This is a genomic window from Betaproteobacteria bacterium (genome assembly GCA_009377585.1).
Taxonomy (GTDB): domain Bacteria; phylum Pseudomonadota; class Gammaproteobacteria; order Burkholderiales; family WYBJ01; genus WYBJ01.
Genome location: WHTS01000007.1, coordinates 56,574 through 111,047, shown reverse-complemented (window position 1 = coordinate 111,047; position 54,474 = coordinate 56,574). Strand labels below are relative to the sequence as shown.

At 66.7% G+C, this 54,474-nt stretch carries 49 protein-coding genes (1 of these 49 cut by a window edge); 16 read left to right on the top strand and 33 right to left on the bottom strand.

Annotated elements, in window-relative coordinates; all coding sequences use genetic code 11:
* Nucleotides 1-666: DNA repair protein RadC (radC, locus tag GEV05_04470; protein MPZ42655.1), on the bottom strand; the 666-nt coding region annotated here is incomplete at its 3' end.
* 198 nt (nucleotides 667-864) lie between these two features.
* Between radC and coaBC the strand changes: the two genes are divergently transcribed.
* Genes coaBC through GEV05_04455 form a run of 3 tightly spaced genes read left to right on the top strand, consistent with a single transcriptional unit; the run spans nucleotide 865 to nucleotide 2,938 of the window.
* Nucleotides 865-2,067, top strand: a complete 1,203-nt coding sequence (gene coaBC / locus GEV05_04465; protein ID MPZ42654.1) for a bifunctional phosphopantothenoylcysteine decarboxylase/phosphopantothenate--cysteine ligase CoaBC — start codon at nucleotides 865-867, stop codon at nucleotides 2,065-2,067.
* A complete protein-coding gene (locus GEV05_04460; GenBank protein ID MPZ42653.1) occupies nucleotides 2,064-2,525 on the top strand; it encodes a dUTP diphosphatase in 462 nt (153 codons plus the stop codon). The genes coaBC and GEV05_04460 overlap by 4 nt, the downstream gene beginning before the upstream one ends.
* Nucleotides 2,526-2,527: 2 nt before the next feature.
* The gene (locus GEV05_04455) at nucleotides 2,528-2,938 is read left to right on the top strand and encodes a cobalamin biosynthesis protein CbiX (protein ID MPZ42652.1); all 411 of its coding nucleotides are present in this window, start codon (nucleotides 2,528-2,530) and stop codon (nucleotides 2,936-2,938) included.
* A 30-nt stretch (nucleotides 2,939-2,968) separates the two neighbouring features.
* On the opposite strand, the gene GEV05_04450 is transcribed toward GEV05_04455, so the two are convergent.
* A complete protein-coding gene (locus tag GEV05_04450; protein ID MPZ42651.1) occupies nucleotides 2,969-3,964 on the bottom strand; it encodes a tripartite tricarboxylate transporter substrate binding protein in 996 nt (331 codons plus the stop codon).
* Nucleotides 3,965-4,146: 182 nt separating this feature from the next.
* Here GEV05_04450 and GEV05_04445 point away from each other — a divergent pair, with 182 nt between their 5' ends.
* The gene (locus GEV05_04445; GenBank protein MPZ42650.1) at nucleotides 4,147-4,605 is read left to right on the top strand and encodes a DUF192 domain-containing protein; all 459 of its coding nucleotides are present in this window, start codon (nucleotides 4,147-4,149) and stop codon (nucleotides 4,603-4,605) included.
* A gap of 88 nt (nucleotides 4,606-4,693) precedes the next feature.
* Here GEV05_04445 and GEV05_04440 read toward each other — a convergent pair whose 3' ends face one another.
* From GEV05_04440 to GEV05_04415, 6 genes are all read right to left on the bottom strand, one after another.
* Nucleotides 4,694-5,278, bottom strand: a complete 585-nt coding sequence (locus GEV05_04440) for a superoxide dismutase [Fe] (protein MPZ42649.1) — start codon at nucleotides 5,276-5,278, stop codon at nucleotides 4,694-4,696.
* A gap of 128 nt (nucleotides 5,279-5,406) precedes the next feature.
* Nucleotides 5,407-6,174 (bottom strand): SpoIIE family protein phosphatase, encoded by a 768-nt coding sequence (locus GEV05_04435; protein ID MPZ42648.1) that lies wholly within the window; start codon nucleotides 6,172-6,174, stop codon nucleotides 5,407-5,409.
* A 37-nt stretch (nucleotides 6,175-6,211) separates the two neighbouring features.
* Nucleotides 6,212-7,186: a DNA-binding protein YbiB gene (gene ybiB, locus GEV05_04430; protein ID MPZ42647.1), complete on the bottom strand. Its 975-nt coding sequence runs from the start codon at nucleotides 7,184-7,186 to the stop codon at nucleotides 6,212-6,214.
* A gap of 250 nt (nucleotides 7,187-7,436) precedes the next feature.
* Entirely contained in the window at nucleotides 7,437-8,351 is a 915-nt protein-coding gene (locus tag GEV05_04425; protein MPZ42646.1) for an NAD-dependent epimerase/dehydratase family protein, read from the bottom strand.
* A 31-nt stretch (nucleotides 8,352-8,382) separates the two neighbouring features.
* Nucleotides 8,383-8,697: a DUF2007 domain-containing protein gene (locus tag GEV05_04420; protein ID MPZ42645.1), complete on the bottom strand. Its 315-nt coding sequence runs from the start codon at nucleotides 8,695-8,697 to the stop codon at nucleotides 8,383-8,385.
* 15 nt (nucleotides 8,698-8,712) lie between these two features.
* Complete coding sequence (locus GEV05_04415) at nucleotides 8,713-8,898, bottom strand: hypothetical protein (GenBank protein MPZ42644.1); 186 nt, start codon at nucleotides 8,896-8,898, stop codon at nucleotides 8,713-8,715.
* Nucleotides 8,899-9,123: 225 nt separating this feature from the next.
* Here GEV05_04415 and mscL point away from each other — a divergent pair, with 225 nt between their 5' ends.
* Nucleotides 9,124-9,537 (top strand): large conductance mechanosensitive channel protein MscL, encoded by a 414-nt coding sequence (mscL, locus tag GEV05_04410; GenBank protein MPZ42643.1) that lies wholly within the window; start codon nucleotides 9,124-9,126, stop codon nucleotides 9,535-9,537.
* Between the two features lie 82 nt (nucleotides 9,538-9,619).
* Here mscL and GEV05_04405 read toward each other — a convergent pair whose 3' ends face one another.
* From GEV05_04405 to GEV05_04395, 3 genes are all read right to left on the bottom strand, one after another.
* Nucleotides 9,620-10,255, bottom strand: a complete 636-nt coding sequence (locus GEV05_04405) for a hypothetical protein (GenBank protein ID MPZ42642.1) — start codon at nucleotides 10,253-10,255, stop codon at nucleotides 9,620-9,622.
* Between the two features lie 348 nt (nucleotides 10,256-10,603).
* Nucleotides 10,604-11,548 (bottom strand): acetoin utilization protein AcuC, encoded by a 945-nt coding sequence (locus GEV05_04400; GenBank protein MPZ42641.1) that lies wholly within the window; start codon nucleotides 11,546-11,548, stop codon nucleotides 10,604-10,606.
* A 50-nt stretch (nucleotides 11,549-11,598) separates the two neighbouring features.
* On the bottom strand, nucleotides 11,599-12,906 hold the full coding sequence (locus GEV05_04395; GenBank protein ID MPZ42640.1) for a PA0069 family radical SAM protein: 1,308 nt from the start codon (nucleotides 12,904-12,906) through the stop codon (nucleotides 11,599-11,601).
* Nucleotides 12,907-13,907: 1,001 nt separating this feature from the next.
* On the opposite strand from GEV05_04395, the gene GEV05_04390 reads away from it, so the two are divergent.
* Together GEV05_04390 and GEV05_04385 are read left to right on the top strand one after the other, a co-directional pair.
* Nucleotides 13,908-14,744: an N-acetylmuramoyl-L-alanine amidase gene (locus GEV05_04390; GenBank protein MPZ42639.1), complete on the top strand. Its 837-nt coding sequence runs from the start codon at nucleotides 13,908-13,910 to the stop codon at nucleotides 14,742-14,744.
* A 79-nt stretch (nucleotides 14,745-14,823) separates the two neighbouring features.
* Nucleotides 14,824-15,411, top strand: a complete 588-nt coding sequence (locus GEV05_04385) for a cupin domain-containing protein (protein MPZ42638.1) — start codon at nucleotides 14,824-14,826, stop codon at nucleotides 15,409-15,411.
* A gap of 170 nt (nucleotides 15,412-15,581) precedes the next feature.
* Here GEV05_04385 and GEV05_04380 read toward each other — a convergent pair whose 3' ends face one another.
* Nucleotides 15,582-16,574, bottom strand: a complete 993-nt coding sequence (locus GEV05_04380) for a DUF2520 domain-containing protein (protein ID MPZ42637.1) — start codon at nucleotides 16,572-16,574, stop codon at nucleotides 15,582-15,584.
* Between GEV05_04380 and msrA the strand changes: the two genes are divergently transcribed.
* Nucleotides 16,543-17,202, top strand: a complete 660-nt coding sequence (msrA, locus tag GEV05_04375) for a peptide-methionine (S)-S-oxide reductase MsrA (GenBank protein MPZ42636.1) — start codon at nucleotides 16,543-16,545, stop codon at nucleotides 17,200-17,202. The two genes, GEV05_04380 and msrA, sit on opposite strands and share 32 nt — an antisense overlap.
* A 13-nt stretch (nucleotides 17,203-17,215) precedes the next feature.
* On the opposite strand, the gene GEV05_04370 is transcribed toward msrA, so the two are convergent.
* The 4 genes from GEV05_04370 to GEV05_04355 form a co-directional block, all read right to left on the bottom strand.
* On the bottom strand, nucleotides 17,216-19,288 hold the full coding sequence (locus tag GEV05_04370; GenBank protein MPZ42635.1) for a M1 family peptidase: 2,073 nt from the start codon (nucleotides 19,286-19,288) through the stop codon (nucleotides 17,216-17,218).
* A 20-nt stretch (nucleotides 19,289-19,308) separates the two neighbouring features.
* The gene (locus GEV05_04365) at nucleotides 19,309-20,196 is read right to left on the bottom strand and encodes a signal protein PDZ (protein ID MPZ42634.1); all 888 of its coding nucleotides are present in this window, start codon (nucleotides 20,194-20,196) and stop codon (nucleotides 19,309-19,311) included.
* Nucleotides 20,197-20,347: 151 nt separating this feature from the next.
* Entirely contained in the window at nucleotides 20,348-21,544 is a 1,197-nt protein-coding gene (locus tag GEV05_04360; protein MPZ42633.1) for an NnrS family protein, read from the bottom strand.
* Nucleotides 21,545-21,597: 53 nt separating this feature from the next.
* Nucleotides 21,598-22,602, bottom strand: coding sequence for a tripartite tricarboxylate transporter substrate binding protein (locus GEV05_04355; GenBank protein MPZ42632.1), 1,005 nt, complete (start codon nucleotides 22,600-22,602; stop codon nucleotides 21,598-21,600).
* A gap of 125 nt (nucleotides 22,603-22,727) precedes the next feature.
* Here GEV05_04355 and GEV05_04350 point away from each other — a divergent pair, with 125 nt between their 5' ends.
* Nucleotides 22,728-24,839, top strand: a complete 2,112-nt coding sequence (locus tag GEV05_04350) for a CoA-binding protein (protein MPZ42631.1) — start codon at nucleotides 22,728-22,730, stop codon at nucleotides 24,837-24,839.
* Between the two features lie 361 nt (nucleotides 24,840-25,200).
* Here GEV05_04350 and GEV05_04345 read toward each other — a convergent pair whose 3' ends face one another.
* The 5 genes from GEV05_04345 to GEV05_04325 form a co-directional block, all read right to left on the bottom strand.
* A complete protein-coding gene (locus GEV05_04345) occupies nucleotides 25,201-25,509 on the bottom strand; it encodes a hypothetical protein (GenBank protein ID MPZ42630.1) in 309 nt (102 codons plus the stop codon).
* The gene (locus tag GEV05_04340) at nucleotides 25,506-26,852 is read right to left on the bottom strand and encodes an acyclic terpene utilization AtuA family protein (protein ID MPZ42629.1); all 1,347 of its coding nucleotides are present in this window, start codon (nucleotides 26,850-26,852) and stop codon (nucleotides 25,506-25,508) included. Before GEV05_04340 ends, GEV05_04345 begins: the two co-directional genes overlap by 4 nt.
* Before the next feature lie 11 nt (nucleotides 26,853-26,863).
* On the bottom strand, nucleotides 26,864-27,286 hold the full coding sequence (locus tag GEV05_04335) for a hypothetical protein (protein MPZ42628.1): 423 nt from the start codon (nucleotides 27,284-27,286) through the stop codon (nucleotides 26,864-26,866).
* A gap of 153 nt (nucleotides 27,287-27,439) precedes the next feature.
* Nucleotides 27,440-28,483 (bottom strand): tripartite tricarboxylate transporter substrate binding protein, encoded by a 1,044-nt coding sequence (locus GEV05_04330; protein ID MPZ42627.1) that lies wholly within the window; start codon nucleotides 28,481-28,483, stop codon nucleotides 27,440-27,442.
* Nucleotides 28,431-29,852 (bottom strand): amidohydrolase family protein, encoded by a 1,422-nt coding sequence (locus GEV05_04325; protein ID MPZ42626.1) that lies wholly within the window; start codon nucleotides 29,850-29,852, stop codon nucleotides 28,431-28,433. The genes GEV05_04330 and GEV05_04325 overlap by 53 nt, the downstream gene beginning before the upstream one ends.
* A 253-nt stretch (nucleotides 29,853-30,105) precedes the next feature.
* Here GEV05_04325 and GEV05_04320 point away from each other — a divergent pair, with 253 nt between their 5' ends.
* A complete protein-coding gene (locus GEV05_04320; GenBank protein ID MPZ42625.1) occupies nucleotides 30,106-31,695 on the top strand; it encodes a glucan biosynthesis protein D in 1,590 nt (529 codons plus the stop codon).
* Between the two features lie 6 nt (nucleotides 31,696-31,701).
* On the opposite strand, the gene mdoH is transcribed toward GEV05_04320, so the two are convergent.
* The 3 genes from mdoH to cofH form a co-directional block, all read right to left on the bottom strand.
* The gene (mdoH, locus tag GEV05_04315) at nucleotides 31,702-34,044 is read right to left on the bottom strand and encodes a glucans biosynthesis glucosyltransferase MdoH (protein MPZ42624.1); all 2,343 of its coding nucleotides are present in this window, start codon (nucleotides 34,042-34,044) and stop codon (nucleotides 31,702-31,704) included.
* A gap of 32 nt (nucleotides 34,045-34,076) precedes the next feature.
* Nucleotides 34,077-35,633: a glucans biosynthesis protein MdoG gene (mdoG, locus tag GEV05_04310; protein MPZ42623.1), complete on the bottom strand. Its 1,557-nt coding sequence runs from the start codon at nucleotides 35,631-35,633 to the stop codon at nucleotides 34,077-34,079.
* A gap of 216 nt (nucleotides 35,634-35,849) precedes the next feature.
* Nucleotides 35,850-38,258: a 7,8-didemethyl-8-hydroxy-5-deazariboflavin synthase subunit CofH gene (cofH, locus tag GEV05_04305; GenBank protein MPZ42622.1), complete on the bottom strand. Its 2,409-nt coding sequence runs from the start codon at nucleotides 38,256-38,258 to the stop codon at nucleotides 35,850-35,852.
* Between the two features lie 229 nt (nucleotides 38,259-38,487).
* Here cofH and GEV05_04300 point away from each other — a divergent pair, with 229 nt between their 5' ends.
* Entirely contained in the window at nucleotides 38,488-39,306 is an 819-nt protein-coding gene (locus tag GEV05_04300) for an NAD-dependent epimerase/dehydratase family protein (GenBank protein MPZ42621.1), read from the top strand.
* A 2-nt stretch (nucleotides 39,307-39,308) separates the two neighbouring features.
* A complete protein-coding gene (locus GEV05_04295; GenBank protein ID MPZ42620.1) occupies nucleotides 39,309-39,686 on the top strand; it encodes a CBS domain-containing protein in 378 nt (125 codons plus the stop codon).
* 6 nt (nucleotides 39,687-39,692) lie between these two features.
* Here the strand turns inward: GEV05_04295 and GEV05_04290 are convergent, their stop codons facing one another.
* From GEV05_04290 to GEV05_04260, 7 genes are all read right to left on the bottom strand, one after another.
* On the bottom strand, nucleotides 39,693-40,169 hold the full coding sequence (locus GEV05_04290; protein MPZ42619.1) for a hypothetical protein: 477 nt from the start codon (nucleotides 40,167-40,169) through the stop codon (nucleotides 39,693-39,695).
* Nucleotides 39,925-40,653: a hypothetical protein gene (locus GEV05_04285; protein MPZ42618.1), complete on the bottom strand. Its 729-nt coding sequence runs from the start codon at nucleotides 40,651-40,653 to the stop codon at nucleotides 39,925-39,927. Before GEV05_04285 ends, GEV05_04290 begins: the two co-directional genes overlap by 245 nt.
* 154 nt (nucleotides 40,654-40,807) lie before the next feature.
* Nucleotides 40,808-41,206 (bottom strand): hypothetical protein, encoded by a 399-nt coding sequence (locus tag GEV05_04280; protein MPZ42617.1) that lies wholly within the window; start codon nucleotides 41,204-41,206, stop codon nucleotides 40,808-40,810.
* Nucleotides 41,137-41,556, bottom strand: a complete 420-nt coding sequence (locus GEV05_04275; GenBank protein MPZ42616.1) for a hypothetical protein — start codon at nucleotides 41,554-41,556, stop codon at nucleotides 41,137-41,139. Before GEV05_04275 ends, GEV05_04280 begins: the two co-directional genes overlap by 70 nt.
* Nucleotides 41,557-41,757: 201 nt before the next feature.
* Nucleotides 41,758-45,159: an AAA family ATPase gene (locus GEV05_04270; protein MPZ42615.1), complete on the bottom strand. Its 3,402-nt coding sequence runs from the start codon at nucleotides 45,157-45,159 to the stop codon at nucleotides 41,758-41,760.
* Nucleotides 45,108-47,939 (bottom strand): hypothetical protein, encoded by a 2,832-nt coding sequence (locus GEV05_04265; GenBank protein ID MPZ42614.1) that lies wholly within the window; start codon nucleotides 47,937-47,939, stop codon nucleotides 45,108-45,110. The genes GEV05_04270 and GEV05_04265 overlap by 52 nt, the downstream gene beginning before the upstream one ends.
* 100 nt (nucleotides 47,940-48,039) lie before the next feature.
* The gene (locus GEV05_04260) at nucleotides 48,040-48,366 is read right to left on the bottom strand and encodes a DUF3470 domain-containing protein (GenBank protein MPZ42613.1); all 327 of its coding nucleotides are present in this window, start codon (nucleotides 48,364-48,366) and stop codon (nucleotides 48,040-48,042) included.
* Between the two features lie 188 nt (nucleotides 48,367-48,554).
* Between GEV05_04260 and trxA the strand changes: the two genes are divergently transcribed.
* The 3 genes from trxA (at nucleotide 48,555) to rpmE (ending at nucleotide 50,702) form a co-directional block, all read left to right on the top strand.
* Nucleotides 48,555-48,881, top strand: a complete 327-nt coding sequence (gene trxA, locus GEV05_04255; GenBank protein ID MPZ42612.1) for a thioredoxin TrxA — start codon at nucleotides 48,555-48,557, stop codon at nucleotides 48,879-48,881.
* Between the two features lie 145 nt (nucleotides 48,882-49,026).
* On the top strand, nucleotides 49,027-50,286 hold the full coding sequence (locus tag GEV05_04250) for a transcription termination factor Rho (GenBank protein MPZ42611.1): 1,260 nt from the start codon (nucleotides 49,027-49,029) through the stop codon (nucleotides 50,284-50,286).
* Nucleotides 50,287-50,483: 197 nt separating this feature from the next.
* The gene (rpmE, locus tag GEV05_04245; GenBank protein ID MPZ42610.1) at nucleotides 50,484-50,702 is read left to right on the top strand and encodes a 50S ribosomal protein L31; all 219 of its coding nucleotides are present in this window, start codon (nucleotides 50,484-50,486) and stop codon (nucleotides 50,700-50,702) included.
* 51 nt (nucleotides 50,703-50,753) lie between these two features.
* Here the strand turns inward: rpmE and GEV05_04240 are convergent, their stop codons facing one another.
* Together GEV05_04240 and GEV05_04235 are read right to left on the bottom strand one after the other, a co-directional pair.
* Nucleotides 50,754-51,317, bottom strand: a complete 564-nt coding sequence (locus tag GEV05_04240) for a UPF0016 domain-containing protein (GenBank protein MPZ42609.1) — start codon at nucleotides 51,315-51,317, stop codon at nucleotides 50,754-50,756.
* A gap of 345 nt (nucleotides 51,318-51,662) precedes the next feature.
* Nucleotides 51,663-53,600 carry an ATP-binding cassette domain-containing protein gene (locus GEV05_04235; protein MPZ42608.1) on the bottom strand — a complete coding sequence of 646 codons (1,938 nt, stop codon included), beginning with the start codon at nucleotides 53,598-53,600 and terminating at the stop codon, nucleotides 51,663-51,665.
* Between the two features lie 236 nt (nucleotides 53,601-53,836).
* On the opposite strand from GEV05_04235, the gene GEV05_04230 reads away from it, so the two are divergent.
* Nucleotides 53,837-54,474, top strand: the 5' portion of a protein-coding gene (locus GEV05_04230) for a glycosyltransferase family 39 protein (protein ID MPZ42607.1). 1,024 nt of this gene lie beyond the right edge of the window; 638 of the gene's 1,662 nt are visible here — the first part of the coding sequence; the start codon lies at nucleotides 53,837-53,839; its stop codon lies beyond the right edge, outside the window.

Sequence of the window (54,474 nt, the reverse complement as noted above, 5' to 3'; positions counted from 1 at the left end):
TCCACGTTCCGCGAACGAAATCGCGGCATTGCCCGCGATCACGAAGTGGTCGAGCACCCGCACGTCCACCAGCGCTAAGGCCTGGCGCAACGCCCGTGTGAGCGCTTCGTCGGCGTGGCTCGGCTCGGCCACGCCGGACGGATGGTTGTGCGCCAGTATCATGGCGGCTGCATTGCGGGCGAGCGCGCTCTTGACCACTTCTCGCGGGTAGACACTGGTCTGGGTCAGCGTGCCTCGGAACAGTTCCTCGTCGCCGATCACCCGGTTCTGCGCATCGAGGTACAGGCCGACGAACACCTCGTGCGGCAGGTCGCGCAGCTTCAGGCGCAGGAAGTCGCGCACCGCCCCGGGCGAGACCAGTGCATCGCGCCGCGCCATCTCTTCGCGCAAGGTTCGACGCACGAGCTCCATCATCGCACTCATCTGGCAGAAACGGGAGATGCCGAAACCGCGCTGCTCGCATAGCACCGCGCGCTCGGCCGCGAGTATGGCGGAGAGGCTGCCGAAGCGTCCGAGCAGATCGCGTGCGACATCGACCGCTGTCTTGCCGCGCACGCCGGTGCGTAGAAAGACGGCGAGCAGCTCCGCATCCGACAGCGGCTGCGCGCCGCAGCGCAGAAGGCGCTCTCGCGGGCGCTCGGCTCTCGGCCAATCGCTAATTGACATACGCCTTCCCGTTCGTTCGCTCCAGCGCGACCGCGAGTCTGCCATCGTGGCCGGGGTTGCGCGCTCGCCCACAAGGCCTATGCCGGATACCCTGGCCGGACGCTCGAAAGCAAGGCTCGTCCGGCGCGTCCGGTCCGCCCAGTGGGCTTGCGCTTCCTGGTTTACACTCACGCATCGCTTCTTCGTACGCGACACATCATGCCCGCACGACCGAAACCTCGCCTGCTGCTCGGGCTCTCCGGCGGTATCGCGGCCTACAAGGCGGCCGAGCTCACCCGCCTGTTCGTGCAGGAGGGCATCGACGTCCAGGTCGTCATGACCGAGGCCGCATGCGGCTTCATCACGCCGGTGTCCATGCAGGCGCTCTCGGGCAAGCCTGTTTACAAGGATATGTGGGACGCGCGCATCGGCGACAACATGGCGCATATCGACCTGTCGCGCGACCGCGATGCGATCGTCATCGCACCGGCAAGCGCCGATCTGCTCGCCAAGCTTGCCCATGGACTGGCCGACGACCTGCTGTCGACGCTGTGCCTGGCGCGCGATTGCCCGCTGTTCGTGGCCCCGGCGATGAACCGACAGATGTGGCAGAACGCGGCCACGCAACGCAACGTCGCCCAGTTGAAGAAGGACGGCGTCATCGTGCTCGGTCCGGCGAGCGGCGATCAGGCCTGCGGCGAGGTCGGCTTGGGCCGCATGCTGGAAGCGGCGGACATCTGCGAGGACGTGCTGACGGCGCTGATCGAGCCCAAGGCGCTGCGGGGCAAGCGGGTGCTGCTCACGGCCGGCCCGACCTTCGAGGCGATCGACGCAGTGCGGGGGATCACCAATCGCAGCTCGGGCAAGATGGGCTTCGCGGTCGCGCGCGCCGCGTGCGAGGCGGGTGCCGAAGTCACCATCGTGTGCGGACCGACCACGCTGGCGCCGCTGCGTTCGTGCACGGTCGTGCGCGTGGAAAGCGCCGAGCAGATGTTCGGCCAGGTCAAGGCGCATCTCGAAGGCTGCGATATCTTCATCGGGGTGGCCGCGGTGGCCGACTACCGCCCGGCAAGCGCAGCCGAGCACAAGATCAAGAAATCCGATCAGCGCATGACAGTCGAGCTTGTTCCGACCACCGACATTCTTGCCCACGTCGTAGGCCTGTCGAATCCACCCTTCTGCGTCGGCTTCGCCGCCGAGAGCCGCAACCTGGAGGAATACGCGCAGGACAAGCGGCACCGCAAGCGCATTCCGCTGCTGGCCGCGAACCTGGTGCAGGACGCGATCGGCGCCGACGACAACGAGCTGGTCCTGTTCGACGACTCGGGACGCCACGTGCTGGCGCGCGCACCGAAGCTCGAGCAGGCTCGGCAGCTTATTGCGCGGGTGGCCGAGCTCACCGCCAAGGGCGCCAAACGATGACGGCGACCGCACCGCGCTGCATCGACGTGAAGGTTCTGGATGCGCGTCTGCACGAGCAGTTGCCGCACTACGCCACCCCGGGTTCGGCGGGGCTCGACCTGCGCGCCTGCCTGGAAAAGCCGCTCGAGTTGAAGCCGGGTCAGACCGAGCTGATCCCTGCTGGCATCGCGATCCATATCGCCGACCCGGGGCTCGCCGCGATCATCCTGCCCCGCTCGGGCCTGGGCCACAAGCACGGCATCGTGCTCGGCAACCTGGTCGGCCTGATCGATTCCGACTACCAGGGGCAGATCTTCGTATCCACCTGGAATCGCGGCCAGGCGCCGTTCACCGTCGAGCCGATGGAGCGCCTGGCGCAGCTCGTGATCGTGCCGGTGGTGCAGGTCGGCTTCAACGTCGTGGACGAATTCGGCGCCAGCAGCCGCGGCGCGGGAGGCTTCGGCAGCACGGGCCGCTGACGATGGCAAGCGATACCGCCCTGGTGCTGTTTGCGCACGGCTCGCGCGATCCCGAGTGGGCGCGTCCGTTCGAGGCGCTGCGCGCCCGGCTCGAACGGCGCCTGCCCGATACGCCAGTCGTGCTGGCTTTTCTGGAACAGATGCAGCCCGGCCTGCCCGAGGTGATCGGCACGCTGGCCGACCAGAGCATCGAGCGTGTCACGGTGCTGCCGCTCTTCATGGCGCAAGGCCGCCACCTGCGCGAGGAGCTGCCGCGAATCATCGCCCGGGCCTGCGAAGACAATCCCGGCGTGCTGGTTCGAACCAGCGCGGCGGTGGGCGAGATCGAAAGCCTGTTGCAGGCGATCGCCGACTGGGCCGTCGCCGAACATGAGCGCACGCGCGCAGCCGATCTCGGCCATCCACTGGCGTGACGCCGAAGCGCAGCGAACGAGAAAGCGCTGTCAATCCACCCGGATGCCGACCTGCTTGATCAATTTCGCCCAGCGAGCGATGTCCTGGCGCACGATGGTCGTCATCTGCTCGGGTGTGGACGGCGCCGGAACGAAATACTGAGCGATCAGCTTCTCGCGCAACGCGGGCGCCGCAACGATGCGTACGATCTCGCGATTCAGCGTAGCGACGATCGGCTGCGGGATTCCGCTCGGGCCGAGCACCGCGAACCACTGATCGACGTCGTAGCCTTCCAGCCCAGCCTCGGCGACCGTGTGCAAATCGGGTTCGAGGGCGAAGCGCTTTCCGGACGTCACCGCAAGCGCGCGCAAGCGCCCCGCTCGCGCATGCGGCAGCACGTTCGGAACGGTATTGAAAATGACGGGCACCTGACCCGCCAGGCCATCGGCGAGCGCCGGTGCGCAGCCCTTGTACGGCACGTGGATCAGCTCGATCTTCGCCAGGAACTTGAGCAGCTCGCCGGAGAGATGCTGCGGCGTTCCGCTCCCGCACGACGAATAGGCGATTTTTCCAGGTCTCGTCCGCGCGGCTGCGATCAGCTCCTTGATCGAACCGACGGCGAGCGAAGGATGAACCGCAACGATGCCGGAGGTGGAGGCGACCCGTGCGATCGCGGTGAAGTCGCGCACCGAGTCGAACTTGAGCTTCGAGTACAAGCCGGCATTCATCGCGAAGGTGCTGTTCACCATGAGCAGCGTGTAACCGTCGGACGCGGAACGCGCGACGATCTCGGCGCCGATGTTGCCGCTCGCGCCCGGACGATTGTCGATCACCACCTGTTCGCGCCATATCTCGCCGAGCTGCACGCCCAGGATGCGCGCCAAGGTGTCGGTGCCGCCACCCGGAGGAAAGGTCACGACCAGCCGGATCGGCCGGTTCGGAAACGGACCTTCGGCGTGCCGCTCGAGCAAAGCGGCCGGCGCGCTCGCAGCCTGCACGAGCGCACAACACAGCAACAGGCTACCCAGCAGGTGTTTTTTCGGCATGATGAGCGAGCGGCCGGCAAAGCCGCCGTTGGGCCGTTAGGTCGATGCTTGCGGGGTCGACGCTTGCGTCGCCGAGGCGGCGATAGGATGCGCCACGATCCGCACGACTATAGCATGGCGAAGCGACGAGACAGCGGCGGCGGCTGTGGCAGAATCGCTCTACTTGCTTTCGTTCTGATGCCATGAAACCGCTTTCCAAGCGCATCGCCATGCTGCCCGCCCTGCTTGCTTTGGTTACCGCCGCGAGCCACGCAGCCGACAAGCTGCCCGTGATCGAACTGCGAATCGGCGAGCACAAGGTGAGCGCCGAAGTCGCGGCCACGGAACCCGCGCGCACGCTGGGTCTCATGCATCGCAAGCAGCCGCTCGCCGCCGATGCCGGGATGCTGTTCGTGTTCACCGCACCCGGTTTCCACGGCATGTGGATGCGCAACACCTATATCCCGCTGTCGGTCGCATTCATCGACGAGCGCGGCGTCGTTCTCAACATCGCCGACATGATGCCGCTCACCACCGACTCCCATACCGCGGCCGGGTTCGCCCTTTATGCCCTGGAGATGAACCAGGGCTGGTTCGCCGCGCGCGGCATTCGTGCAGGCGCCAAGGTGCTCGGGCTCGAAGCCGCAGCGAAGCCGAAGTAATCGCCGCCACGCGCCAATCGCAAACGATAAAGGGGCCAGGCTCGATCTCGATTGATCGAGCCTGGCCCCTTTTTCTGTTGCGTGACGGTCAGGCGAAATTCTTGGCCGCGAAATCCCAGTTCGCAAGGCTGGCAAGAAAGGTCTCGACGAACTTGGGCCGCGCGTTGCGATAGTCGATGTAGTAGGCATGTTCCCACACGTCGATCGTCAGCAGCGCCTTGTCGCTGGTGCTGAGCGGGGTGCCGGCATTGCTGGTGTTGACGATATCGACCGAGCCGTCGCCCTTCTTCACCAGCCACGTCCAGCCCGAGCCGAAGTTGCCCACGGCCGAGGCCTGGAACTGCTTCTTGAAATCGTCCAGGGAACCCCACTTCTTGTCGATCGCCTGCGCCAGCGCGCCGCCCGGCGCACCGCCGCCGCCCGGCTTCATGCAGCGCCAGAAGAACGTGTGGTTCCAGACCTGCGCAGCGTTGTTGAAGACTCCACCCGGAGGCGCTTTCTTGACGATCTCCTCCAGGGTCATCTTGTCGTACTCGGTGTTCGGGATGAGATTGTTCAGGTTGGTGACGTACGCCTGATGATGCTTGCCATAGTGGAACTCGAGCGTTTCCTTGGATACGTGCGGGGCGAGCGCATCCATGGCGTAGGGCAGAGGCGGAAGCTCGTGCTTCATCTTGTCTTCTCCTGTTGGCGCGAATGGTACAGAGCATTCTAGCCAAACGCCTGGGGCACAACAACCGCGCGCGCCCACGGATCCTGGCTGCAAGTCGAACCATCACGCCACACGCGCCAGCGGCGCCTTCAGGCCGCTACGCTTTCCGCGATGGCGCGCACTTCCACCACGGCCGCGGTCGCATCGTTGTGCCCGTAGTAGCTGCGCTGTCTTTCCGCCGAGCGCTGAACCAGCGCTTCCGCCATGGCTTCGGGCTCGCTCGCCGCGGCCAGCACCGCGCGCAATCCCGTCTCGCCGAGGACCTCCCATACGCCGTCGGTGACCATGAGGAACCGGTCGCCGGGTTGCACGGCATCCGAGAAACAATCGACCACCAGATGCTGGTCCAGGCCCACCGCGCGACGCAGCACGTGCCGCATGTCGGCACGCGGCCACACATGATCGGTCGTAAGGCACTCGCAATGCCCGCCGCGCAGGCGATAGATGCGGCTGTCGCCGACATGGCCGGCGTAAAACTGCGCGCCGTGCAGCACCAGAACCGAGAGAGTCGAGAGCATGCACTCGGATTCGGCCGCACGCGCGTTGTGGGAGGCGATCCAGGCATTGAGCGCACCGATGATGCGATCCAGGCGCCGGGCTATGTCCCAGGCGAGCGGCGTGGCGTAGAAATCGGACAGCACGGTGCGCACGCAGGTCTCGGCAGCACGCCGTCCGCCGCCGCCGCTTACGCCGTCGGCAATGGCGAACACCAGCCCGCGCGCTTCCCAGTCCTCCAGAGACGGACAGGCCAGGTCGAAAAAATCTTCGCTCACGTCCTTGCCGCAGGCACGACCCGAATAGCCGATGGCGATGAGGCTTTCGCCCGCCGACAGCCGCTCCTGGTACGAATCCTTCATGGCATCACGGGCTCGCGGCTCACTTGCGATCTCGAATTCAAGCGACGTGGCGTCGGGTCGTGGCGACCGCAGCCAGCGCCTTGGCCTGATTGAAATCGTCGCAATAGCCCACGGCGTGCAGGCAGGCCGCCAGCTGATTGACGATCGGTGTAGGCACCGCGCGCACGCCGTCGCACGCTTGTCGTAGCCAGGCGGCGGTCGAGCGCACATCGAGCGCGGCGGGAAGTGCGGCTGCGCGGCGCGCTTGCGGCTCGGCCGCGTCGAACAGGATGCGCTGCTCGCCCGATTCCCAGTATTCCATGCGGGGGCGCCTGAACGGATTGGCGAACGCCTCGCCCTCGGTGGCACGCAGCAGCAGCACGCGTGTTCGGTTGGTTGCAACACTGCCGCGCATCAGCTCGATCTCGTCGTCGCTATCAGCCCCCGCAATGACCAGCGCACCGCAGTCGAACGGATCGATCAGGCGTGCGGCGGTGACGAGCAACGGCAGCGGACCGAGACGAGGCCGCAGCGCCAGCAACGCGGCGAGACCCGGCGCAGCCAATGCATCCGGAACGAACGCGAGGCGCCGGGTCGCGAGCTCCTCGGCCACCTGAGGCGCCTGCGCACAAGGCATGATCCCGAGCTCGCGCAATACCAGGGCGGTGGACACACCCTGATCCGCGTGCAGCGGTCCGTGCATCAACACCGGCACGTCGAAGCGGGCCAGCAGCAGTCCGAGCAGCGGCGCCAGGTTCGGCATGTTGGTCGCTCCGCCGTAGCAACCGATCACGACCGGCCGGTGTCTATCGTCGCCGCGCCAGCGCGTCACCCGCGTGTCGAGCGCAGCAAGCAGCGAGCGCAGTAGGTGGCCGGAAGCGAACGGCCTGCGCACCGTGGCAAGCAGCGCGCCGAGCTCGACATCCGGGATTCCCCCGTCGAGCAGTGCGCCTGCAAGCAGCTCCAGCTCGTGCTGCGGAATCAGCGCGCCCTGGCCATCGAGCAATAGCAGGTACTCGGCGTACGACTTCATTCGGCTGCAACTCAGCGGTGGATGAGCGGGCTGGCAGCAAGCGTCGTGCCATCTTCGTGCGGCATCGAATCACGCGCTCGGCCTGGGCGCGATTCGCCTGAGTGCAGCCAATCGCGGCGGCGCCGGATGTGCATCAAGACACGACGGCGCCAGCGCGATCGCACGGCGGCGACATTCGGGTGCACGCTCGCGCCTGGTCGCATCGAATTGGTGCGGCCGTGCGACCGCCGCCGTCGCCCCTCGGCGTGCGCTAAGGCTTGGCGGCGAGCAACTGCCTGAGCCCGTCCACCAGAACGGTCGCCGGCACGAAGCCGAGGATTTTGCGCATCTGCTCCGGGCGCATCGCAGAATCACGAATGTCGCCGGGCACGGGCGGATCGAAGCGCACCTGCGGCGTTCGACCCGCGCAGCGCCCCAGCGCCTCGATCAACTGCAGCAAGCTCACGCTCGTGCCCGTGCCCACGTTCAGCACGCCATCGTAGGACGATTTCAGCGCCGCGACGTTGGCGCGAGCGACATCGCCGACGTAGACGAAGTCGCGGGTCTGGCGGCCGTCGCCGAATACCGTGAGCGGGCTATCGGCGCCGATGCAAGCGGCAAAGCGGCTGATCACGCCGGCATACGGCGAAGCCGGGTCCTGGCGCGGGCCATACACGTTGAAATAGCGCATGCCCAGCAGACTCACCCCGTACAGATTGCGATAGAGCGCGGCGTACTGATCGTCGATCGACTTCTCCAGGCCGTAGGGCGAGGTCGGCCGGCAAGGTGCGCCCTCGTCCAGCGGCAGCGTTTCCGGCGCCCCATACACCGCGGCGCTGGACGCATACACCAGGCGCACGCGACCGGCGCTGCGCGCGGCCTCGGCGACGTTGAGAAAGCCCGCGATGTTATGGCTCGCCGAATGCGCAGGATCTTCGAGCGATGCGCGCACGGAGACTTGTGCAGCCAAGTGCAGCACGTGGGTAGCGCCCTCGAGCGCGCGCCGAACGGTCGCAGCATCGCGGATGTCGCCCTCGATCCATTCGACGCGCTCGTGCTCGGGAACATTGGCACGCTTGCCCGTGCTGAGATTGTCGAGCACGGTGACGCGAGCGCCCTCTGCGAGCAATGCCTCGACGCTATGCGAGCCGATGAATCCGGCGCCGCCCGTAACCAATACGTGCATGGGATTTTCTGCCATCGGTGGATTCAGCGCACTACGCAGGCGCCGTCGGCGCAGCGCAGTTCCAGCAGATCTCGAACCCGGCCGGATTTTCCTCGCCGCACGCTGGACACGGCCTGGGCGGCGCGGCCGGCAGCGGGCGCTCGAAGCCTTCGAATACCTGCCGCGCCGTGCTCAGATCGCGTGCATTCGCGAGCCAGATCTCCGGATAGACCTGCGCGAACGGAATCTCGCCCAGCCCGCCCGCCGCATTGGCGTTAAGGATGTGTGCTTCGATGCCGCTCGCGCGCAACAAGCCGAGCAGAATATGCGCGTCCTGCAAGTTCGCGGCCGTGTACGCCTTGATCATCCGGCCTTCCGCCGATCAGCCCTTGAGACACTCGCTCATGAACTGCTTGCGCTCTTCACCCTTCTTGTCGCCAGCGCGCTGATTGCACTCCGTCATGCGCATCTGCTGCGCGCTCGGCGCCTTGTCGGTCTTCGGATCGGCCGCCACGGCGAGCGGCGTGACGGTGCACGCGAGCAGCAGTGCAGCGAAGGTGCGTCTCATCGCAATCTCCCATCGACGTATCGCAGAGAAACCCGAGCCCCCGCGTACGCGTAGCATTGCATGCACACCCGGAGGCGTCAATCGAACGGCGCACAGCGCGGCATTGCAGGCATCCAGTCCGAATAGCCTGCGACAAGACAGCAAAGGTCGAACGGGTTATGCTTTCGGCGCGCCGAGGAGGATGCTGCCGGGCTGCCACCTTCAACAAGCACACGCAGGAGACCTATGGCGATCATTCAGGAGTTCAGGGAATTCGCGATCAAGGGCAACATGGTGGATCTTGCGGTAGCCGTCATCATCGGCGCCGCTTTCGGCAAGATCATCGACTCGCTGGTGAAAGACATCATCATGCCGCTGATCGGGTTGCTTCTGGGCGGCGTGGATTTCAAGCACCTGTTCATCACGCTGGGCTCCGCCAGCTATGCCACGCTGGCCGAAGCGGAGAAAGCGGGCGCCGCAGTGCTGCGCTACGGCACATTCCTGCAGACGCTGGTCGATTTCCTGATCATCGCCTGGGTGATCTTCCTCGTCATCAAGGCGATCAATCGCATGAAGCGCGAGCAGCCGCCCGCGCCGGCTGCGCCGCCCGAGGAAGTCGTGCTGCTCAGGGAGATTCGCGACGCGGTGCGCAAGCCCTGACGCGGATACTTCATCACGCGGACTACTTCATCAGCCGGGCCTGACGCGGCAGGCTGGCGCGATCGAGAAAGCGAAATTCGATTCAGGCGGCAGCGATGCCGCAACCCTCGCCGCTCCGAGGATGCGCGTTGCTGTAGCGGCGAAACGCCGCCAGCAGCTCGCGCATGTCGCGTGTGCCCTGGCCGGCGCCGATGGCAGCCTCCACGCTGTCGACGAATGATTCCAGCCCGCGCAGCAAGGGCTGCTCCTCCAGTCCGATGAGCGCGATCAGCAACTCCGTCAACGCGATCAGGCCGCCGGAGCTCAGCCGGCGCACCGCGCTGAAGTCGATCACCGCGCCGCCCGGCGAAGCGCAGGCGCTGCGGATCATGTCGAGCTTGGGAAGGTCGTCGAAATTCACCTTGACCGGCAGGACGAAGCTCACCGGCGGCTGGTCGAGCCGCAGCGGGCTGCCGAACCGGGCGAGGTGCTTGCGCACCAAGTCGTTGTAATCGGCGATGCGCTCGTGGGCGAGGTAGACGCCGGCGAGGATGCGCCACAGGCGGGGGTCGGTCGAGCCGAACTCGACTTTCAGCGCGATGGAATCGACCAGGATCTCGATCTGGCGCAGGATACGCTCGGTCGGGTCGGCCGCTTCGTTGGTTTCGGCACCGCGCATGACCACGGTATCCGTGAAGTCGAGATCGGACAGCTCCAACTCGCTCAGCTTTGCCGGCATGACGCATTCCTCCAGGCACGGCTTTCGATCAGACCGAAGGGGCGCGGCATCGAACCGCTCCGGTACGATCCCCGCTTCCGAGTCTCGCGATCGCACCGCCACCAGCGACCGCGAGTTACCCGATCTACGGCAGCGGAAGGGAAAGCCTTGAACCCGATTGTAGGAGCGGCACCCATTCGAAGGGCCGCCGGCCACCGGCCAATCCCGGCCGCTCGTCTCGGGGTGGCGTGACCGAGGTCACGCGCTACGCCATCGTCGTACCGGGTTTGTTCTATTCAGGGACCTGCCCGCCTGCGGGCAGGTCCCTGGGTAGGGTTGGGGCCAAGGGCTTGCCCGCAAGACTTTGAGTCAGACCTCCAGAAAGGCCTGCAGCACGCCGTTCCAGCCGAGCGCGAGGTTGCGCCGGTTATAGCCGCCGCCGCCGAAACCCATGATGCGGCCTTCGGCGCACTCCTCGGCGAGCGCGCATAGATCGCGGGCGACCCGCTCATGCGCCAGCGGCGAGAGGTTGAGCATCGCCAGCGGATCGCCGGCGATGCTGTCGGCACCGCATTGCAGGATGATGAACTGGGGTGCGAATCCGCGCAGGAACGCAGCCGCCCGCGTCCACTCCTCGAAGAAGACTTCGTCGGCGCTGCCGGGCGCCAGCGCAATATTGAGCTTGCTGCCCTTGGCCGCGCCCTTGCCCGATTCGTGCGCGTGCCCGGTGCCGGGATAGAGCGTGCGCCCATCCTGATGGGTATCGACGATGATGACATCGGGATCCGATTCGTAAGCGTAGAACACGCCGTCGCCATGGTGGACGTCGATGTCGACATAGGCCACGCGCCGGATGCCGTATTCAGCGCGCAGCGTCTCGATCACGATGCCGGTGTCGTTGAAGATGCAAAACCCCGCAGCCGCATTGCGGCGTGCATGATGCAAGCCGCCGATCGGCTGGAAGCTGCGACGCACTTCGCCGTCCATGATCCGGCGCAGTCCCGCCAGCGCCGATCCGGCCACGTGCGATACGGCTTCGAACGCACCGGGGAAAGCCGGCGTATCGCCGTAGTCGAAAAACCCTTCGCCGCGGTCCGAAGTCGCTTCGACGAAGCGCACGAATTCCGGATCGCAGAAGCGCTCCAACTGCGCGCGGGTCGCCGCCACCGGCTCGCAAATCTGTGCGCGCCGGTCGAGACTGCGTGCACACGTTTCGGCCCAGAACGCCTCCTGCCGATCCGGCCCGAACGGGTGACCGTGAGGAAAGCCGTAACGGCCGAGCATTTCTCCGACATACAGCGCGACGGGCTTCATGGCATCCTCCAGGCAGGGCGGGATTCGCAGTCGCGAGGTTTGCACGCCGCTCAAAACAGCGCAAGCTGACCGCCCGGATCGGGTGGCCGAAACTGCGTCGCATCGATACCGGCGTAGCGCTCATCGCGGTTGAAGCCGAGCCGGCGGCACGCCAGGCGGAAGCGGGTGGCGAGCAGCTCGGCGAGCTCACCCGAGCCGCGCATGCGACTGTGGAAATCGGGGTCGTTGTCGCGCCCGCCGCGCATCGCCTGCACCCGGCTCATCACGTGGGCCGCCTTCAGCGGATAGTGATGCTCGAGCCAGGCACGAAACAGATCCTTGATCTCATAAGGCAAACGCATTAGCACGTAAGAGGCCCGCCGCGCTCCGGCTTCGTGCGCCGCTTCCAGCACGCGCTCGATCTGGTCGTCGGTCAAAAACGGGATGATGGGCGCGACCAGAACGCCGACCGGAATGCCGGCCGCGCTGAGACGCCGGATCGCTTCCAGGCGGCGGGCGGGCGCGGAGCAACGCGGCTCGAGCCGGCGCGCGAGGTCGTTGTCGAGATTGTTGATGGAAACGAACACCTCGACCAGGTTGCGGCTCGCCATCGGCGCCAGCAGGTCGATGTCGCGCTCGACCAGTGCGTTCTTGGTCACGATGGCGAGGGGGTGGTGGTGCGCGTGCAGCACCTCGATCACCGAGCGCGTGATGCGATAGCGGCGCTCGATCGGCTGATACGGATCGGTATTGGCGCCGAGCGCGATCAGCTCGCAGCGATAGCCGGGGCGCCCCAATTCCTCGCGCAGAACCTCGGCGGCATTGATCTTGGCGAACAGCCGCGTCTCGAAATCCAGGCCGGGCGACAGGTTGAGGTAGGCATGGCTCGGACGGGCGTAGCAGTTGTGGCTGACGACGCCGTTGGCCATGAAATCTTCGCTATCGGTCGTAATGTCGTACAAGCGCATTGCCCTGCCGAGCGGCTCGACACGGACGACCCGCAAGCGCGCTTGGCTCTTCACGGCCTGGCCAGCGATATCGCGTTTGCGCAGGATTGCCGGGTCAAACGTATGAAAGAAGCGTAGATGCTCCGCCACCCCCCCTCTTATGCGGACCACATGTACCGGTTTCCTGTGCTGATACGGCACGATTTCTCGAGCGTAGGAGAACGCGAATGTCTCCAGCGCCGAACATATATGTGCAAGGATTTCCGGGTCGGTATTCGATACCCTCCAAATACCCTGGCTGTAACTTCCCTCGGCGTCGAAGATGCCCGCAAGAAAGCCCGCACTCCATGCGCGCAATGGCGCCGTGGGCCATGCAATCAACGTTCTGATCGCTTCAACACTCGCGCGGGCATGGGTGCGCACCGCATGCATGGCGCGACGCCCGGCGCTGGCCTGCACAAACAAGAATGGCTCGGTATCGATCTGCCAGTCACGCAGGTACTCGCGTGTCCGCAGCAATGCCTCCATGTCGCACAGTGCCAAGCGGAACTGATGCTGGTCGCCGTTCGAACGGCCTATCCGCACATATTGATACGACGCAAGCAAGCCATCCCCGCGAATCATGCCGCACAGATAACCGATACGGTAATCCGCATTCTGGGCGACCGGCTCGGCGAAGCGGCCGGTCCCCATGAGTTTGTTGCTCGTGGTGAGATGCGGCCGTTGCAAGCCCGGTGCCGCCGCGTCGGCCACGAACTTCCAACCGCGTTCTGTCAGAAACCGATGGTCCGCGCCAGCAATCAACGCGGTTCCATCTTCCAGTTCGATGCGGTACGCAGGTTTGACGACACTCCAGTGCGCCAGTACGCGCGCTCGAACGTAGCGCCGATACCAGCCTTGCCGAGCCGTCCCGTAGATCGCATCCCCCGTACGCACCTCTTTCATCGGTCGCGTCGTCCCGTCCGCCATCAGCACAGGGGTATCGCCCCCTACGCAGTAGGTGCAACCATGCTCGCAGCCGCGATAGGGATTGATCGACTGCGAGAACGGCACGTCGGGCGATTGGTTGCGGGAGATGATGCTCTTGACCCGCTCTTCGGTAACGACTGTCTCGAGTTTTCGTTCCAGCGGTTCCTGGAACCAGCCGTCGTCCTCGCCTGCGTGCGAGCGGGTTTCGAAGCGACCTTCCGGATTGATGGTCGCGCCGCGGCCCTTGGTGGGACCGCCGTGATCGCCGGCACGGGTCTTGAGCGGCATGGCCTTGCACCGAAGTCCTGTATGGATATACACACGTTAACCCAGCGCCATTCTCGGCGCAAGACCAGCGCAATGCCCGGCCAGCACCGCCGCCTTGCATCCGAGAGATTCGTTGCCGGGAGTGGCGGGCGGGCGCGCTGCCGCTGAGTCGATGCCGGTCGTCAGCCCCGCACGGCATGCCTTGCCCGCACCGTCTTGTACACTCCGGGAACAAGAAATCGCATCCGGTCATGTTGCCGCCATTGCTATCAACCCCTTCACGGCATGCACCGCTCGAACGCGTGGTCGCCTGGGCGCTCGCCGTACTGCTTACGGCGTGCGCGCCGACGCCGGAGCGCCGGGGCGCGCCCGCCGCCGAGTGGTTGCCTTCGCCCAATTTCAACGAACGCCGCCCGACCTACGTGGTGTTGCATCACACCAGTAACGACACGGTCGAGCGCGCCTTGCGCACGCTGACCGATCCAGTGCGTGAAGTAAGCGCGCATTACGTCATCGCCCGCGACGGCAAGGTGTTTCAGCTCGTGGACGAGCGCTATCGCGCCTGGCATGCCGGGCGTTCGCAATGGGGCTCGGATTTCGACCTCAACTCCTCGTCGATCGGCATCGAGCTCGACAACAGCGGCGACGAGCCCTATCCCCAGGCACAGATCGACTCGCTGGTGCGCCTGCTTGCCGACATCCAGGCGCGCTATCGCATCCCGGCGCCCAATTTTCTCGGCCATGCCGACGTCTCACCCGGGCGCAAGGTCGACCCGAGCGCCTGGTTCCCGTGGCGCCTGCTGGCGCGATACGGTTTCGGCTTGTGGTGCGATCCGCCATTTGCGCCGGCGCCCGCGAGCTTCGATCCGATGCTGGGCCTGGCCACGCTCGGATATGACACGCGCAATGCCGCAGCCGCCATCCACGCCTACAAGCTGCGGTTCGCGCCGAACGATCCGGGCCCGATCCTGACGCAAGACGATAGCGAGCGGCTGTACTGCCTGCTCGCGCGCCGCGCCGAAGCTTTGCCATGACGCTGTTGCCATGACACTTGTTAGCCCTGCTCCGCAGCGCTAGCATCAGATCGAGCACTTCGGACAAAGGAGGAGCGGCATGAAATCGATCAAGGTCACCCCGGAGGCAATGAGCCGCAGAATCGCGCGCTTCCCGGATCTCAAGTCCTACCAGTACCAGCAGGAGGCGGCCAACGCCATCCCGATGGAAGTCATGGAGCAAATCGCGGCGCACCGGGTCTATCCCCTGATGGTGCCCGAAAGCTACACCGGGCGCAGCGCCCAGGCCCCGATCAAGAGTGCGCCGGGGCTGGTGCTGTCGATCGCCGAATGCCCGCCCGGCGACGGACCCGCAATGCATATCCATGAGCAGACCATCGAGAACTTCTTCTGCCTGAGCGGACGCTTCGAGATCGCATGGGGTGACCCGGGTGAAGAGCACGCGGTCGTGCTCGAGCCGCTCGACTTCATTTCCGTGCCGCCCGGCGTGCCACGCAAGTTCACCAACATCTCCGCCACCGAAACTGGGCGCCTGTTCGTGATCATCCACGTCCAGACCGAGCAGCAGGGCGATCGCATCGCCTACCAGCCGGAGCTGCGCGAGGAAATCCAGCGCAAGCATGGCCAGCGCACGGTGGAGGCGCTGGACCGGATCGGCATCAAGTTCGATGCCGGCATCGACGCCTAGTGTCCTGAGTCAGTAGTTCGTCACCCCCGCGAACGCGGGGGTCCAGGCGGAGTCTCGTTCTGGATTCCCGCTTGCGCGGGAATGACGAATTACGACGAATTTACGATTCACCCACACTGGCAGGAATTCCGCCCCGATTTGCGCTTCGCGCAGCTCGAGTTTGATCCCGGTCATTCGCGCAGTGCGCGCGCGACCCGCGCCAGGTTACGCGGCTCGGTCGATCCCTGACTGCGCGCGAGGTCCAGAGCGAGGCGGCCGAGCTCGCGGTACAGCGTAGCCAGGTGCCGGTCGCGCCCCCGCAGCGCTTCCAGCTGACGCACGACGATGGCATCGTCGCCGCGTGCGATCGGACCGGTCAGCGCCCGCACCGTGCCCACCCGGAAGACGTTGTCCACGGTCTCTCGCACGAGCGGTTCCATCAACTTGTAGGACCATTCCAGCCGGATGCCGGCCGCCTCGTAGCAGCGCAGCCCCGCTTCCATCAGTGCGCAGAGATAGTTGCACACGACCACGCTGCCGGCGTGGTAGAGCACTTTGTTGCGCGACTCGATCTCGAACACGCGCGCGCCCGCCTTGCGCAATGCCACGCGCAGGATCTTGAGCGCTTTCTTGTCGCCTTCGAGCGCCACGTAGGTCCCCGGAAAAGAGCCCGCGGCGTAACCGGGGTCGGCGAAGGTCTTCAGCGGGTGGAAGCTGCCCGCATGCGCGCCGAATTCGATCGCCGCCACCATGTCCAACGACGAGGTTGCGCCGCTCATGTGCACGACCACGTTGCCCTTGGCAAGACGGTTTTCCGTCACCAGCTGGCTCGCCGTCTCGACGATGGCGCGGTCGGGCGTGGCGACGAGCCAGACCTGCGCCGGGCGCATTTGCGAGAGCCGCCGTACCGGCTCGCCGGCATCGGCGAACTGCGCGCAGGCACGCGCGGCCGCGAAGTTGAGATCGTACAGATCCTGTACCACGAAGGCGTGCGCCTGGTGGAACAAGCGGGCGAAAGTGCGTCCCGCGCGCCCGCAGCCCACGATGTTCAACGTTCTCATCGATACCTCCTCTTGCGTTGCAACCGGTGTAATGTAACGCTGCTGAGTACGACTACGAAGTTCGCCACTTCTCACCATGCCGGGAGATCGCATGCTGCGCCGCTCATGCCTGCTGCTCGTCATCGCCGCCGCTACTGTGCTGTCCGGTTCGGCGTACTTCTCGAAGGCGGCATCCGCCCAGACCAAGTCCGCCGAAGGGCTCCAGACCAAGCCTGCCAGCGGGCTCGAGACCGCGATTTTCGCGGGTGGCTGCTTCTGGTGCATGGAGCCGCCCTACGACGCCTTGCCCGGTGTCGTCTCCACCACCTCGGGCTACATCGGCGGGCACACCAAGAACCCGACCTATCAGCAGGTGTCCGCCGGAACCACGGGGCATACCGAAGCGGTGCAGATCGTGTTCGACCCAAGCAAAGTGAGCTACCAGAAGCTGCTCGAAGTATTCTGGCGCAACATCGATCCAACCACGCCGAATGCGCAGTTCTGCGATCACGGCTCGCAGTACCGCAGCGGGATCTTCTACCTCAACGAAGAGCAGCATCGACTCGCAGTCGCGTCGCGCAGCCAGATCGAGCGCACGAAGCCGTTTCGCGAGCCGATCGTCACCGAGATCACCCGCGCGACCACGTTCTATTCCGCCGAGGACTATCACCAGGACTACTACAAGAAGAATCCGCTGCGCTACAAGTTCTACCGCTCGGGCTGCGGTCGCGACAACCGGCTGGAACAGCTCTGGGGCAAGTCAGGCCATTGAGCGACACGACACTTCAGTCGGTCACGGGATAGCGGCGAGACTGCGCTGGCCATAGCCCGCGCGCACTGGAGCGCGCTCCATCGAATACGGCATAGCTCTGCCCGCCCAGGTGCGGCAGCGGGCGCGCCAGCGCCGTAAGCTGGCGCGCATCGGCCGCGGCCACTACGGCATACGGCTGCCCATCGGGCGTGCGCCAGGCGTAAGCCAGCGCGCTGCCGGCCTCGGCGCCGGGGACGCTCCGCTCTGGTAGCTCCAGGCGCTCGAGGAGTCGTTTTACTTCGGCGTGCATTCCCACGATCAGCAGCGGCGTGTCAACTGCCGTGGCGCCCGGATCGAGCAGCTTCACCCCGGATTCGAGCGCGGCTTTCGCCACCGAGAGCGCCGCCTCGCGTGCGGTCTTGTCGGGAGCCGCGACTGCGACGCGCGTGTGCGGGTCGAGCAGCACCTGGCGCAATGTCGGCGCGATCCCTTCCGGATGCAGGCGGCGGAACACGCGCATATCGGGATCGATCTCGACGAAAAGCGCGCGTGCCGGCAGCGCGATGTCGGCGCGCACCTGCGGCCCCCGCATCTCGACGGCCGCGTCGATGCTCCCGTGTTCGTGATGGATGCGCAGCGGTACGCGCAGCCGAAAGATAGCGCCCTGCTGCCGCACGACAATGGAAACCCGGTGCTGGCCCGAGGCGAGCGAACGCCTGGCATCGGTCACCTCCAGAAGCGGCGCACCGGGCCGCTCCACCCATTGCTCGAAGAAGCCGCTCAGGTCGATGCGCGCTTGCGCCTCGAACGCACGCTGCAGGTCCTGCCAGCCGGCGGTGCGCAACCGATGCTCGCGCCAGAAAGCCTGCAGGCCGGCGCGAAACGCTCCATCACCGATCCGGTCGCGCAGCATCAGGAACACGAATGCCGTCTTGTTGTATCCGACCGCCTGATCGGCACCGTGACGGCGCGAAACGAATTGCGCCAGCGGCCTGTCGCGCTCGGGGGCCACGGCCGCATAGTCCCGCAGCCAGCGCAGGCGCATCGCTTTCGCCTGCGCTTCGCCGTGCTCCTCGCGATAGGCGTAATCCGCAAGCAGCGTGGTGAGCCCTTCGGCCCAGTTGCCGTGCGCAGAATCGGGCACCACGCCGTTACCCCACCAGTCGTGCAGCACTTCGTGGCGGAGCGAGGTCGCGCGTATGAACGGCAGGCGCAGCACCTGCCGCCCGAGATAGGCGAGCCCCGGCATTCCGAAGCCCGTGGGCAACGGGCTCGACACGATACTGTACGAAGCGAACGCGTAAGGTCCGATCTCGCGGTCGTAGTGGGTGAGATAGCGAGCCGCGGATTCGATGTATCCCGGCGCCAGTTCGGCCAGCTCCGGATGGAAATAGGTCCGGACGCGAACTTCGCGCCCCGACGCCAGCGCGAGCTTCTGCTCGCGGACGCTGTATGGCCCGGCCGCCAGATCGATCCCGGGCAGCGCATGGACCGATTCGAATATCGTCTCGTTGCCCGCACTGGAGTCCGCCTGCTGCACGAGCCTCCCGGGCATGACGGCGCGAAAGCCGCCTCGCGTCAGAACCTTGATCCGATACGTCAGCCGTTCGCCGCGCGCCTGCGGATACCACCCGGTGGCGGCCGGCAGAAGCGCGCCTTCGGGTCCGCACACGGGCTCCGCCAAACCCAACACCTGACGATGATCGAGCGCTTGCAGCGCGGCCAACTCCCCGGCATAGCGCACATGCACGGTCACCGCATGCTCCGGCGGCGCTCGCACCGGCCCGTGCACCGTCGTGCCGTCCGGCGTACGCTCAGCCGCCACGCGCTTGCCTTCGAGATCGAATCGCTGCACGCGAAAGTGCGGGTCGAGCCGAAACGCGAGCGTCCGGCCGGGCGGAATCGCGATCCATCCGTCGACCTGCAGCAGCCGCGTTTCGGGATCGAGCACGACATCGAGCTGGTAATGCGGCACGGCCGCGGCGGCGGGCCCGCAAGTCGATGCGAGCAAAGCCGCGACGACGATCAGCGAGCCGGCGCTACCCAGGCTGCATACGGCCGACGCTGTGAACGACAGTGCGCAATGCACAGCAATGCGAGAGCGCATGCGATCGGATCTGCCGCGCCTCAGCGGGCAGGAACCTGGGCGCCGGGCTCAGGCGCCACGCCGAACACCGCATGCGCGCTTCCGGGCCCGGGCGGCGTGCATTCGGGCGTGCGATCCCAGGGCAAGAGCACTGCGGTGGGTGAGATACCGAGCGCACGCAGCTGATGCGGCACGGCACCCGGCCCGGTATGGCCGCGGCCCATGATTGCAACCACCTGGCGCCCCGGATAGCGGCTGCGGCCAGCGCGAATCGCTTCGGCCATGGCCCGGTCCCACATCAGTTGCCCGGCGACGAAGCGCTGGAACTTCGGATCGTCGAGATCTCCGCTGTTTCCTTCGCCTTCGCCTTTGCCGTGCTGCGCATAGACCGCGTGCAGCTCGCGCAGATACTCCGGGCCCGCCGGCTCGGGGCGCCCGACGCCCTCACGCTGGCCCTCGGGAACGGCGTCCAGCCCCTCGCGGCCGATCCTGCGCACCAGCTCGCGCTCGACGTTCAAGGCGAGCATCGGAACGCGATGCATGCGCGCGAAATGGAATAGCGGCAGGTAGTATGCGGCGTCGAACCCCCAGACCTCGGACCAATGGCTGCGATCGAGAAACTCGCTTTCGCTCAGCTCCCCCGCGACCCAGCGATCGAGCACCTCCTGCACGCGCCGCGGGAACATCTCGAACCCGATCACCATGTCGGCGCGCTGCAGGTGCAGGGCCACGAGCGCATGCAGCTGCCAGCGATGATGCTCGACGCTGTCGTGCGACTCGCCCAGCAGCACGACCGGTTGCGACTGTGTTTGCAGAAATATCTCGCGCGCAGCGATTACCCGCATACCGCCTGGTGCGGGAATCGACCAGACACCCACGGGCACGCAGGCGTGAGCGGGCGAGACCGGTCCACAGGCAGCCGCGGCCATGACGGCTGCGCCGAGTCCGGTCCACGCAATTCTTCGCCGGACGCGACGCCTCGCGCGGCGGGTCAAAGCATTTGCGTTCAGCGCCACGAAGGTCTCCACAAGTTTCGCATCGAATTGCCCGGACAATAGCGCGCGCGCGGCGCGAAACAGGTCAGCCCGGTTGGCCGTCGACGCGCGCTCGGGTCAGGATCGGCCAGTAGACCACGCAGTAGATTGCGAATGCGGCTGACCACAGGACCGCCGAGGCGACCAGCGCAAACGCATAGGCCTGCGGCAGCAGCAAGGGAAGAAAAACCCGAATCGCGGCCGCCAGGTGCACCAATGTGTACGCAGTCACCTCGGCTGCTTCCGCCTCGAGCGGCCGGCCGGTGTGACCGCGGGCAGTGCGCGTCATCATGCCGATGATCATGCCGCCGACCGCGCCGATCCCGAGCGCGTGCATCGCGGCCGACGAAGAACCCGCAATGCCGGCAAGCGCTACAGCAAGCAGAAGCATGCCGAGCGCAATCCATGCGTACGACAGATGCAGAATCCAGAGGATGGGGCTCGAGCGCGTCGCCCATGGGTTCCAGGACCACAGTCGCACGGCGTGCGCCAGCGCGGTTGCGAAGGCGAGCAGCGCCACGATCGCATCCGGCAGCCCCGCGGTCCAGGCAACGAGCGTCGCCGCAAGTGTCGCCAGCGATGCGGCTTCGATGCCCGGCAGGCGGCGCATGCGAGCGGCCGGGATGGCGTTGCGGGTGAACGCAGGGATGACGCGCCCACCCATGATCGCGACCACCAGCACGACCAGCAGCAGCGCGGCATGCACCCAGACGATCGGCGCAAGCGTGATCGCTCCGGCGTGCGCGAGGTGGAATCCTGCGTTCAACGCCGCGAGCAGTAGCAGGATCGCGACGAAGAATTGATTGCGATTGCGCACGCGGCGCAGGGGCTGCCACAGAAACCAGACGATCGCCGGCAGGAACGCGATGTCTGCAATGGCGGCAGCCCAGCCCGGTCCGGTGAGCATGAAAATGCGTCCGAGCAGCCACAACGACGCCAAGGCGCCGAGTGTGCGTCCGGTCGGCGTCGGCAGCCCCGTCCAGTTGCGCACGGCGGTGAACAGGAACCCGGTAATGACCGCGACCGCGAAGCCGAACACCATCTCGTGCGTGTGCCATGCCATGGGCGCCACGAACCCGGCCTGCGGCAGGACGCCGAAAAACTGCGCGACCCAGACCGGCACGGCCGCGGCGGCGAGCAGCGCGGCGAGCAGAAAAAACGGGCGGAAGCCGAGTGCGAGCCACGCCATGCCGCCGTCGTCGGGGCGCCTGCGCGTCACGTGAGCCTGGGAACGGATACTCATTTATGCACCTTGCTCGGCAAAGCCATGGCGCGCGCCGCGCCGCAGTCGTCCATTCATTCGACGCGTGCGCCGGAAGCCGCGACGACCTTGCCCCAGCGCTCGGTCTCCGCGGCCAGGAACTGCGCGGCCTGCGCCGGCGTGCTGGTGAGCGGTTCGAACCCGAGCTTGCGCAAGCGGCCGCGGATCTCGCTCGATTGGGCGCTCGCCGTCAGCGCCGCGTTCAGGCGCTCGATGATCGAGCGCGATGTGCCCTCGGGCGCCATCACGATGTACCAGGTGCGGACCTGCAGCCAAGGATAGCCCGCCTCGGTCGCTGTCGGCACGTCGGGGAGCACCGCAACGCGCGTCGGTCCGAGCACGGCGAGCCCGCGCAGCTTCTGTTCGCGGATATGCGGGGCCACGGTGGCCACGCCCGCGATCACCATATCGACGTGACCGCCCAGCAGCGCGACGGTGGCCTGGTTCACGCCCCGGTGCGGCACGATCAGAATCCGCAGCCGGGTCGCGGTCAAAAACAGATGCGCACCCAGCTCGTTGCTCGTACCCGGTCCTCCCGTGCCGAAGGCGAGCTTGCCAGGTTGGGCGCGTGCGAGCTGGACCAGCTCCTTGACGCTCCGCGCCGGGACACTTCGTCGCACAGCGAGCAGGTTCGGAATATCGGCAACCAGCGCCACCGCTGTCAGATCGCGCAATGGATCGTAATTGAGCCTGCGATAGAGGCTGGGGCTGATGGCGAGCCCGGGCGAGCCGAGCAGCAACGTATAGCCGTCCGGCGCCGCGTGGGCGACAGCCTCGTTGCCGATGTTGCCGCCCGCGCCGGGCCGGTTCTCCGCGATCACCGGCTGGCCGAGCGCGTCGCTCAGCGTCTGCGTCACGATGCGGCCCAGCGTATCGGTGCCGCCGCCCGGCGGAAACGGCAGGACGAGGCGCAGCGCACGCACCGGGTACTCGGCCGGCGGGGTCGCCCGCACCGGGTGCTCTGCCGGTGGATTCGTTTGCGCGCATGTTGCTGCCGCATGCATGAGCACGGCGAGCAAGAGAAGTGACGGCGGACGCATGGGCTGTTTTGCAATTGTCGGCGCCGCGCGAAGCGGGCGCGCCCCTCGATTCTACCGCCGTGCTTTGCCGCGCACCGCGGCACGGGGATAATCGCATGCATCCCGATCGATTCTGCGACTGACCCATGACGCCATTCGAGCGCTTGTTCGACCCCCGCGGCATCGCCGTCATCGGCGCGAGCGCCGATCCCACGCGCGCCGGCGGCCAGACCGTCGACGCGCTCGCACGTCACGGCTTCCAGGGCGCGGTCTATCCGGTCAATCCGCGTTATCGCGAGATCGGCGCATGGCGCTGCTACGCGGCGCCCGAAGAAATCGAAGGCGCTGTCGATATCGTCGTCATCGCCTTGCCCGCGCCGCAGGTGCCCGACATGGTCGAACGTTGCGCACGCCTGGGGTTCGGCTACGGCGTCGTGCTGGGCGGGGGCTTTCGCGAGACCGGCGCCGAAGGCGCAAGTCGCGAGCGCGCGATGGTGCAGGCGGCCCGCGCGCACGGCATGCGGCTGATCGGGCCGAATTGCCTCGGCGTCGTCAGTACCGCCAACAGGGTCTACGCGGCATTCGGCAGTCTCGTGCGCGAACCGAAGCTCACGCCGGGCCCCGTATCCGCGGTGCTGCAAAGCGGCGGTTTCGGCAATAGTCTGGTCATCCGCTGCGCGCTGGCCGGCGTCGGGTTTCGCAACGTGGTGATGAGCGGCAACGAGGCCGACATCACCGCGCCGGAGCTGATCGACGCTTACGTCGACGATCCGCACACGCGCATCATCCTCGCCTACCTCGAAGGTATCGGTGACGGGCGTGCGTTCATGGCGGCGGCTCGACGCGCGCTCGCGGCAGGCAAGCCGGTGATCGCGTGGAAGGCGGGCAACACCCGGCAAGGCACGCGCGCGGCCGCATCGCACACGGCAAATCTCACTGGCAGTTACGATGTCTTCCGCGCAGCTTTCCGGCAGTGCGGCGTCATCGAGGTGCACGATGTGGACGAGGCGGCCGATTTCGCCTTGTCCCTGCTGGCAGGACGACGGGCGGGCGGACGCAATGTGGCGGTGATGGGCGGCTCGGGCGGCTCGGCGGTGGTGTTCTGCGATACCGCCGACGAAGTGGGTCTGACGCTCGCCGAACCGTCCGCGCAGACCATGGCGGTGCTGCGCGAAAACCTTCCCAACGTCGCGTCGCTGGTGAATCCGATCGACTACGCGGCAGGCTATCCGCGTCCCGGCGACGAACCGCGCCTCGCACGCGCGCTCGACGCCGTGCTGGCCGATCCGAATATCGATCAGCTGGGGCTGCTCTATGCCACGGTGCTCGGCGACACACTGAAGCTCGGTGCGGGCGTGCTGGCGGAAGCCGCAGCGAAATCGGACAAGCCTGTGCTTGCCTTCTCCGTCATGCCGCGCGAGCTTGCGGGGTCCGGACACGACATCCTGAAAGACGCAGGCATTGCGGTGCTCCCCTCGCCGGCACGCGTCGCGCGCGCGATGGGCATGCTCGCCGATTACGCCGAAGCGCTTGCGAGCCGCGAGCGTACCGACGAGATGCTGACGATCCCGGATCTGCCGACGTACGATCTGCCGGCCGGCGCGGTCACGCTGGACGAGCACGAAAGCAAGAGCCTCATGGCGCTGTTCGGCATCCCCGTCACGCGCGATGTGCTGCTCGAGCCGGATCGGCTCGCCGCGCCGGTGGTCGGACTGCGCTTCCCGCTCGCCGTCAAGGTGGTCGCGCGCGACATCGCGCACAAGACCGATATCGACGCGGTGCGCCTCGACGTGCGAGACCCGGCCGAGCTGGCGCAAGCGGCATCGGCGGTGCTCGCCAATGCGCGCGAGGCGCGGCCCGAGGCGCGCATCTCCGGTGTGCTTGCAGCCGAAATGGTCGACGATGGCATGGAGGCGATCGTCGGGGTGGTGAACGATGCTGCGTTCGGCCCCGTGGTCGCGCTGGGGTTGGGCGGCGTATTCGCCGAATCGCTGCGCGATGTCACCTTCCGCGTCGCCCCCTTCGGGTTGGATACGGCGCGGCGGATGATCGGCGAATTGCGCTCCGCCTCTATGTTCGAGGGCGTGCGCGGCAAGCCCGCGCGCGACGTGGAGGCGCTCGCGCAGGCCCTGGTGCGTGTCTCCTCCATGGCCTGGGTCCTGCGCGAGCGGATCGCCGAGATCGACATCAACCCGCTGCTGGTGCGAGCGCGCGGCGCCGGCGTGGTGGCCGCCGACGCACTGATCGTTCTGCGTTGATGCGGAGGGAGAGGGGAGCGCATTGCGAACGGTCAATAAGGGCGGCGAACGCCCTCAGCCCGGCGTGGTCGCGATTCAGCCGCGCGTTAACCACCCCGTCCGCGACATCGTCGCGTCCAGCCCCTCCTTGCCAGGAGGGGAACATGTTTTATCCCCTCCTCTCCCGAGAGTGAAGCCGGGGTTTCGAAGGATGGCTCGGAAGCCGGGCCGTCCGACGGAGCGGACGGCCGTCGCGCGGCGCAAGTGTGCGCAGGCACACTTCGCGAATTCCCGCGCGACCCTGCGCACATCCGAGCCGGCAAACGCCCGATGCGCTGCATCGCATCGGGCCACGTGGCGCGCAGCGCCGGGGTGGTGTGGTTCAGCCGAGCTCGATGTCGAGCATGAGGTACGAAAGGCTCTTGCCGTGCGCATCCTGCGCGAGCGAGATGGTCACACCACCCCCGAGCGCATTCTCGATGACGAAATTGAGCGCCCGCAGCTTCGGCAGCTCGTAGCGGGTGACCGGCCCCTGCGCGATATGCGAATAGGCAGCCATCACCCGTTCGACGCTGAGCTGATCACGCAGGATGTTCCAGGCACGCTCGTCGTAGGCGATGACCGAGACGTTGGACGTGTTGCCCTTGTCGCCGGCACGGGCGTGACCGAGCTCATAGACTTTCGCGCTCATCGCCCGCCCTCGACGATTACTTCGGTGCGCACCAGCTCGCGCGGCAGCAGCAGCGATTTCACGCCCAACACTTCGCGCAGCGCGTTGGAGCCGCCCCCACCCCCGGAAGGACCGTTGACGTGCAAGGTGCGCACTTCGAACCCGACCGCTTGCGCCGCCTTGCGATCGGGGCTGCGCGCGGCGATGCGAAGGCGCACTTCGTACGGTTGCGGGCGTCCTGCGCCCATGCCGTGCAGGCTCGACATGCCGATGTAGTCGACCCGTATCTCGGGATAGCGGAACCCGCGCAGCTCGAGGCGCTCGCGCACGATGCGCTCGGCCAGCTGCGCGCGCGCCAGCGCATTCGGCCCGGCATAACCGACTTCGCCCTCGCCGATCCAGCCGTCGTGGTAGCCGACCACGACCTTGTAGCTCGGCGTGCGCGGCCGGGCGCGGGCGCCGTGCACGCGCACGCGATCGCTTCCGATCTGCGCGAAGCTCACGCCGGTCACATCCAGGACGCAATCGGGCGTGATGTAGCGCGCGGGATCGTGCATCTCGTAGAGCACCTGCTCCTTGCAGGTCATCTCGTCGAGGCGCCCGCCCGAGCCTTCCACCTTGCCGAGCACGAGATCGCCTTTGCGGCTCACGTCGGCGAACGGAAAGCCGATGCGCGCCATGTCGGCGACATCCTTGCGTCCGGGATCGGCGAAGCAGCCACCGGTCAACTGTGCGGCGCACTCCATCATGTGCCCCGCGATCGTTCCGACCGCCAGACGATCGTAATCCTCATAGTCCCAGCCCAGCCCGTGCAGCATGCAGGCGAGAAACAGGGAAGGGTCCGAGACGCGTCCGGTCATGACCACCGGTGCGCCGGTCTCGAGCGCGTCGCGTACGACGTCCGCGCCGAGGTAGGCATTGGCCGCGGCCATGCGCGGCAGCAGGCTCTCGACCGGCTCGCCGCTTTCGATGAGCGGCAACTCCGGATGGGCGCGGATCTGCTCGCTCACGTCGTCGCCCAGCACCACGGCGACCGGGACCTCGGCAAGACCGAGCGCGCGCGCTTCCCGCTGCACCGCGCGGGCGGCGCCGATCGGGTTGGCCGCACCCATGTTGGTGACGATGCGGATGCCGTTGCGAATGCACGCCGGCAGTACCGCCTGGAATCGCTCCGCGAGATAAGGCGTGTAGCCCTTTTCGGGATCCTTCAGTCGCGTCAGATTCTCGCGCGCGATGGTGCGCTCGGCGAGGCACTCGAAGGCGATGTAATCGCATTGGCCGCGCTCGGCCATTTCCTGCGCCGGGTCGATGCGGTCGTCGGAGAAGCCGGCGCCGCAGCCGACACGAATGGTGCTCTTGCTCATGCGTGTGTTATCTACACCGGCATCGGCTGCCGCGCCACCAGCGCCAGCCAGCCGCGGACGATGCGGTAGAGCACCCACAGGCCCACGATCACCGCCATCACCCACGCCAGCGGCAGGCCGATGATCGTCACCACCAGCACGATCGCGATCAGCGACCACAGCAGCGCGTACCAGAAGGTGCGGATCTGCCAGCCGAAATGCGAATCCAGAAACGTGCCGCGCACGTCGCCGCGCTTCACGTAGTTGATGATGACCGCGATGATCGACGGCCAGCCGGTGAGAAAAGCGGTAACGACGAACACGCTGCCGGCCAGCCCCGTGAGCGCGCTGAACGCGTGCAGCGCATAGATCACATGAGTGAGCGTGATCAAACCCTGGCGGGGAGCGGCAACGCCGGTGCGAGCATCGATGATCTCGGGCAAGTCAGCCTCCATTATTGACGATCCGGAAATTGGCTGACGGGCCACTTTCCGCGCCCCTCTCCCTCCGGGAGAGGGCTGGGGGGGAGTGAAGTCGTCAGCACGACGCAAAATTTTCCCTCACCCTAGGTTCCTCTCCCGAAGGGGGAGGGAAGACAAGCATACCCCTTAGTTCTGCGGCGGGATGTTCGCCTCGCGAATGACCTTCGTCCAGCGCGCCACTTCCTGCGCCACGAAGGCTTGCGCTTGCGCGGGTGTCGTCGGCCTCACTTCGGCGCCGAGCGCGAGCAGCTTGTCCTTCGCCTCGGGACGCTTCAACGCCTCGTGCACCGTATCGTTGAGCCGCTGCGCGAGCGGCGCGGGGAGCTTTGCGGGCGTGGCCACCGCGTACCAGCCGAGCACGTCGAAATCGGGCACGACGGTCTCGGCGATGGTCGGTACAGCGGGCCAGAGGACGAAGCGCTGCTTGGTGGTGACCGCAAGCGCGCGCAGCCTGCCGCTCTCCACATGCTGTGCCACGCCGGCTGCGGTGGTGAAGATGAGCGGTACCTCGCCCGCGAGCAACGCCGTGGGCGCGGCGGTGCCGCCCTTGTACGGCACGTGATTGAACCGAATTCCGGCGCGCGCCTGGAACAACACGGCGGCCAGATGCATGCCGGTGCCGGTTCCGCCCGTGCCGTAATCGATCCGTCCCGGCTCGGCCTTCGCATTCTGCACCAGTTCCTGGATGTTCTTCGCGGGCAGCCTGGACGATGCGATCAACACGAACGGATTGGCCGCGACCATCGAGATGAGCGCGAAGTTCCCGACCGGATTGTAGGGGAGCGATCGGTACAGGCCGGGCGAGGTGGCATGGCCCGAGGCCATCAGGAACAGCGTGTATCCATCGGGCTCGCTCTTCGCCACGATGCCGGCGCCGGTGGTGCCGCCCGCGCCGGGCCGGCCGTCGACAATGACCGGCTGGCCGAGTGTCTCGGCCATGCGAGCCGCGAGCAGCCGCGCGGTGATGTCGACGCTTCCGCCTGGAGGAAATCCGTGCACGAAGCGGATCGGCCGGTTCGGCCAGCGATCCGCTGCACCAGCGCAAAACGCCATACCGGCCAGCGCCATACCGGCCAGCAGGACAACGGTCTTTTCGATCGCGCGCATTGGGCTTGCCCTAGACGATGTAACGCTCGGGCAGCGGCCCTTGCGGGAACGGCGCATAGGCATAGCCGGCGTCGCACATCAGGTGCGAGCGCGATTCCAGCGCCTGGGTACGCATCTCTTGCAACTGGGATTGCGGGTACACGAGCTTGCCGTCGCGCTTGAGGAACCGGCCTGCGACCATGACCGCATCCACATCCGCAGCTTCAGCATTCATGACGACGGCGTGCACCGGGTCGCCGCCGGGGAGGATCGGGAAAAGGTTCATGCCGCGGGTATCGAACATCGTCAGATCGGCCTGCTTGCCCGGGGTGATGGAGCCGATCTTGCGGTCGAGCCGCATCGCTTTCGCCCCGCCGATCGTGGCCCAGTAGAGCGCATCGCGTGTGCGGGTGGCGTGATGGGTCTTGGCGGGCCATTGGCCGGCCGCGTTCAAGGCTCGATTGTCGTGCTCGCGCTGGTGCTGGAAGGCGTGGCGCATGACCCACAGCATGGAGCTGTTGAAGTACGGATCGCAGTCGCTGCCGATCGAGGGCGTCATGCCGAGCTTGAGCGCACGCCCGATCATCGCCGGCTGCTCGTAGTTAAGCATTTCGGTGAGGCAGGTGGCAGTGATCGTGCAACCCGCATCGAGCACGATCTTCAGCTCCTCGTCGTCGAAGCAATTGCCGTGGGCGATGTTGTGGTCCGGCCCGAGCAGACCTTCACGTGCGAGCCGCGGCATGCCGTCCTCCACCTTGCGCTTGCCCTTGCGGCCATAGGTATGCGCGGAGTTGATGAGGCCGTATTCGCGCGCGAGACGGATATCGTGCACGGCCACGTCGTATTCGCCCCAGTCCGGGCCCAGGATCGCCATCGCCAGCGTGACGAGCCGGTCATCGGAAGCGAGCCGGCCGCTGCGCAAGCGATGGATCTCCTCGCGCGGGAACGGGATCTTGTAGAACGGCGTCTCGCCCGGACGCTCGGGCGGCTTGTTGGTGCCGCGGCCGAACACGGCGCGGATGCCCGACGCTTCCAGTCCATCGATCGCGGCGTCGGTCATCTCGGCATCGCGCAGGATGTGGCACCAGTCGAAGATCGTGGTCGCACCGTGATGGATCTGGTTCAGCGCGCCCAGCAAGTTACCGACGTAGACGTCCCGGGAGGTATAGTGCGTCGCCATGCCGCGGTGCATGTTGGCGTGATAGTCGCGGCTTCCGACCCAGTCGGAGCCGATGCCGCGCAGCTGGAACTCCCAGGTGTGGATGTGCGCGTTGACGAGCCCCGGAATGACAATCCAATGGCTGCCGTCTACGCGTGCCGCATCGCCGGCGGCGATGTTGCGTTCGATCGCCGCGATCTTCTCGCCTTCGATGAGGATGTCGGCGCCGGACAGATCGCCCAGGTCGGGATCGACCGTCACCACGGTCGCGTTCTTGATGAGCGTGCGGGTCATCGCTACACCTCGGAGATGCACGGCTCGAGGCGCGCCGCTGACGCGCCGATTTTTTGCCGGCGAGCCGCAAAGGTACCAGAGTCCGGCATCGCATCAAACTACGACGTGCGCCAGGAAACTCGGCGCTGGACCGCACGGCATGCATCGGTCGGGAGAACGAATTGCGTATGGCGCGGACCAATAGCGTTGGACGAGCTGGGGCAGGTGCCTTCCGGCGCGCTTTTCCGTTTCCGATCCGAGAGATTTGTTTGCCATGCACCGCCGTGACGTGCTCAAGATTATGGGGGCGGCCGCCTTTCTGCGTGCCGCAACGGTTGCGGCCGCGGGCCGCGACAGCGCTGGACAGGAATTGCGCTTTCTGGGCGAGCCGCAACCGTTCGACTATGCCGCGCTCAAGGGACGCGCGCGCTCGCTTGCCGCACAACCCTACCAGGCGCCGGCCGAGCGTCTGCCCGCCGAGGTCAAGCAGCTCGACTGGGATCAGTATCAGAGCATCCGCTTCCAGCCCGATCACGCGCTCTGGGCGGACGATCGGACGCGCTTCACCATTCGCTTCTTCCACATGGGGCTATTCTTCGAGCTGCCGGTGCGCATCCACGCGCTGCGCGAGGGGCTCGCGCGCGAGGTCGCGTATGACGCCGCGATGTTCGATCACAGCAAGAGCGGGCTCGCCGGCGTGGCGCTGCCGCCGGATCTCGGCTTTGCCGGCTTCCGCGTCCTGCATCGCAGCGACCCCGAGCGCGACATCGCCGCCTTCCTCGGCGCGAGCTACTTCCGGGCCGTCGGGGCGGAGAAGCAATACGGCCTGTCGGCGCGAGGGCTCGCGGTCGATACCGGCCTGCCGCGGCCGGAGGAATTTCCGCGCTTCACCGACTTCTGGCTGGAGCGTCCGGATCCGTCTTCGGAGCGGCTGAGCCTCTACGCGCTGCTCGATTCCCCCAGCATCAGCGGCGCATATCGATTCGATATCGTTCCTGGCGCGACCCTCCTCATGGATGTCGACGCATCGTTGTATCCGCGCAAGGAGATCGAGCGCATCGGCATCGCGCCCCTGACCAGCATGTACCTGCATGGCGAGAACGACCGGCGCGTCGCGATCGACTGGCGTCCGGAGATCCACGATTCCGACGGTCTTGCGCTCTGGACCGGCAATGGCGAGCGCATATGGCGGCCGCTGGTGAATCCGGAGCACCTCGCCTTCAACGCCTATGGCGACGAGAACCCGCGCGGCTTCGGGCTCATGCAGCGCGACCGCGATTTCGCCCACTACCAGGACGACGGCGCCTTCTACAATCGCCGGCCGAGCTTGTGGGTGGAGCCGCACGGCAGCTGGGGTAAGGGCGAAGTTTCCCTGTTGGAGATTCCGACCGCCGACGAGACCTCCGACAACATCGTCGCGTTCTGGCATCCGCAGCGCAAGCCGCAACCGGGCGAGGAAATGCTCTACAGCTATCGACTCCATTGGGGGGCTCGCACGCCGGGCACGCCGGCGATCGGCTACGTCGTCGCCACGCATACCGGCATCGGCGGCGTGGTCGGCCGCCCACGGACCTACTACTCGCGCCGCTTCGTGGTCGACTTCGCGGGCGAAGTGTTCTCGCGCCTGCCGGCCAAGGCCGAGGTCGAACCGGTCATCACCGCCTCGCGCGGCGAGGTCGAGATCACATCGGCCCGCCCGCTGCACCCCATCAAGGGCTATCGCGCAATGTTCGACCTGAAGCCCACCGACGAAAGAACCGACCCGATCAACCTGCGGCTTTGCCTGCGCTCCGGCGGAAAACCGCTCACCGAGACTTGGGCCTACCAATGGACGCCGCCGCCTGCGGATCGGCGCAAATTCTGAAGTGCGCTAAGCGGCACCGGCGAGGGGTTGACCCGCCAGCTCACGTTTGGGAAGCAATGCCGGCGAAGCGGTTTGAGTCTCGGCCTGGCGCCAGCCGGGCGAAGCCGCCTCGGAGCTTGTCACCAGGCGATGCAGCAACTCGAGCAGCCGGGCATCCTCGAGCAGCGTCATCTTGTCGCGCACGCTCAAAGCTTGCGGACCCTGCACCAGCGCATGGCGCAGCAGTGCCTCGGCCGACGCCCTCGCCTCGCCGCCGCCATGGCCATGCGGGGCCATCGCGCGAGCGCGGGCATTGGCGATCGGATCGACGATCGCGGCGATGAAGTCGATGCCCTTGGGCGCGGCCCGGGTCAGCGCCGCCGTCTGCTGGATCTCCAGCGAACCGCTCGCTTCCTCGGGCACCAGGAACAGGCGCCTGCGGCGCAGCCGGCGCCCGAGCGATGCGCGGCTCAGGATCACCGACACCGGGATGGACAGGATCAGCGCGCCCGCCACAGGCAGCAACCACCACACGTGCGAGGGATTGAGCCAGTAGACGCTGCCCACCCAGGCGATCCCGAGCAGCGTCTGGCCGCCGTGACGGCGCAACGCCTCCGACCACGTCGTCTCGACGTCCTCGCGCGGCGGGGACTTCCATTGCACCGACCGGCCCGCGAGCGCGGCGGTGACGAATTGGGTATGGAAGATCATCCGGATCGGCGCCAGCAGCGCCGAAATGATCATCTCGAAGAACACGCTTGCCGCCAGGCGCAGCACGCCGCCGTAGGCACGCACGCCGTCTTTCATCACGATCAGCATGCTCAGGACCTTCGGCAGGAACAGCAGCGAGAGCGTGGTGCTGAACAGCGCCACCGCGCGCTCCGGCCGCCACTCGGGCCATAACGGGAACAGCTGATAGGACTGCACGAAGTAGACCGGTTCGTACAGCGTATGCACCGCGAGCAACGCGGTGGACAGGATCAGCGCGACGAACCACAGCGGCGACGACACGTAGGCGAGCACGCCGGTCATGAACACCGCGCGATGCACTGTGTGCACGCCGTCCATCGCGATCAGCCGGAAGTTCATGAGGTTGCCCTGGCACCAGCGCCGGTCGCGCTTGATCTCGTCCATCAGATTGGGCGGCATCTCCTCGTAGCTGCCGGGTAGGTCGTAGGCGATCCACACGCCCCAGCCGGCGCGGCGCATGAGCGCAGCCTCGACGAAATCGTGCGAAAGGATCTCGCCCGAGAGCACGCCTCTGCCCGGCAGGCGGCGCAGCGCGCAATAGCGCATGAAGGGCGCCACGCGGATGATGGCATTGTGTCCCCAGTAGTGCGATTCGCCGAGCTGCCAGAAGTGCAGGCCCGCCGCGAATAGCGGACCGTAGACATTGGCGGCGAATTGCTGAATGCGCGCATGCAGCGTCTCCCGGCCGGCGGCGCGCGGGATGGTCTGGATGATGCCGGCGCCGGGCGAAACCTCCATCATGCCGACCAGCCGCGTCAGGCACTCGCCGGTCATGACACTGTCCGCATCGAGCACGACCATGTATCGGTAATTGCTTCCCCAGCGGCGGCAGAAATCGGCAACGTTGCCGCTCTTGCGCTTGATGCGGTGCCGCCGCCAGCGGTAGAAAACGCGGCCGAAACCATTCACCGCCCGGCACAGCTCGAGCCACGCCGCTTGTTCGGCGACGCGCTTGTCGGGATCCGCGCTGTCGCTCAGCACGAAGAAGTCGAAGTGCTGCGACTGGCCGCTGCGCTCGAGCGATTCGTAGGTCGCCCGCAGTCCCGCAAACACGCGCGGCACGTCTTCGTTGCAGATCGGCATGATCACCGCGGTACGCGCCGACGGGTCGATCGCTTTGGTCGCCCCGGCCTTGGCCGAAATCGCATAGCGATCCTTGCCGGTGAGCAGAAGAAAGAAACCGGCGAGCGCCGTCCAGAAGCCGGCGCTGACCCAGCCGAACAGGAGCGCGAACAGGATGAGGATCGCGATCTCCAACGGCTGCCTGCCCTGGTAGGGCAGCACCGTGGTCATGAAGTCGGTGGCGATCCAGGTTTGACCGATGGTCAGGAGCAGCAGGCCCATGCGGCGCACGGCGCCGTCGCGGCGCAAGCGCGCGTCCTGGGCGGGCGGGGCGGATTCGTCGGCAGCTTGCCGCGCGGGCCGGACACGCAACGCGCGTCGCATCAGGCTTTGCGGCCACGAGCTCGGCGCGATCGAAGTGCGCTTCAGCGGCGGCGTGGTCGGAATGTGCGCCGGCTCGTCGGCGCTCGGATCGAGTTGCTGCGTATCGCCGAGCGAAATTTCGCCGGCATGCCGCGCGTGCGTGCTCTCCAACGAGGACGGTGCGAGATCTTGCATCGGATTCCTTGACGCGCCCCTCGATGACCCAGCTACTCGGGAGGGACGATATAACTCCACACTTCCGACAACGGTGTACCGGCAGCGTTCAGTTGTCCGCGCAATTCCACCGCACGTTTCTCATCGATTGCGCGCACTCGCACGGTCGCACGCCAACCCCCGGTCGCTTCGTGGCGACGCAGCGTGCGCTCGACGATGTCGGCGTTGTCGTCTCCCGACACCTGCCATTGCACAGTAACCTCGGGCAGCTTGGCGGCCGGATCCGGCGCGAAGTCGATGACGAACAGCGTGCTCTTGTCCGTCGCCGCCTTGTCCTTGCGCTCGACCGGGGCCGATTGCAACCGGCGCGTTTGCACGACGCGTACCGCAGGCATCGGCAAATCCGGTTCCCGTCCCCAGGTCAGCTCGTACTCCAGGTCCAGCGGCCGCTTCGGCGCCGGCTGCTTGGCGGGAATCCAGTAGGCGACGATGTTGTCGTTGGTTTCGTCGGGGCTGGGAATCTGCACCAGCTCGACGCGACCGGCGCCCCACTTTCCCTTCGGTTCCACCCAGGCGCTGGGGCGCAGGTCGTAGCGCGCATCCAGATCCTCGTAGGCGCGAAAGTCACGGTCGCGCTGCAGCAGGCCGAATCCGAGCGGTTCGGTGAGCGCGTACGACGTAATGAGGAGCCGGCGCGGGTTCTGCAACGGGCGCCAGATCCATTCGCCGCTGGAAGAGCGGATGGAAATCCCGTCGGAGTCGTGTACCTCCGGGCGCAGCGTGGGGCCAGGCGCCGGTTGGTTCTCGCCGTAGAAAAACATGCTGGTGAGCGGCGCGATGCCGAGCTTGGCCACGTTCTCGCGCAAATAGATTCGCGCCCGCACATCCATGCGGGTCGGCGCGCCGGGCCGCAGGACGAAGCGGAAAGCGCCGGTCACGCGGCGCGAATCGAGCAGCGCGAAGATGATCAGCGCGCGATCGTCGGGCGACGGACGATTGATCCAGAACTCCACGAAGCGCGGAAACTCCTCCCCCGAAGCTTCCCCGGTATCGATCGCCAGGCCGCGCGCCGACAAGCCGTAGCGCAGCCCCTGCGCCACCGTTCGAAAGTAGCTCGCGCCAAGGAACACCATGACTTCGTCCTTGCGTGCGCGGTCGTTCAAGGGGTAATGCACGCGAAACCCGGCAAAGCCGAGCTCGCCCGCCTTGAGCTGCGGCAGCTTCAAGGGCCCATAGTCGAACTGGTCGGGGTTGAAGACGAGCCGGCGAGTGCCGTCGGTAGACAATTCTTGCACCCTGACCGGCTCGTTGAAGTTGGTGCCGAGATGCACGAAGCTCACTTCGAACGGAATGTTGGCCCGATGCCACAAGTTGCGTTCGGGCTTGTAGCGGATCTGCTGGAACTGGGCGAAGGTCAGCTTGCGCAGCTCGTCCGGAATCGTCGCGGTGCGTGGCCGGTAAGGTCGACCGGCAAGCTCGCCCGCGATCTGGATCACGTCGCCGAAGTCGAAAGCATTCGCTGGCCAGGCAACGACGGCCGTCGCGACCGCTAAAACAAAGGCAGTCCAATGGGAAGAAAGGCGGGAAAGGCGTGAACGCGCGGTTCCGATGCGTTGCTCCCTCGGGATGGGATCTAGCTGGGATCTAGCAGGGCGAACGCGACCAGCTTCGGAGCGTGCGTGCGTCGCGAAGCGCGCGGTTGCACGCGCCGTGCCTGGGGCTGCAAGAAATCTCGTGGGCTATTGGCTCGGCGTTGCCGGCGATCCGACGGTCCCGGCTGCGGGCCTGGGCAATGGCAAACGGCGCGTCCGGCGCTTGCTCATGGCTCATCCTTGCGTCGAAGGGTGCGCGAGCTGACGCGTCCGACCACCGGCTTGGCCCGCCGCGTCGGCGGCGGACCCGATTGGAAGCAGGGGTCGCGCCCGGTAGGCCGCTTCGCTACGTTCGGCCGGCGCTGCGGCGTAGCGGGTGGTGCGCTGTGCGGGCGTGCGACCGAGCGAGCGGATCAGCGCATCCATCTGTTGCGGTGAAAACTCCTGGCCGTGCTGGGTGCCGGCGGCGCGCGAGATACTCTCGTTCATCAATGTGCCGCCCAGATCGTTAGCGCCCGCCGCGAGGCAGGCCGCCGCCCCGGCTGCGCCCATCTTCACCCACGACACCTGAATATTGCGGATGAGCGGGTGCAACGCCAGGCGGGCGACCGCATGCATGAGCATGGCCTCCCGGTAGGTGGGACCGGGTCGCGCGCGGCCCTTGCGATAGATAGGCGCTTCCATGGCGACGAAGGGCAGCGGCACGAACTCGCTGATGCCGCCCGTGCGACTCTGCAGGTCGCGCAGATGCAGGAGGTGGCGGGCCCAGTGGATCGGCCGGTCGACATGGCCGAACATGATGGTCGACGTGGTCGGCAAAGCGCAGCCATGCGCGGCCTCGACCACTTCCAGCCACTGGTGCGTGTCGAGCTTGTCGGGACACAGCACCGCGCGCACCTCGTCATCGAGGATCTCGGCCGCGGTGCCGGGCAGGGAGCCGAGCCCGGCGTCGCGCAGCCGGTTCAGGTAGGCGGCGAGCCCGAGCCCCAGGGTGGCTGCGCCGTGCGCGATCTCGAGCGGAGAGAAGGCGTGCACGTGCATGGCGGGTACGGCGCGCTTGACCGTATCGAGCAATGCCAGGTAGGTATCGCCGCTGTAGCTCGGATGAATCCCGCCTTGCATGCAGACCTCGGTAGCGCCGCGCTCCCAGGCTTCGCGCGCACGGCGGTCGATCTCGGCGAGCGGCAGGTCGTACGCCGGGCCGCGCAGTCCGCGTGCAGGCGTGCCCTTGGAAAACGCGCAGAAGTTGCACCGGTACTGGCAGACGTTGGTGTAGTTGATGTTGCGATTGACCACGTAGGTGACGGTATCGCCGACGGCTGCCCGGCGCAGCGCGTCGGCGGCGTTGCACACGCGCTCGAATTCCTCGTCGCGCGCCGCGAACAAGCGCACGATGGCATTCGCATCCAGGCGCTCGCCCGCGCTGGCCTGGTCCAGAATGCGCCCGATGTCCTCGGCGCCGCCCGAGCGCGAAAGAGCGCGCGCAGGGCTCGGCAAAGGTACCGACGCGATGCCGGGCTGCCACGGGTCGGTGCGGGCGTAGCCCTCGCTGTCGAGCAGCTGCAGCACCTCGCGCTGCAAGCCGGCGTCGAGCCAGCGCTGCGGCGCGCATGCGTATTCGGGATAGATGGCGAGCCGCTCCACCAGCACCGAGCCTTCCCCGACGCAGGTGCGGGCGAGCGCCTCGATCGCCGGCCACGGCGCCTCGGGATTGACGTGATCGATCGTAACCGGCGAGATGCCGCCGAAATCGTTGCTGCCGGCCGCGATCAGCGCCGCATGGGCGTTCGCGGACAGGTTCGGCGGCGCCTGGATGTTCATGTCGGGCCCGAGCAGCAGGCGCGCGACCGCGATGGTCCAGAGCAAATCCTCGAGCTCGGGCTCGGGTGCCTGCGCCATGCGCGTTCCCGGCTTCGCACGGAAGTTCTGGATGATGACTTCCTGGATGTGACCATAGCGGCTGTGCACGGCAGCGATCGCCTGCAGCGCCTCGATGCGCTCGGTGCGCATCTCGCCGATGCCGATCAGAATGCCGGTCGTGGTCGCAACCGCAGCCTCGCCGGCCGCGCGCAACGCTTCGAGCCGCACCTGCGGCGCCTTGTCCGGCGAGCCGTGATGCGGCCCGCCCGGCGCGCACAGCCGTTCGGACGCCGACTCCAGCATCAGGCCCTGCGACACCGACACGCGGCGCAGGCGCGCGATGTCTTCGGCGCTCAGCACCCCGGCATTGACGTGCGGCAGAAGCCCGGTTTCACGCAGGACGCGCTCGCACATGGCCTCCAGGTAGCGGGTGGTCGACTCGTATCCCAATTCCGCCAACTCGCGCCGAGCCGCCCCATAGCGCAACTCGGGCTTGTCGCCGAGCGTGAACAGCGCTTCCTTGCATCCGGCCTGCGCGCCGGCGCGCGCGATGGCGATCACTTCCTCGGGCGTCAGGTAGGCGCGGTGCAGATGGCGCGGCGCCGTGGCGAAGGTGCAGTAGTGACAGCTGTCGCGGCAGAGGCGCGTGAGCGGGATGAAGACCTTGCGCGAATACGAAACGCGCCGGCCATGGTGGCGCAGGGTTGCCGCGCGTGCCTGCGTCATGAGCTCCGGCAACTGCCGGTGCGCGAATTCGTCCGCTATCCCGTGGGAGATGTCCATAAGCCTTGCGTAGCTGGGTATGCGTGCTGCAGAGACTCCAGCCGGGAGGGATCACCCGGCGTTGGTCGATCGAGCTCACCGCCTGGCCATTATACGGGCGGCGCCGCATGTGTTCGGTTGTTCCGCGAGGCGGTCGCCGCAACGGAGCGCAACCAGGTGCCGCCTGCTCGATTGACGCAACCTCGGGGCCTCGTCAAGATGCCGCGTTCAACCCACCCACGGGAGCGCCATGAAAACGATCCTCATGACCGGCGCAGCCGGGCGCATCGGCACCTTTCTGCGCCCGGAGCTGCGCGGCAATTACCGGCTGCGGCTGTCGGACATCACGCCCGTCACCAACCTCGCAGAGAACGAGACCTTCGTCGCCGGCGACATCTCGCGCATGGAAGACGCGCTGGCGATCACCCAGGGTGTGGATGCGGTGGTGCATTTCGGCGGTCAATCCGGCGAGCACGACTGGGAGCACATCCTGAACGCGAACATCGTCGGTTTCTACAACACGATCGAAGCCGCGCGCCGCAACGGCGTCAAGCGTTTCCTCGTGGCCACCTCCAATCATGCGGTCGGGTTCTATCGCTGCGACCAGACCATCGATCACACCGTCTACCCCAAGCCCGACAGCCGCTACGGCGTCTCCAAGGTTTTCAATGAAGCGCTGGCGAGCCTCTACGCCAACCGCTACGGCATGCAGATTTTCTGCATGCGCATCGGCAACGTGAACCACGCCCCGATCGACCGGCGCCGGCTCGCGATCTGGATCAGCGGGCGCGACATGGCGCAGCTCGTGACCATCGGCATCGAACATCCCGACCTGCAGTTCGAGATCGTGTACGGTATCTCCGACAACGCGCGCGCCTGGTTCGACAATCGCAACGCCCATCGGCTGGGGTATCGGCCGCAGGACGCCTCCGAGCCCTACGCCGAGGACGTCATGCGGCGCGATCCGCCGCCGGGCACGGCGCCGGCCGACATCTATCAGGGCGGAGGACATTGCATGGCCGAAGGCGGCACGCGCAGCGCGCTCGCCGTCGAGCCCGGCTCGAAGTAGCGGTGGGCGTGATCGACGGGCAACGGCGCCTGCTCGGGCTGGTCACCACCTACGACATCCTGGGCGAAAAACCGATGCGCTTCGTCGAGGCCCACGGCGTGCGGCACGAGGAGATCATCGTCCAGGATGTCATGACCCCTGGAGACAAGCTGGAAGCGCTCGATTTCGGCGATGTGCGCGCGGCGAAAGTCGGGCACGTGGTGGCCACGCTGCGCCAGAGCGGGCGCCGGCATGCGCTGGTAACCGACCCCGACGGGCGCATCCGCGGCATCTTTTCCGCCACGCAGATCGCCCGTAGCCTCGGCGTCAACCCGCAGTCGGTCAACCCGGCCGAAATCGCGCAGACGTTTTCCGAGATCGAAGCGCTGCTCGCGCGCTAGGCTGCGCTACCGCGCGGCCAGGCCGGCCGCTTTCGCGACCTTGGCCCATTTCGCGATCTCCGCGCGCAGGCTTTGCGCGAACTGCTGCGGTGTGCTGACCAGCGGGTCCAGGCCCGAGGCCTGCATCGCAGCGCGCATCTTCGGGTTGCGAACGCTCTCGGCAATGGTGGCATGGATGCGCTGCACGATCGCCGGCGGGGTTGCGGCCGGCGCCAGGATGCCGGTCCAGGACGAGGCCTCATAGCCCGGGACGCCGCCTTCGGCGATGGTGGGCACGTTCGGCAACGTGCTGGCGCGCTTTGCCGTGGTCACGCCGAGCGGGCGCAGGCGGCCGTTTTTCACCAGCGGAATCGCCGCGTTGATCGGCACGAAAGTCATCGCGCCCTCGCCGCCCACCACCGCGGTGAGCGCCGGCGCCGCCCCCTTGTACGGCACGTGCAGGATGTCGGTCTTGGTCAGCATCGAGAACAGCACGAACGCCATGTGGTTCGATGTCCCGCGACCGGCGGGAGGCGTCGACGAGCGAGCCCGGCTGGCGCCGGGCCAGCTCGATCAGCTCGCGCACCGAGCGCGCCGGCACCGAGGGGTGCACCACCAGCACGTTGGGCGTGATGGTGAGCTGAGTCACGGGGGCGAGATCCTTCAGCACGTCGTAGGAAAGGTTCTTGTACAGGCTCGGACTGATCGCCAATGCGGTCGTACCGACGAGCAAGGTATAGCCGTCGGGCGCCGCGCGCACCACGGATTCCGCGCCGATGTTGCCTCCGGCGCCAGGGCGATTGAGCACGACCACCGGCTGGCTCCACAGCTGCGTCATCCGCTGCGCGAGCAGCCGCGCCATGTGGTCGGTTGCACCGCCGGCCGAAAAAGCCACCACCATGCTGACGCCGCGTTCGGGATAGCCTCCAGCGAGCGCGGGTGTAACGCCGGCGATGGTTGCGAGAGCTCCTGCGATGCATAGGCGCATGATTTCCTCCTCCAATGAGTAATCGTGTGCCTACAGGATAGCGCGCAGCGGCTGCGCCTCGTCGGCCGCGTTCAGCGCGGCAAGCGCCGCGCGATCGATCTCCGGGCCGAGTCGTCGCCCGGCATGACAATGATATTCACCGGCGCCGCCGCGATTACTTGATGACGATGTTGCGTTCCTTCACGAGCTTCATCCAGCGCGCGTAGTCGTCGCGGATGCGCTTGCCGAACGCTTCCGGCGCGCCGCCGGTGGCTTGCATGCCTTCGCGGTCGAGGCTGGTCTTGACATCTTCCATCTTGAGGATCTGATTGATCGCGCCGTTGAGGCGGTCGATGGCCGGTTGCGGCGTTCCTTTGGGCGCCATCAAGCCGAACCACAGCACCACGTCGAAGCCCGGATAGGTTTCCGCGATGGCGGGAACGTCGGGCATCGAATACCAGCGCTTCGGCGTCGTGACGCCGAGCGCACGCAGCTTGCCGGATTTCACGTGCGGCGAGACCGGCAGCAGGCTGCCGACGATGATCGGCACCTGACCCGAAAGAATGTCGGCCATGCCGGCGCCGGTGCTCTTGTGGCGGAGAAGCTCCCCGACATGATCATGACGGTGTACCCGTCGGGCGTAGCTCTCGCGGTCTGCTCCATGCCGATCAGCCCGGCCGCGCCACCACGGTTGTCGACCACGAACTGTTGCCCGAGCACCTCGGTAAGCTTGGCGGAGAAGCGGCGGGCGCTGATGTCGCTGCCGCCGCCCGGCGCGAACGGAACGATCACGCGCACGATCTTCGAGGGATACTGCTGCGCGTACGCTGATGCACCGATGGCCACGGCTGCGGCTGCGGCTGCCACGGCGGCATACGATGCAATACAAAATCGGGACTTCGACGACATTACGGTCTCCTGCATGGCATGGATGGAAAACGGGCCCGTACGTTACCCGTAAACGAAATTGTTTGCACTGGTTTTCTGTCGAGCCCGACATACCCTTACGGGTTTGCACACTAGTCTTCTGTCGAACCTGACTTACCCGTACGGTATTGCGCGGGGGCAAAGCCAGTTGCTACCCGAGGATAAAGCGCCTTCCGGCCGCGGAACCTGGGGACGCCATCAAGGCGGCTGCGTCGTGCCCGACTCATCGATCGGAATGCGCGAGCCGTCGGCGAACAGCACCAGGCCGAACACCGGCTTGGTGGGAAACACCGAGCGCAGAACCGCGCAGTAGCTCTGCACCTGGGCCCGGTACTCGGCCTCGAGCGCAGCCCCCGCAATCGCGGCGCGGCTCCCGGTCTTGTAGTCCAGCACCCAGACTTCGCCGTCGAGCTCGACCATGCGGTCCACCCGGCGCAATTCGCCGCTGGCGGTGATGATCGGCCACTCGTCGAGCGCGCGCTGGTAGCGGCTGGGATCGAACAGTCTGGCGAGCTCGGGGTCCGCCATCAATCGGCGTGCCTGCTCCCACATCGGTTCGACCTGGGCAAGCGGCAATCCGAGGCGCTGGGCCAGCTCGACTGCATTGGCTTGCGCACCGCTCGTCGCATGCTGCATGACGAGATGAAAGGCGACGCCATAGCGCTGGCCCGGCGAGGCGAGCGTATCGCGCCGGCGCCCGACCGGCTGCGGCGGATCGCTTGCCGCAGCCGCGGCCGGCGCCGGCGCCGAGACCTGCCGCTCGGGCGGCACGCCGCCGGCTGCCAGCTCGTCGCCATGACAGACGGCCATCTCGGCCCGGTCGGCGCATCCGGCTGCGGCGACGACCGCGGAGCGGACGCGTCCATACCAGGAGCCGGCAACGCCGCGCACCTCGCAGCCGCTCACAAAAAGCGCCTGGCGCGCGCGCGTCATCGCGACATAAAGCAGGTTCAATTCCTCCCGCTCGGCGTAGCGGGCTTCGGCCTCGAGCTGCCGGCGCTGCGCGCGGCTGCGTTCGGCACTACGCGTCGAGAGCGAAAAAGCGAGCGGCGCGCACTGCCCCGGTTCCCATTGCGCCAGCACATCGAAGCCGCGCTCCGCGGGTCGCACGGCGGCCGTGTCCAGCAGCCACACGAGCGGCGCTTCCAGCCCCTTTGCGCCGTGCACCGTCATGATCCGGATCGCGTCGGACCCGCACGCGACAGCGCCCTCGTCGGGCGCTTCGTCGGCCGGCGCTCCGAGCAGGTCGCGCAGCTCGGCGAGAAAGCGCGGCAGGCTCGGGTAGCGACCCGAATCCACGTCGAGCGCGCGTTGAATAAAGGCATTCAAATTAGCTACAACGGCAGCGCGCATGGCAACAGGCACCGAAGCCTGGTAGCGGCGCATCACGTCGCCTTCGAAATAGATGCGGTCGAGCGTGTCGTGCACCGGCAAACGGTCCGCCCAGTCCAGCCAGCGGGCGAGGAGCTCACGCGCGCGGCGCAATCGCGCATCGGGCGCCGCGTCGGTCAGGCGCTCCAGGCGTTCCCACCAGGCGTTCCCGGAGGCCTGCGCGATCCGCATCAGGTCCTCGTCGCTGCAGCCGAATATCGGGCTCCGAAGCGCGTGCGCGAGGGCGAGATCGTCGAACGGCGAGACCAGGAATTCCAGCAGCGCCATGAGATCGGCCGCCTCCAGGGTATCGAGCAATCCGCCCTGGCGCGAGGTGACGAACGGCATGCCTGCATGGCGCAAGGCACGCTCGTAGATCTGCAGGTGTGTGCGCCGGCGCACGAGAATCATCACATCGCCATAGCGCACCGAGCGCGTGCGGCTGCGATCCGGTGCATCGGCGATGGACCAGCGTCCGACGATCTCGGCCAGGCGCGTCACCAGCATGCGGGCCTCGCGCTCGCGCCTCGTGTCTTCGGCCACTTCGCGCGCCGATCGCAGCGGATCGCGCAACCCTGCGACCGCAGCCACGGGAACCGGCTCGGCTTGGCGAGCGAGCGGCAAGACTTCGACCCTGCCCGGCAGCGTCGGGTCATGCGCGCGATGCGGCATGAAATCCGCATACGCCGGCTCGCGCTGGAACAGGCGGTTTGCCACGTCGAGCACGGGCTGGGCGCAGCGGCGCGATTCGTCGTGCGAGTGCACGGCTGCGCCGTGGCTGCGCCTCAGCCACTCGCGCGCCGCCTCGAACAGGCGCGCATCAGCGCGGCGGAAGCGAAAGATCGCCTGCTTCGGGTCGCCTACCAGGAACACCCCCGGCGTCGAATCGGCCTGCGCCGCCGCGTCGAACCAGGCTTCCAGGGCAAGCCACTGCAGCGGGTTGGTGTCCTGGAACTCGTCGAGCAGGATGTGGCGATAGCGGCTGTCGAGCTTGAAGTGCATCGTCACCGCATGGTCTTCGCGCACGAGCAGCTCGTAGGCGAGCCACTCGATGTCGGCGAAGTCGACCACCTGCCGGTCCTGCTTGAGCCCCTGGTAGTGCTCGAGCAAGGCGCTGCCTGCGACCAGCCCGGCTGCGTTGGCGCGATAGCTTGCCTGATCGGCGCTGGCTGCGAGCGCTTCGAGGGCGCGGTCGGCGAGCCGCTCGCACAGCTCGAGGTAGCGCGCTTCGCCCGCACCGCCGAGCCGACCGGCCTGCGCAGCGGCTACCTTCTTTACGCGGCGTTCGTTCCTCTCCGTGAGCAATGCCCGGCACAGGGCGGCAAAAGCCGCCTCGTGATCGCCGTGTTCAAGACCGGCCGCCAACCGTTCAGCGCACGATTGCTCATGCTTGGTATTGCGCGCAAGCAACCCGCACAGTTCGCGCACCTCGGCGAGGAACTTGCTCTGTGCGAAGAGCGCGGCGATGACATCGGTTCCCGCGGGAAATCCAAGCTCCGCCGCCTGCCGAGCCAATGCGCGCTCGGTCGCATCCGCGTCCCGGCCGGCATATGCCCACCAGTCGGCGCGGTGCTGCACGAAGCGCTCGAGCAGGAGACGGGTGGGGTACAGGCCGTAGCGCTCGAACAGGAAGTCGAGCGCCCGGGCCGCCTTGCTGTCCGATTGGCGGCGGCAAGCTTCCTCGAACAGTGTCCAGGCTTCCGCCAGCAACGCCGACGTCCGCTCGATCAGCGACACGTTGCCGATCGCAGCCGCCTCCAGCGGGGCGCTGCGCAGCAACTGCAGGAACCAGCTATGAAAGGTCGCGATGGTGAGCGGCGGTTGTGCGATCAGCACCCGCTCGTATAGTGCGCGCCCGCGTACGAGCGCCGCATCGATCTCGGCTCCCGGCACTGCGCGGCTCGCCAGGAACGCACGTACCGAAGCGTCACTGGCCGTGGCGAGAAAGCGCAGCCACTGATGCAGCCGGTCGGCCATTTCCTGCGCCGCCTGGCGGGTGAAGGTGATCGCGAGAATCTCTCCCGGCTCGATGCCGGCGAGCAGCAACCGCAGCACGCGCGATACCAGCAACCAGGTCTTGCCGCTACCGGCGCAGGCTTCGACCACCACGCTGTGCGCTGGATCGAGCGCGGAAGCTTCGAGCGCGGAAGGATCGAGCGCGCTAGTGCGGGTGTCGCTCACGACCAATGCCTGCGCCGGCACAAGCCGTGCATCTCGCAATACGCGCACACCGCCTCGATGCCTTGGGCGGGCAGCGGCGCACCGTCGCTGATGCGATCCACGAGCTCCGTCAGGCGGCTGCGCACCTCGGCGGCATGAAGCGCCACGTCGTGCTCCAGCGCGACCGGCTCCACTTCCTCCAGGTCCATCGCGAGGTACAACGCCTCGGATACCGGTTCGTCCCAAAGCAAAGCGTACACCGGCAACTGCACGTCCTCGCCGGCACTTGCGAGCTCCGCCGCCAGCTTGGTGCGCGCCCGGGTCTTGTAGTCGACCACGGCTACGGCGCCGTCGGCGCGCACGTCGACCCGATCGATGCGCCCGCGCAAGGAGAAGGTTCTGCCGGCGGGCGTGTGAATCGTCACGCTGCGGTCGGCCTCGCCGGCGTGGAATCGCCAGCCCTGCGCTTCCCGCTCGCGCTGCCACGCGACGTAGCGGGGGATCAGTGCGCGCCAGCGCGCGAGCCAGGCCCTGGCGATGTAGTTCTGCGCGATCTCGTCGGCGAATACCGCATCCGAAAGCGCCCGCAACGCGCCCTCGGCAGCCTCGGGCCCGAGCTCGAGCAGACAGGGGTGAGCGCGGTGGAACCGGGTCAGGATCTCGTGCACGAGCGTGCCGTAATCGCGCTTCTCCAGCTCTTCCTGCACTTCGTCGCTCTCGCGCAGGCCCAGCGCATAGCGGGCGTAGAAACGATAAGGACACGCCAGCAGCGTGTTGTAGCTGCTCGCACTGATGGCTTGCGGAACACGGGAAGCAGGAACGCGCGGTGCGGGCGGCGTGGCCGGCCCAAGCGCCGCGTCCTGCCCAAGCGCCGCGTCCTGCCCAAGCGCCGCGTCCTCCCGATCGAGCCACCGGTGCGGCTCGATCGGCTGCGCCGGGCCTGCATCGTCGAGCGGGTCCGCCCACGCCAGCTCGTGCAGCGCGCGCAGCCGTTCGAACAGCGGCGAGATCAGATTGGGCTCTCCGGCAACGGTGCGTTGCCACGTCACGAGCGTTTCGCCGCTGCGCGCGAGCAGGCCGATCAGCAGATCCTGCACGTCGCGGACATGCGCTTCCAGGCCGGGCAAGCCGAGATCGCGCCGCACGCGCTGGTTGAAGAACATGCCCGCCGCGCTGCTGCCCGGCAGCCGGCTCGCATCCGCGCCCAGGATCAGCGTCGCATCGAAGCTGCGCAGGCGGGTCGCCTCGAGCGACGTGAACACCACCGGACTGTCGATGCTCGAATCCCGAAACGCGGCCGCTTCCAGCCGCCGCGCCAGCCAGCGCCGGAACTCGCGAAAGTCCACGGCGATGCGATCGCCGGCAAGCTCGGCTGCGAGCGTGTCGATCAGTTCCAGTACTTGAACGCCCGCGGCATCGGCCGCGAACCCGCGCTGCACGCCGATCTCTCTCAAGCTCGAACGTAGGGCCACGAGCCAGCCGGAGAGGCTCTTGCGGCGCATGCGGGCAAGCGCCTGTGCACCGCGCTGGAGGCGCAGCAGCATCTGTCTCGCTGCGCCGTCGCCGCTTCGCTCCGCGAGCTCGAGATAGCGCTCTAGGCCTGCCCGAATGCTGGCGCGGCGCAACGCCTGCTCGAAGCGCCAGACGGTGCGCTGGCGCTGCGGGCGTGGCCAATCCGCGAACGCAAACGGCGACTTGAGCAGGTCGAGCAGATCGCGGTGATGGCAGTCGTTGGTCGCGAGATCGAGCCAGCGTCCGACCGCGGTTGCCGCGCTCGTGGTGGACAGCGGCCAGCCCGCTTCGTCGCGCACCAGCACCTGCGCGCGTTCGAGCAGCGCCCGAGCGCGTCGCGCCACCACGCGATCGAGCGCGACCACCGCTATGCTGCTGCGACCGCCGCGCAGCCAGCCGCGCACGCTGGCGGCGATGATCTGCGCCTCCTGCTCGGCTTCGGTGGCGCCACAGAAACGCACGCGGCCGCCGAGCCCCGATTCGGGGCTCATTTGCCGCAAGGCTTGGGCACGATCGCCCAGGGCTGCAACGACGACCTCGGGCCAGGCCGCGCGCAGCGTGCGTTCGAACGCTCCGAGCGACTGCTCCGCGGTTTCCTCGACGATGCGAACGACCGGCACCCGCTCGGCGCAGCGCTGCAGAAACTGGGTTTCGGCCGGCGCAAGCTGCGCCAGACCGAGCGCATAGATAGGATCGATCACCTCGCGGCCGAGTATACCGAGCCGAAGCTGATACGCCGCCTCCACATGGCTTGCGTCCGCGTCCAGCGCATGCCACAGCTCGTGCACCAGGCGCGCCTCGAAGGCGAACCTGGCGCCTGCGCGGGCCTCGTAAGCCTGCTCCAGCCGCCGCGCGAAATCTTCCGCGGATGCGGGCAAGCCGACATGCCAACGGGTCAGCTCGTCGAACAGCACGGAGAGCTCCGCGGCGACCGACCACAAATCCTGATCCTGGAACCAGCGCCGCTCGGCGAGCGCATGGTAGATCGCCGCCTCGCGGGCCGAGGCGGGCATCGGGTGTATCGCCGCCTCACGGGCAGAGGCGGCGAGTGGGTAGATCGCCGCCTTGCGGGTAGAGGCGGCGAGTGCCGGCCGGCCGAGTGGCACCTCGGAGGCCCACTGGCGCAGGCTGGTCAGGCGCGGGAGCAGCGCCGCAGCGCCGACGCGCGCGTGCAGCGCCCGTGCGAACGCCGGCGCCGCGTGCAAATCCGGGAGCAGCACCGTGATGCGCGAAAGATCGCGGCCTTGCGCGACGTCCCGGACGATGTGCCGGCACGCTGCCGAAAGCAGGCAGGGAGCGGGGTACGTGGAAATGATGACCGCGCCGGGCGTCGCCATATTCAGCGCTTCACAGCGGCAAGGTCATCGGGTGGTTCGAGGGGACGCCATGCGCCCGGGCTGCCGAGGCTGCAGCGAACTGGCCCGGCAGGGCGGGACGCTAACCTTTGTCGAGCAGGTCGCGCTTGTCCTTGACCTTCGTCCACTCGTCGGCGTCCGACGGCGCAGGCTTCTTCTCGATGATCGGCGGCCAGGCCTTGGCCAGCTCGGCGTTGATCTGGATGAAAGCCCGCTGGTTTTCCGGCACGTCGTCTTCGGCGTAGATGGCCTCGACCGGGCATTCCGCGACGCACAACGTGCAATCGATGCACTCATCCGGGTCGATCGCCAGGAAATTGGGGCCTTCGCGGAAGCAATCGACCGGGCAGACATCCACGCAATCGGTATACTTGCACTTGATGCAAGACTCGGTAACGACGTAAGTCATGAGAAAAACTCGGTGTTGCGGCGCAATCGGAGAATTCTAACAGATGGGTCGCGCTCACCAAGGCTGGAGCCGTATTTCTTCCCACCCTGGCCGAATTTGGGTAGCATAGGAATCGGACCGCGCCGAATCGACTACCGAATAGCGGCCCGCAGCATCGCATTCATCCCTGGTCACCCCCTGGTCCATCCATGAGCGAACATGTCCTTCACGTCAGCGACGAGACGTTCGACGCAGAAGTTTTGAAATCCGGCACCCCCGTGCTGGTGGATTTCTGGGCGGAATGGTGCGGCCCGTGCAAGATGATCGCACCCACGCTCGACGAGATCGCCAAGGAATATTCGGGCCGGCTCAAAGTCGCCAAGGTCAACGTCGACCAGAGCCAGGCAATCCCGCCGAAGTACGGCATTCGGGGCATCCCGACCCTGATCCTGTTCAAGAACGGCAACGCCGAAGCCACCAAGGTGGGCGCAGTATCGAAGTCCCAGCTCACCGCGTTCATTGACAGCAATATCTGAACCGGCTAGTCTTTCCCGAAACAAGTCGGAAGTCTCTCCCGCTGCCATCCCGCGGGCCCTCGTGCTTCCAGACGAAATCCCTGCTGCGCCAACACCTCGATCCGAATCCTCGTCTCCCGAGGGGACGACTCCCAGGCTCCCGTCTATGCATTTGTCCGAGTTGAAGAACCTCCACGTGGGCGAACTCGTGGATATGGCCGTCAAGAACGAGATCGACGGCGCGAACCGCATGCGCAAGCAGGATCTCATCTTCGCGCTGCTGAAGAATCACGCGCGCAAGGGTGAAACGATCCATGGCGGCGGCACCCTCGAAGTGCTCCCGGACGGCTTCGGCTTCCTGCGATCGCCCGATACTTCGTACCTCGCGGGCACCGACGACATCTACGTCAGCCCGTCGCAGATCCGGCGTTTCAATCTGCATACCGGGGATACGATCGAGGGCGAGATTCGCACCCCCAAGGACGGCGAGCGCTACTTCGCGCTGGTGAAGGTCGACAAGGTCAATTCCGAGCCGCCCGAGAACGCCAAGCACAAGATCCTGTTCGAGAACCTCACGCCCCTCCACCCCACCGACCATCTCAAGCTCGAGCGCGACATCAAGGCGGAGGAGAACCTGACCGGCCGCATCATCGATATCATCGCGCCGGTCGGCAAAGGCCAGCGTGGCCTCATCGTCTCGCCGCCCAAGGCGGGCAAGACCGTGATGCTGCAGCACATCGCGCACTCGATCACGGCGAATCACCCCGAGGTGATGCTGATCGTGCTGCTAATCGACGAGCGCCCGGAGGAAGTGACCGAGATGCAGCGCTCGGTGAAGGGCGAGGTGGTCTCCTCGACCTTCGACGAGCCGGCAACGCGGCACGTGCAGGTGGCCGAGATGGTGATCGAGAAGGCAAAGCGCCTGGTCGAGCATCGCAAGGACGTCGTCATCCTGCTCGATTCCATCACCCGGCTTGCTCGCGCCTATAACACCGTCGTTCCCGCCTCCGGCAAGGTGCTGACCGGCGGCGTCGATGCCAATGCGCTGCAGCGCCCGAAACGGTTCTTCGGCGCCGCCCGCAACATCGAGGAAGGCGGCTCGCTCACGATCATCGCCACCGCGCTCATCGATACCGGTTCGCGCATGGACGACGTGATCTACGAGGAATTCAAGGGCACCGGCAACATGGAAATCCACCTCGACCGGCGCATGCACGAGAAGCGGATCTTCCCCGCCATCAACGTCAACCGCTCCGGCACGCGGCGCGAGGAGCTCCTGCTCAAGCCCGAAATCCTCACCAAGGTCTGGGTGCTGCGCAAGCTCCTCTACCCGATGGACGAGCTGGAAGCGGCCGAATTCCTGATCGACAAGGTCAGGGCCACCAAGACCAATGGGGACTTCTTCGATTCGATGAAGCGAGGTTAGCAAAACACCTCGCCGTGGGCCGCGCGCCACTTCTTCGGCTCGATGAAGCAAGGATTGCTGCCAAACCCCCGGCTTGATCTTTCCGCCGATGCCCCGATATGGCGGTTTCCTAAGCCACGGGTAGGCTTTGACAATTGCGCATAAGGCCATCTGTCGCAGATAATTGACGATTACTGGCACAAGCCCTGGAGCACGCCATGAAGGAAAAAGGTCATCCGAAGTATTCGGATATCGCCGTCACCTGCAGTTGCGGCAATACGTTCACCACGCGCTCGACCATGGGGCGGGCGTTGCATGTCGAGGTCTGCTCGGCGTGCCACCCGTTCTACACCGGCAAGCAGAAGATCGTCGATACCGCGGGGCGCGTGGAGCGCTTCAAGCAGAAATATGCCCGCACGGGAGCCAAGGCGGCCTGATTCGCGCCTGCGTAGGCTCGGAAAAAAGCAGCGTCGGCTGCTTTTTTCTTTTCAGGCGACCGGGGCGACGACAGCCGCCACCCCCACTATGGCGAAGATCGCGGCGGCCAGCCAGCGTATGTATTTCATCGGGCAAAGCCGGATCACCCGCTCGCCAAGCAGGACGGCGGGAACGTTGGCGCACATCATGCCGAGCGTCGTGCCGACCAGCACCCAGTAGAGATCGCCATAGCGTGCAGCCAACGCCACGGTGGCTACCTGCGTCTTGTCTCCCATCTCGGCCAGGAAGAAAGCCAGGAGCGAAGTGGCAAACACGCCCAGCCTGGCGCTGGCGTGGACCTCGCCGTCCATTCGATCCGGCCATAGCGCCCACACGGCGATGGCGCTGAACGAGATCCCGAGCAGCCAGCGCAGTCCTTGCGATCCGAGCTCCGCGGCGATCCGGTCGCCGATCCAGGCGGCGAGCGCATGGTTGGCGATCGTGGCGAGCAGGATGGCGGCGATGATCGGCAGCGGCCGCCGGTAGCGGGCCGCAAGCAGCAACGAAAGCAGTTGGGTTTTGTCGCCGATCTCGGCAACCGCGACGACGGCAGTCGAAGTGAGCAAGGCGGGCACCGGGGTAACCTCGTGTGGGGACGGGCGCAGAACCGTTGGCACGACGAGCCCCGCCCGATCCCTCAAGCGGCCCGTCGATGCCAAAGGTCTCGCCAGGCGTCACACGCCGGATACGCCATGACCTTGCGGCCAAGTGTGTTGACGCATCCACCCGCGCATTCACCTGCTCGAACCGCGGGTCGGCTACTCCCCGATGACGGCTGTAATTCTAATCGTGAACGCGGACGCGCGAAAGCGCTGCGCGCAGCCACATCGATCGGGTGCAATTGCGCCATTCCGGCGCGTTCAACCTGGGCACCTGTCGACAGCGCTGCGCTCGCATCCGCCATCGACTCGACATCCGAGTCAGGCCTGCTCCAGCACGCTCAATGCGTCCTGCAGTTCGTACCAGCGTTCCTCGGCTACCTGCACTCTCGTCGCGATTTCTGCCCGGCGCTTCTGCAAATCCGCAATGACGCCGGCATCGACACTGCCGGACGCGGCCTCGATCAGCCTGCCATCGATGGCGTCGGTTTCGTCGCCGAGCGCGTCCATCTCATTTTCGAGCGCGCGAATCTCGCTCTCGAGCGGACGGCGCCGGGCGGCGGCTTCGTCCTGGCGCCGTGCACGTTCCCGCCGCTCCTCTTTGCGGCCCGCGCGGGCGTCGGCCGAGCCTGGACGGGCAGGCTTGTCGGACTGGAGCCAGGCGCGATAGTCATCCAGATCGCCATCGAACGGAGAAACCCGCCCGCCGGCCACCAGCCAAAGCTCGTCGGCGGTCGTGCGCACCATGTGCCGGTCGTGCGAGACCAGCACCACCGCGCCCTCGTATTCCTGCAGCGCCAGCGTGAGCGCATGCCGCATCTCAAGGTCGAGATGATTGGTGGGCTCGTCCAGCAGCAGCAGGTTGGGACGCCGGCGCACGATCAGCGCCAGCGCGAGCCGCGAGCGCTCTCCGCCGGAGAACGAGCCGACCGGCACCAACGCCTGATCGCCGCCGAATCCGAACCGCCCGAGGTAGTCGCGCAGATCCTGCTCGCGGGCGTCCGCATCGATCCGCGCATTGGTCCGCGCATTGGTCCGCGCATTGGTCCGCGCATTTGTCCGCATTAGATGCTGCAATGCGCTTTCGTCGTCGCGCAGCTGCTCCAGCTGATGCTGCGCGAAGTAGCCGATCGCGAGCCCTCGTCCCTCGGTGCGCTTGCCCGCGAGTGGCGATTCGGCAGCGGCGAGCGCCTTCACCAGGGTCGACTTGCCGGCGCCGTTGCGTCCCAGCAGCGCAAGGCGCGAACCGGGCAGGATGGAGAGCTCGACTTCGTGCAGTACCGTGCGCTCGCCGTAGCCCAATCTCGCGCCTTGCAGAACGATCAGCGGACTGGGCGCGGCCGTCGGCGAATCGAAGCGGAAACCGAACGCCGAGTCGACGTGGGCTGGTGCGATCGCCTCCATGCGCGCAAGCGCCTTGAGCCGGCTTTGCGCCTGGCTGGCCTTGGTCGCCTTGGCACGAAACCGGTCCACGAACCGGCGCAGGTGCTCGATCTCGCGTTGCTGCTTCGCGTACGCGGCCTGCTGCGTGGCCAGCGCCCCCGCACGCGCCGTTTCGAACGCGGCGTAGTTACCGCTGTAGCTCACGATGGTGCGGCCATCGAAGTGCAGCACGCGCTGGACGGTCGCATCGAGAAACTCCCGGTCGTGCGAGACCAGAAACAACGTCCCGGGATAGCCGGCAAGCCAGCGCTCGAGCCAGACGATGGCATCCAGGTCCAGGTGATTGGTCGGCTCGTCGAGCAACAACAGATCCGAACGCGCGATCAATGCTCGGGCGAGATTCAGGCGCATGCGCCAACCGCCCGAGAACGAGGCCACCGGCGCCGAATGCTCCTCGAACGCAAAGCCGAGACCATGCAAGAGCGTCGCTGCTCGACTCTGCGCGCGGTAGCCATCGATCGCTTCGAGCTTGTCATGCAGTCGGGCCACCTCGCCGCCGTGATGCGCCGCCTGCGCCTCATCCAGTGCCGCCTGCACGGCGCGCAGATCTGCGTCGCCGTCGAGCACGTAGTCGATTGCCGCGCGTTCGACCGCGGGCGTGTCCTGCAGCACGCGCGCGATCGCAAGCCCGGGCGGCATGTCGATGTCGCCGCTTTCGGCGCCCAGGTCGCCGGCAAGAAGCGCGAGCAGCGTCGACTTGCCGCAGCCGTTCGAACCGACCACGCCGATGCGGCTGCCGGCATGCAAGGTGAGATTCACTTCCGAGGCAAGCACGCGAGCGCCCCGGACGATGGAGAGGTTGCGCAGAGTGATCAAGGCGGGACAGGTTTGCGGCAACTCGATACGGTACGAATTGTAGTTCAAGCAGCGCCGCCGACAGCACGATGGCCACGAAGCAATGCGCCGAGGAAGATCGACCGGGGTGACTCGCACGCGGTGGCAGCCAACCCGAAGCAAGCCAGCGTGAATTCGCGCCTGCTGGGCGTACCGCATCAGGATTTGGCCCGTGCCCGATCGAAACCATGCAGGCGGCGTTCACGTAGAATATGCCGGTGCTGAACGCGATTCGAACCGAGCGACCCGCCAACAACAACGTCATGGTCGCTCTTACCTTGTCGATCTGCGCAGCCTGGATCATCCCCGGGCTGATGGGTCACGATCCCTGGAAGCCGGACGAAGCGTATACCTTCGGCCTGGTCTATTCAGTCTTGCAAGGCGGCAGCTGGACCGTGCCGATGCTTGCGGGCGAACCGTTCATGCAGCAGCCGCCGCTCTACATACTGACCGCGGCGCTATTCGCAAAGGCGTTTTCCTTCCTGCTTCCCGTGCACGACGGCGCCCGGCTCGCAACGGCGGCATACATTGCGATTATGTTCGGCTTCACCGCGGCCGCGGGACGAGAGTTGCACGGCCGCAATCGAGGCTGGGTTGCCACCTTGCTGTTGCTCGGATCGGTCGGGCTCGCCGTGCGCGCTCATCAGCTGATTGCCGACAGCGCCTTGGTCGCCGGCTTCGCCATCGGCTGCTACGGACTCGCCCTGATGCCGCGGCGGGCGATCGCCGGCGGCCTATGGCTCGGCACCGGGGCGGGCCTGTGCTTCATGGCGAAGGGCCTGTTCGCGCCGGGCGTGCTCGCCCTCGCGGCTGCAATCCTGGTGCTGGGGTGCCGGGCCTGGCGCCGGCGTGCGAC

Excerpts from the sequence above, each read along its gene's own strand:
- coaBC (MPZ42654.1), top strand. The coding sequence starts at position 865 with ATGCCCGCACGACCGAAACCTCGCCTGCTGCTCGGGCTCTCCGGCGGT.
- GEV05_04460 (MPZ42653.1), top strand. The coding sequence starts at position 2,064 with ATGACGGCGACCGCACCGCGCTGCATCGACGTGAAGGTTCTGGATGCG.
- GEV05_04455 (MPZ42652.1), top strand. The coding sequence starts at position 2,528 with ATGGCAAGCGATACCGCCCTGGTGCTGTTTGCGCACGGCTCGCGCGAT.
- GEV05_04450 (MPZ42651.1), bottom strand. The coding sequence starts at position 3,964 with ATGCCGAAAAAACACCTGCTGGGTAGCCTGTTGCTGTGTTGTGCGCTC.
- GEV05_04445 (MPZ42650.1), top strand. The coding sequence starts at position 4,147 with ATGAAACCGCTTTCCAAGCGCATCGCCATGCTGCCCGCCCTGCTTGCT.
- GEV05_04440 (MPZ42649.1), bottom strand. The coding sequence starts at position 5,278 with ATGAAGCACGAGCTTCCGCCTCTGCCCTACGCCATGGATGCGCTCGCC.
- GEV05_04435 (MPZ42648.1), bottom strand. The coding sequence starts at position 6,174 with ATGAAGGATTCGTACCAGGAGCGGCTGTCGGCGGGCGAAAGCCTCATC.
- ybiB (MPZ42647.1), bottom strand. The coding sequence starts at position 7,186 with ATGAAGTCGTACGCCGAGTACCTGCTATTGCTCGATGGCCAGGGCGCG.
- GEV05_04425 (MPZ42646.1), bottom strand. The coding sequence starts at position 8,351 with ATGCACGTATTGGTTACGGGCGGCGCCGGATTCATCGGCTCGCATAGC.
- GEV05_04420 (MPZ42645.1), bottom strand. The coding sequence starts at position 8,697 with ATGATCAAGGCGTACACGGCCGCGAACTTGCAGGACGCGCATATTCTG.
- GEV05_04415 (MPZ42644.1), bottom strand. The coding sequence starts at position 8,898 with ATGAGACGCACCTTCGCTGCACTGCTGCTCGCGTGCACCGTCACGCCG.
- mscL (MPZ42643.1), top strand. The coding sequence starts at position 9,124 with ATGGCGATCATTCAGGAGTTCAGGGAATTCGCGATCAAGGGCAACATG.
- GEV05_04405 (MPZ42642.1), bottom strand. The coding sequence starts at position 10,255 with ATGCCGGCAAAGCTGAGCGAGTTGGAGCTGTCCGATCTCGACTTCACG.
- GEV05_04400 (MPZ42641.1), bottom strand. The coding sequence starts at position 11,548 with ATGAAGCCCGTCGCGCTGTATGTCGGAGAAATGCTCGGCCGTTACGGC.
- GEV05_04395 (MPZ42640.1), bottom strand. The coding sequence starts at position 12,906 with ATGCATGCGGTGCGCACCCATGCCCGCGCGAGTGTTGAAGCGATCAGA.
- GEV05_04390 (MPZ42639.1), top strand. The coding sequence starts at position 13,908 with ATGCCTTGCCCGCACCGTCTTGTACACTCCGGGAACAAGAAATCGCAT.
- GEV05_04385 (MPZ42638.1), top strand. The coding sequence starts at position 14,824 with ATGAAATCGATCAAGGTCACCCCGGAGGCAATGAGCCGCAGAATCGCG.
- msrA (MPZ42636.1), top strand. The coding sequence starts at position 16,543 with ATGCTGCGCCGCTCATGCCTGCTGCTCGTCATCGCCGCCGCTACTGTG.
- GEV05_04380 (MPZ42637.1), bottom strand. The coding sequence starts at position 16,574 with ATGACGAGCAGCAGGCATGAGCGGCGCAGCATGCGATCTCCCGGCATG.
- GEV05_04370 (MPZ42635.1), bottom strand. The coding sequence starts at position 19,288 with ATGCGCTCTCGCATTGCTGTGCATTGCGCACTGTCGTTCACAGCGTCG.
- GEV05_04365 (MPZ42634.1), bottom strand. The coding sequence starts at position 20,196 with ATGGCCGCGGCTGCCTGTGGACCGGTCTCGCCCGCTCACGCCTGCGTG.
- GEV05_04360 (MPZ42633.1), bottom strand. The coding sequence starts at position 21,544 with ATGAGTATCCGTTCCCAGGCTCACGTGACGCGCAGGCGCCCCGACGAC.
- GEV05_04355 (MPZ42632.1), bottom strand. The coding sequence starts at position 22,602 with ATGCGTCCGCCGTCACTTCTCTTGCTCGCCGTGCTCATGCATGCGGCA.
- GEV05_04350 (MPZ42631.1), top strand. The coding sequence starts at position 22,728 with ATGACGCCATTCGAGCGCTTGTTCGACCCCCGCGGCATCGCCGTCATC.
- GEV05_04345 (MPZ42630.1), bottom strand. The coding sequence starts at position 25,509 with ATGAGCGCGAAAGTCTATGAGCTCGGTCACGCCCGTGCCGGCGACAAG.
- GEV05_04340 (MPZ42629.1), bottom strand. The coding sequence starts at position 26,852 with ATGAGCAAGAGCACCATTCGTGTCGGCTGCGGCGCCGGCTTCTCCGAC.
- GEV05_04335 (MPZ42628.1), bottom strand. The coding sequence starts at position 27,286 with ATGGAGGCTGACTTGCCCGAGATCATCGATGCTCGCACCGGCGTTGCC.
- GEV05_04330 (MPZ42627.1), bottom strand. The coding sequence starts at position 28,483 with ATGCCTATGCGCCGTTCCCGCAAGGGCCGCTGCCCGAGCGTTACATCG.
- GEV05_04325 (MPZ42626.1), bottom strand. The coding sequence starts at position 29,852 with ATGACCCGCACGCTCATCAAGAACGCGACCGTGGTGACGGTCGATCCC.
- GEV05_04320 (MPZ42625.1), top strand. The coding sequence starts at position 30,106 with ATGCACCGCCGTGACGTGCTCAAGATTATGGGGGCGGCCGCCTTTCTG.
- mdoH (MPZ42624.1), bottom strand. The coding sequence starts at position 34,044 with ATGCAAGATCTCGCACCGTCCTCGTTGGAGAGCACGCACGCGCGGCAT.
- cofH (MPZ42622.1), bottom strand. The coding sequence starts at position 38,258 with ATGGACATCTCCCACGGGATAGCGGACGAATTCGCGCACCGGCAGTTG.
- GEV05_04300 (MPZ42621.1), top strand. The coding sequence starts at position 38,488 with ATGAAAACGATCCTCATGACCGGCGCAGCCGGGCGCATCGGCACCTTT.
- GEV05_04290 (MPZ42619.1), bottom strand. The coding sequence starts at position 40,169 with ATGGCGTTCGTGCTGTTCTCGATGCTGACCAAGACCGACATCCTGCAC.
- GEV05_04285 (MPZ42618.1), bottom strand. The coding sequence starts at position 40,653 with ATGCGCCTATGCATCGCAGGAGCTCTCGCAACCATCGCCGGCGTTACA.
- GEV05_04280 (MPZ42617.1), bottom strand. The coding sequence starts at position 41,206 with ATGGCCGACATTCTTTCGGGTCAGGTGCCGATCATCGTCGGCAGCCTG.
- GEV05_04275 (MPZ42616.1), bottom strand. The coding sequence starts at position 41,556 with ATGCAGGAGACCGTAATGTCGTCGAAGTCCCGATTTTGTATTGCATCG.
- GEV05_04265 (MPZ42614.1), bottom strand. The coding sequence starts at position 47,939 with ATGGCGACGCCCGGCGCGGTCATCATTTCCACGTACCCCGCTCCCTGC.
- GEV05_04260 (MPZ42613.1), bottom strand. The coding sequence starts at position 48,366 with ATGACTTACGTCGTTACCGAGTCTTGCATCAAGTGCAAGTATACCGAT.
- trxA (MPZ42612.1), top strand. The coding sequence starts at position 48,555 with ATGAGCGAACATGTCCTTCACGTCAGCGACGAGACGTTCGACGCAGAA.
- GEV05_04250 (MPZ42611.1), top strand. The coding sequence starts at position 49,027 with ATGCATTTGTCCGAGTTGAAGAACCTCCACGTGGGCGAACTCGTGGAT.
- rpmE (MPZ42610.1), top strand. The coding sequence starts at position 50,484 with ATGAAGGAAAAAGGTCATCCGAAGTATTCGGATATCGCCGTCACCTGC.